General features: G+C 65.4%; 44 protein-coding genes, 1 tRNA gene and 2 pseudogenes (2 of these 47 cut by a window edge). 18 read left to right on the top strand and 29 right to left on the bottom strand.

The window, feature by feature from the left end; translation table 11 throughout:
- From fadD32 to ACQPXH_RS01595, 3 genes are all read left to right on the top strand, one after another.
- Nucleotides 1-591 carry the 3' portion of a long-chain-fatty-acid--AMP ligase FadD32 gene (fadD32, locus tag ACQPXH_RS01585; protein ID WP_433600578.1) on the top strand. 1,326 nt of this gene lie to the left of the window's left edge, so the window shows 591 of its 1,917 coding nt (coding positions 1,327-1,917); the start codon falls outside the window, past its left edge; it ends in the stop codon at nucleotides 589-591.
- Nucleotides 592-697: 106 nt separating this feature from the next.
- Nucleotides 698-6,130, top strand: coding sequence for a polyketide synthase Pks13 (gene pks13 / locus ACQPXH_RS01590; protein ID WP_433600579.1), 5,433 nt, complete (start codon nucleotides 698-700; stop codon nucleotides 6,128-6,130).
- A gap of 25 nt (nucleotides 6,131-6,155) precedes the next feature.
- Nucleotides 6,156-7,700: an acyl-CoA carboxylase subunit beta gene (locus tag ACQPXH_RS01595; RefSeq protein ID WP_433600580.1), complete on the top strand. Its 1,545-nt coding sequence runs from the start codon at nucleotides 6,156-6,158 to the stop codon at nucleotides 7,698-7,700.
- Between the two features lie 73 nt (nucleotides 7,701-7,773).
- On the opposite strand, the gene ACQPXH_RS01600 is transcribed toward ACQPXH_RS01595, so the two are convergent.
- A complete protein-coding gene (locus ACQPXH_RS01600; protein ID WP_433600581.1) occupies nucleotides 7,774-8,271 on the bottom strand; it encodes a peptidylprolyl isomerase in 498 nt (165 codons plus the stop codon).
- 303 nt (nucleotides 8,272-8,574) lie between these two features.
- Here ACQPXH_RS01600 and ACQPXH_RS01605 point away from each other — a divergent pair, with 303 nt between their 5' ends.
- A complete protein-coding gene (locus ACQPXH_RS01605) occupies nucleotides 8,575-11,943 on the top strand; it encodes an arabinosyltransferase domain-containing protein (RefSeq protein WP_433600582.1) in 3,369 nt (1,122 codons plus the stop codon).
- A gap of 645 nt (nucleotides 11,944-12,588) precedes the next feature.
- On the top strand, nucleotides 12,589-13,176 hold the full coding sequence (locus ACQPXH_RS01610) for a Uma2 family endonuclease (RefSeq protein WP_433600583.1): 588 nt from the start codon (nucleotides 12,589-12,591) through the stop codon (nucleotides 13,174-13,176).
- Between the two features lie 94 nt (nucleotides 13,177-13,270).
- Here ACQPXH_RS01610 and ACQPXH_RS01615 read toward each other — a convergent pair whose 3' ends face one another.
- The 6 genes from ACQPXH_RS01615 to ACQPXH_RS01640 form a co-directional block, all read right to left on the bottom strand.
- Nucleotides 13,271-13,603: a DUF6247 family protein gene (locus ACQPXH_RS01615; RefSeq protein WP_433600584.1), complete on the bottom strand. Its 333-nt coding sequence runs from the start codon at nucleotides 13,601-13,603 to the stop codon at nucleotides 13,271-13,273.
- A gap of 118 nt (nucleotides 13,604-13,721) precedes the next feature.
- The gene (locus ACQPXH_RS01620) at nucleotides 13,722-17,156 is read right to left on the bottom strand and encodes an arabinosyltransferase domain-containing protein (RefSeq protein ID WP_433600585.1); all 3,435 of its coding nucleotides are present in this window, start codon (nucleotides 17,154-17,156) and stop codon (nucleotides 13,722-13,724) included.
- A 59-nt stretch (nucleotides 17,157-17,215) separates the two neighbouring features.
- Complete coding sequence (locus tag ACQPXH_RS01625; protein ID WP_433600586.1) at nucleotides 17,216-19,057, bottom strand: glycosyl transferase; 1,842 nt, start codon at nucleotides 19,055-19,057, stop codon at nucleotides 17,216-17,218.
- Between the two features lie 221 nt (nucleotides 19,058-19,278).
- On the bottom strand, nucleotides 19,279-21,261 hold the full coding sequence (locus ACQPXH_RS01630) for a galactan 5-O-arabinofuranosyltransferase (RefSeq protein WP_433603695.1): 1,983 nt from the start codon (nucleotides 21,259-21,261) through the stop codon (nucleotides 19,279-19,281).
- A gap of 350 nt (nucleotides 21,262-21,611) precedes the next feature.
- Complete coding sequence (locus ACQPXH_RS01635; protein WP_433600587.1) at nucleotides 21,612-22,373, bottom strand: decaprenylphospho-beta-D-erythro-pentofuranosid-2-ulose 2-reductase; 762 nt, start codon at nucleotides 22,371-22,373, stop codon at nucleotides 21,612-21,614.
- On the bottom strand, nucleotides 22,370-23,824 hold the full coding sequence (locus ACQPXH_RS01640; RefSeq protein ID WP_433600588.1) for an FAD-binding protein: 1,455 nt from the start codon (nucleotides 23,822-23,824) through the stop codon (nucleotides 22,370-22,372). Before ACQPXH_RS01640 ends, ACQPXH_RS01635 begins: the two co-directional genes overlap by 4 nt.
- Before the next feature lie 329 nt (nucleotides 23,825-24,153).
- On the opposite strand from ACQPXH_RS01640, the gene ACQPXH_RS01645 reads away from it, so the two are divergent.
- Nucleotides 24,154-24,561, top strand: coding sequence for a GtrA family protein (locus ACQPXH_RS01645; protein ID WP_433603696.1), 408 nt, complete (start codon nucleotides 24,154-24,156; stop codon nucleotides 24,559-24,561).
- A gap of 435 nt (nucleotides 24,562-24,996) precedes the next feature.
- On the opposite strand, the gene ACQPXH_RS01650 is transcribed toward ACQPXH_RS01645, so the two are convergent.
- The 3 genes from ACQPXH_RS01650 to ACQPXH_RS01660 form a co-directional block, all read right to left on the bottom strand.
- Nucleotides 24,997-25,614, bottom strand: a complete 618-nt coding sequence (locus ACQPXH_RS01650) for a pyridoxamine 5'-phosphate oxidase family protein (RefSeq protein ID WP_433600589.1) — start codon at nucleotides 25,612-25,614, stop codon at nucleotides 24,997-24,999.
- Between the two features lie 214 nt (nucleotides 25,615-25,828).
- A complete protein-coding gene (locus ACQPXH_RS01655; RefSeq protein WP_433600590.1) occupies nucleotides 25,829-28,078 on the bottom strand; it encodes a molybdopterin-dependent oxidoreductase in 2,250 nt (749 codons plus the stop codon).
- Nucleotides 28,079-28,319: 241 nt separating this feature from the next.
- Complete coding sequence (locus ACQPXH_RS01660; RefSeq protein WP_433600591.1) at nucleotides 28,320-28,799, bottom strand: hypothetical protein; 480 nt, start codon at nucleotides 28,797-28,799, stop codon at nucleotides 28,320-28,322.
- A 292-nt stretch (nucleotides 28,800-29,091) separates the two neighbouring features.
- On the opposite strand from ACQPXH_RS01660, the gene ACQPXH_RS01665 reads away from it, so the two are divergent.
- Both ACQPXH_RS01665 and ACQPXH_RS01670 read left to right on the top strand, forming a co-directional pair.
- Nucleotides 29,092-29,646, top strand: a complete 555-nt coding sequence (locus tag ACQPXH_RS01665) for a DUF4282 domain-containing protein (protein WP_433600592.1) — start codon at nucleotides 29,092-29,094, stop codon at nucleotides 29,644-29,646.
- A gap of 139 nt (nucleotides 29,647-29,785) precedes the next feature.
- Nucleotides 29,786-30,661: a helix-turn-helix domain-containing protein gene (locus tag ACQPXH_RS01670; RefSeq protein WP_433600593.1), complete on the top strand. Its 876-nt coding sequence runs from the start codon at nucleotides 29,786-29,788 to the stop codon at nucleotides 30,659-30,661.
- Here ACQPXH_RS01670 and ACQPXH_RS01675 read toward each other — a convergent pair.
- The 3 genes from ACQPXH_RS01675 to rfbA all read right to left on the bottom strand — a co-directional run bounded on the left by ACQPXH_RS01675 (nucleotide 30,658) and on the right by rfbA (nucleotide 32,373).
- Nucleotides 30,658-30,816: a hypothetical protein gene (locus ACQPXH_RS01675; protein WP_433600594.1), complete on the bottom strand. Its 159-nt coding sequence runs from the start codon at nucleotides 30,814-30,816 to the stop codon at nucleotides 30,658-30,660. The two genes, ACQPXH_RS01670 and ACQPXH_RS01675, sit on opposite strands and share 4 nt — an antisense overlap.
- A 132-nt stretch (nucleotides 30,817-30,948) precedes the next feature.
- A complete protein-coding gene (locus ACQPXH_RS01680) occupies nucleotides 30,949-31,497 on the bottom strand; it encodes a dTDP-4-dehydrorhamnose 3,5-epimerase family protein (RefSeq protein ID WP_433600595.1) in 549 nt (182 codons plus the stop codon).
- A 3-nt stretch (nucleotides 31,498-31,500) separates the two neighbouring features.
- Nucleotides 31,501-32,373 (bottom strand): glucose-1-phosphate thymidylyltransferase RfbA, encoded by an 873-nt coding sequence (gene rfbA, locus ACQPXH_RS01685; RefSeq protein ID WP_433603697.1) that lies wholly within the window; start codon nucleotides 32,371-32,373, stop codon nucleotides 31,501-31,503.
- Between the two features lie 220 nt (nucleotides 32,374-32,593).
- Here rfbA and ACQPXH_RS01690 point away from each other — a divergent pair, with 220 nt between their 5' ends.
- Nucleotides 32,594-33,601, top strand: a complete 1,008-nt coding sequence (locus ACQPXH_RS01690; RefSeq protein ID WP_433600596.1) for an alpha/beta hydrolase — start codon at nucleotides 32,594-32,596, stop codon at nucleotides 33,599-33,601.
- Between the two features lie 350 nt (nucleotides 33,602-33,951).
- Here ACQPXH_RS01690 and ACQPXH_RS01695 read toward each other — a convergent pair whose 3' ends face one another.
- Nucleotides 33,952-34,668, bottom strand: coding sequence for a hypothetical protein (locus ACQPXH_RS01695; RefSeq protein WP_433600597.1), 717 nt, complete (start codon nucleotides 34,666-34,668; stop codon nucleotides 33,952-33,954).
- 304 nt (nucleotides 34,669-34,972) lie between these two features.
- Here ACQPXH_RS01695 and rfbB point away from each other — a divergent pair, with 304 nt between their 5' ends.
- A complete protein-coding gene (gene rfbB, locus ACQPXH_RS01700; RefSeq protein ID WP_433600598.1) occupies nucleotides 34,973-35,980 on the top strand; it encodes a dTDP-glucose 4,6-dehydratase in 1,008 nt (335 codons plus the stop codon).
- 1 nt (nucleotide 35,981) lies between these two features.
- Here rfbB and ACQPXH_RS01705 read toward each other — a convergent pair whose 3' ends face one another.
- Together ACQPXH_RS01705 and ACQPXH_RS01710 are read right to left on the bottom strand one after the other, a co-directional pair.
- The gene (locus ACQPXH_RS01705; protein WP_433600599.1) at nucleotides 35,982-37,568 is read right to left on the bottom strand and encodes a DUF2142 domain-containing protein; all 1,587 of its coding nucleotides are present in this window, start codon (nucleotides 37,566-37,568) and stop codon (nucleotides 35,982-35,984) included.
- Complete coding sequence (locus ACQPXH_RS01710) at nucleotides 37,565-38,545, bottom strand: glycosyltransferase (protein ID WP_433600600.1); 981 nt, start codon at nucleotides 38,543-38,545, stop codon at nucleotides 37,565-37,567. Before ACQPXH_RS01710 ends, ACQPXH_RS01705 begins: the two co-directional genes overlap by 4 nt.
- Before the next feature lie 130 nt (nucleotides 38,546-38,675).
- On the opposite strand from ACQPXH_RS01710, the gene ACQPXH_RS01715 reads away from it, so the two are divergent.
- Nucleotides 38,676-39,191: a GtrA family protein gene (locus tag ACQPXH_RS01715; protein WP_433600601.1), complete on the top strand. Its 516-nt coding sequence runs from the start codon at nucleotides 38,676-38,678 to the stop codon at nucleotides 39,189-39,191.
- A gap of 123 nt (nucleotides 39,192-39,314) precedes the next feature.
- Nucleotides 39,315-41,210, top strand: coding sequence for a glycosyltransferase (locus tag ACQPXH_RS01720; protein WP_433600602.1), 1,896 nt, complete (start codon nucleotides 39,315-39,317; stop codon nucleotides 41,208-41,210).
- A 183-nt stretch (nucleotides 41,211-41,393) separates the two neighbouring features.
- Here ACQPXH_RS01720 and ACQPXH_RS01725 read toward each other — a convergent pair whose 3' ends face one another.
- The 7 genes from ACQPXH_RS01725 to ACQPXH_RS01755 form a co-directional block, all read right to left on the bottom strand.
- Nucleotides 41,394-42,245, bottom strand: coding sequence for an SDR family oxidoreductase (locus ACQPXH_RS01725; RefSeq protein WP_433600603.1), 852 nt, complete (start codon nucleotides 42,243-42,245; stop codon nucleotides 41,394-41,396).
- Between the two features lie 185 nt (nucleotides 42,246-42,430).
- Nucleotides 42,431-43,135 carry a hypothetical protein gene (locus ACQPXH_RS01730; protein WP_433600604.1) on the bottom strand — a complete coding sequence of 235 codons (705 nt, stop codon included), beginning with the start codon at nucleotides 43,133-43,135 and terminating at the stop codon, nucleotides 42,431-42,433.
- A gap of 128 nt (nucleotides 43,136-43,263) precedes the next feature.
- Nucleotides 43,264-44,385, bottom strand: coding sequence for a ribosome small subunit-dependent GTPase A (gene rsgA / locus ACQPXH_RS01735; RefSeq protein WP_433600605.1), 1,122 nt, complete (start codon nucleotides 44,383-44,385; stop codon nucleotides 43,264-43,266).
- Between the two features lie 201 nt (nucleotides 44,386-44,586).
- Nucleotides 44,587-45,633, bottom strand: a complete 1,047-nt coding sequence (glfT1, locus tag ACQPXH_RS01740; RefSeq protein ID WP_433600606.1) for a galactofuranosyltransferase GlfT1 — start codon at nucleotides 45,631-45,633, stop codon at nucleotides 44,587-44,589.
- 146 nt (nucleotides 45,634-45,779) lie between these two features.
- A complete protein-coding gene (gene wzt / locus ACQPXH_RS01745; protein ID WP_364388457.1) occupies nucleotides 45,780-46,619 on the bottom strand; it encodes a galactan export ABC transporter ATP-binding subunit Wzt/RfbE in 840 nt (279 codons plus the stop codon).
- 15 nt (nucleotides 46,620-46,634) lie between these two features.
- Nucleotides 46,635-47,519, bottom strand: a complete 885-nt coding sequence (wzm, locus tag ACQPXH_RS01750; protein ID WP_433603698.1) for a galactan export ABC transporter permease subunit Wzm/RfbD — start codon at nucleotides 47,517-47,519, stop codon at nucleotides 46,635-46,637.
- A gap of 321 nt (nucleotides 47,520-47,840) precedes the next feature.
- Nucleotides 47,841-48,449: a bacterial proteasome activator family protein gene (locus ACQPXH_RS01755; RefSeq protein ID WP_433600607.1), complete on the bottom strand. Its 609-nt coding sequence runs from the start codon at nucleotides 48,447-48,449 to the stop codon at nucleotides 47,841-47,843.
- Nucleotides 48,450-48,680: 231 nt separating this feature from the next.
- Between ACQPXH_RS01755 and ACQPXH_RS01760 the strand changes: the two genes are divergently transcribed.
- A complete protein-coding gene (locus ACQPXH_RS01760) occupies nucleotides 48,681-49,883 on the top strand; it encodes a cysteine desulfurase-like protein (RefSeq protein WP_364480075.1) in 1,203 nt (400 codons plus the stop codon).
- 884 nt (nucleotides 49,884-50,767) lie between these two features.
- Here the strand turns inward: ACQPXH_RS01760 and ACQPXH_RS01765 are convergent.
- Genes ACQPXH_RS01765 through ACQPXH_RS01775 form a run of 3 tightly spaced genes read right to left on the bottom strand, consistent with a single transcriptional unit; the run spans nucleotide 50,768 to nucleotide 52,350 of the window.
- On the bottom strand, nucleotides 50,768-51,205 hold the full coding sequence (locus ACQPXH_RS01765; RefSeq protein WP_433600608.1) for a hypothetical protein: 438 nt from the start codon (nucleotides 51,203-51,205) through the stop codon (nucleotides 50,768-50,770).
- Complete coding sequence (locus ACQPXH_RS01770) at nucleotides 51,202-51,858, bottom strand: helix-turn-helix domain-containing protein (protein ID WP_433600609.1); 657 nt, start codon at nucleotides 51,856-51,858, stop codon at nucleotides 51,202-51,204. Before ACQPXH_RS01770 ends, ACQPXH_RS01765 begins: the two co-directional genes overlap by 4 nt.
- Before the next feature lie 15 nt (nucleotides 51,859-51,873).
- Nucleotides 51,874-52,350 (bottom strand): hypothetical protein, encoded by a 477-nt coding sequence (locus ACQPXH_RS01775; RefSeq protein WP_433600610.1) that lies wholly within the window; start codon nucleotides 52,348-52,350, stop codon nucleotides 51,874-51,876.
- Between the two features lie 1,033 nt (nucleotides 52,351-53,383).
- Here ACQPXH_RS01775 and ACQPXH_RS01780 point away from each other — a divergent pair.
- The 4 genes and pseudogenes from ACQPXH_RS01780 to ACQPXH_RS01795 all read left to right on the top strand — a co-directional run.
- Nucleotides 53,384-53,575 carry a hypothetical protein gene (locus ACQPXH_RS01780; protein WP_433600611.1) on the top strand — a complete coding sequence of 64 codons (192 nt, stop codon included), beginning with the start codon at nucleotides 53,384-53,386 and terminating at the stop codon, nucleotides 53,573-53,575.
- 101 nt (nucleotides 53,576-53,676) lie between these two features.
- Nucleotides 53,677-53,955: pseudogene (locus ACQPXH_RS01785) on the top strand (YunG family protein); the annotation flags it as partial.
- Nucleotides 53,956-54,059: 104 nt separating this feature from the next.
- Nucleotides 54,060-55,067, top strand: coding sequence for a hypothetical protein (locus ACQPXH_RS01790; protein WP_433603708.1), 1,008 nt, complete (start codon nucleotides 54,060-54,062; stop codon nucleotides 55,065-55,067).
- A 15-nt stretch (nucleotides 55,068-55,082) separates the two neighbouring features.
- Nucleotides 55,083-55,370: pseudogene (locus tag ACQPXH_RS01795) on the top strand (IS1634 family transposase); the annotation flags it as partial.
- Between the two features lie 65 nt (nucleotides 55,371-55,435).
- Here the strand turns inward: ACQPXH_RS01795 and ACQPXH_RS01800 are convergent.
- From ACQPXH_RS01800 to ACQPXH_RS01810, 3 genes are all read right to left on the bottom strand, one after another.
- A tRNA-Ser gene (locus tag ACQPXH_RS01800) sits at nucleotides 55,436-55,523 on the bottom strand.
- A gap of 44 nt (nucleotides 55,524-55,567) precedes the next feature.
- A complete protein-coding gene (locus ACQPXH_RS01805; protein WP_306306451.1) occupies nucleotides 55,568-55,975 on the bottom strand; it encodes a MarR family winged helix-turn-helix transcriptional regulator in 408 nt (135 codons plus the stop codon).
- 193 nt (nucleotides 55,976-56,168) lie between these two features.
- Nucleotides 56,169-57,344, bottom strand: a complete 1,176-nt coding sequence (locus ACQPXH_RS01810) for a lactate 2-monooxygenase (protein ID WP_433600612.1) — start codon at nucleotides 57,342-57,344, stop codon at nucleotides 56,169-56,171.
- A gap of 293 nt (nucleotides 57,345-57,637) precedes the next feature.
- On the opposite strand from ACQPXH_RS01810, the gene ACQPXH_RS01815 reads away from it, so the two are divergent.
- Nucleotides 57,638-57,671: the 5' end (the start) of an NAD(P)H-quinone oxidoreductase gene (locus ACQPXH_RS01815; protein ID WP_433600613.1), read on the top strand. It continues 968 nt past the right edge of the window; 34 of the gene's 1,002 nt are visible here — the first part of the coding sequence; the start codon lies at nucleotides 57,638-57,640; its stop codon lies off the right edge, out of view.

Genomic DNA, 57,671 nt, shown 5'->3' on the forward strand with positions numbered 1-57,671 from the left:
ACCGCGGCGACCTTCCACAACAAGGTCGCGCATCGGCTCACCGAGGGCAGCCACACCGAGGGCACCACGGCCGACGCCAACTGGATGCGCACCGGCGACTACGGCGTGTACTTCGAGGGCGAGCTGTACATCACGGGGCGGGTGAAGGACCTCGTCATAGTCGACGGCCGCAACCACTACCCGCAGGACCTGGAGTTCTCCGCGCAGGAGGCCTCGAAGGCGCTGCGGCCCGGTTTCGTGGCCGCGTTCTCGGTGCCCGCGAATCAGCTGCCGGCCGAGGTATTCGAACAGGGCAGCCATTCCGGCCTGAGTTTCGATGCCGACGATGCCTCCGAGCAGCTCGTCATCGTGGGCGAGCGCGGACCCGGCGCGGGCAAGGCCGATCCACTGCCCATCGCCGACGCGGTCCGCGCGGCGGTATCCCAGCGTCACGGTGTGACCGTGCGCGACGTGCTCTTGGTTCCCGCGGGTTCGATTCCACGGACCTCCAGCGGCAAGATCGCTCGACGCGCCTGCAAGACTGCTTATCTGGAGGGAACGCTGCGGGGTGGTTACACCCAGCAGGCCTTCCCCGATGCACCGGAAGAGTAATTGCCCGAGGGTGGCTCGATCCGAATATCGACGCTGGGCGTGGCTTCCCACGTCAGGCGTCGATTCGCGGCGCGCCCGGTACGCAGACAGGTAGCTTGAGGAACTGATGGCTGACAACGAGGGCACGCCCGACCAGACGACCGAGATCGTGCTCGCCGATGCGGACGCGATCGATCCCACTGGCGCCGGGGACGTTTCGCAATCCGCCCCGCGGACCGACATATCCGTCGCGGAGCTGCGGGAGTGGCTGCGCCGCTGGGTCGCCGACGCGACCGGTCAATCGATCGAGCAGATCACGGTGGACCGGCCGATGGAGGAGTTCGGGCTGGCCTCACGCGATGCCATCGCGCTCGGCGGTGATATCGAAGAGCTGACGGGTGTGGTGCTGACGGCGACGATCGTCTATCAGCATCCGACCATCGCGTCGCTGGCCGAGGTCGTCGTCAACGGTGAGCCGGAGTTGCCGCAGGAATCCGCCGACGATTCGTTCTACACCGCGGGCTATCAGCCGGGCGAGGCGCACGATATCGCGATCGTCGGCCTGTCCACCCGGCTGCCGGGCGCGGGCGATACTCCCGAGTCGACCTGGGAATTCCTGATCAACCGCGGTGACGCGATCCGGGAGCGGCCCGAGGGGCGGTGGGAGGAGTTCACCAGCGAACCCGCGGTCGCCGAGGCGGTCGCCGAGGGCAATACGCTGGGTGGCTACCTCGATCAGGAGGTCGTCAAGGGCTTCGACGCGGAGTTCTTCGCGATGTCGCCGGTCGAGGTCGAGCGGGTCGATCCGCAGCAGCGCCTGGCGATGGAGTTGACCTGGGAAGCGTTGGAGCACGCCCGAATTCCGGCCAGTGAGCTCAAGGGTGAACCGGTCGGTGTCTTCATCGGCTCGTCCAGCAATGAATTCCAGCTGATCGCCGCGCTCGGACTCGGCACGCCGGATCCGACTGTGCCCGCCTCGGCCGAGGCGTACGCCATCATGGGCAGCGTTTCCAGCATCATCCCCAACCGGGTGTCCTACTTCTTCGACTTCCGTGGCCCCTCGGTCGCGATCGATACCGCCTGCTCGTCCACCATGGTCGCGGTGCACCAGGCGGTGCGCTCGCTGCGAGACGGCGATTCGAATCTGGCGCTGGCCGGCGGCGTGAATATGCTGCTGTCGCCGATGGCGTCGCTCGGATTCGACCGCAATGGCGCGATCGCCAAGAATGGTCGGCTCAAGGCGTTCTCATCCGATGCGGACGGTTTTGTCCGCGCCGAAGGCGGCGGTCTGGTCGTGCTCAAGCGGCTCGCCGACGCCGAGCGTGACGGCGACAAGATCTACGCGGTGATCAAGGGTTCCGCGGTCAACAATGACGGTCGGTCCAATGGTCTGCTCGCGCCCAACCCGGATGCGCAGGCCGAGGTCCTGCGCCGGGCCTATCGGGATGCGGGTATAGCCCCCTCGACGGTCGACTACATCGAGGCGCACGGCACCGGCACGCTGCTCGGTGACCCGATCGAGGCCGACGCACTCGGTCGGGTGGTCGGCCGTGGCCGCGACGACGACAAGCCAGCGCTGCTCGGCTCGGCGAAGACGAACTTCGGGCACCTGGAGTCCGGTGCGGGCGCTGCCAGCCTGGCCAAGGTGGTCATGGCGCTGCAGAACAACATACTGCCGCCGAACGTCAACTATGCCGGGCCGAACCCGTACATTCCGTTCGAGCAGGCCCACCTGAAGGTCGTCGACGAGGCGACGGAATTCCCGCGCTACAGCGGCACCGCGACCATCGGTGTTTCCGGCTTCGGTTTCGGTGGCACCAACGCCCACGTGGTCATCCAGGAATACAAGCCGACTCCGACTGCGGTCGATCGGAGCCAGGTCGCGGGCTCAGAAAACGAGACCGCGGAACTTATCGCCGAGGCGGCAGACCAGAGCGAAACGATAGACGGGGATATCGAGACCACAGGTGTGGTCGCGGAGGTCGATCAGATAGTCGCGGAGAGTGCCGAGCAGGTTGCGGGAGACGTGGCGGCCGTTGCGGAATGGTCGACCGAGCGGGCTGAACCGCTGCCCGTGATCCTTGCGGTATCGGCTTACCTGCCTTCGCGCCGCCGCCGCGCCGCCACGGAGCTGGCCGACTGGCTGGAGACCGAAGACGGACGTAACACTCCGCTCGAGGATGTGGCGCGTTCGCTGGCCAAGCGAAGCCATTGGCGTTCGCGTGGCGTGGTCATCGCCAAGACCCATGAAGAGGCCGTCGCTGGTCTGCGTGCGATCGCTGCGGGGAAGCCCGGGGCCGGTGTGTTCACCGCGGACGCGCCCGCCGCGCAGGGCCCCGTCTGGGTGCTGTCCGGGTTCGGCGCGCAGCACCGCAAGATGGGTAAGCAGCTCTACCTGGAGAATTCGATCTTCCGCAAGGCCGTCGACGAGGTCGACGAGCTGGTGCAGGACGAGGCCGGGTATTCGGTGCGCGAGATGATCCTGGACGACGCCCAGGATTACAACGTCGGCACCTCGCAGGTCGGCATCTTCACCATTCAGATCGGTCTGGCCGCACTGCTGCGTGCGCACGGCGCGCAACCCGATGCGGTGGTCGGTCATTCGATGGGTGAGGTGGCCGGGGCCTATATCTCCGGTGGTCTCGTGCTCGAGGACGCGGTGCGCGTGATCTGCGCCCGTTCGCGCCTGATGGGCGAGGGCGAGGCGATGATCAGCGATGACGATGTACGCAATATGGCGCTGGTCGAGCTGAGTGCCGCCGATGTCGAGGCGATGCTGGTCGACTATCCGGATGTCGAGTGCGCGGTGTACGCGGCGCCGACGAATACCGTGATCGGTGGTCCGCAGGATCAGGTCGCGGCGATTGTGGCCAAGGTCGAGGAGGCGGGCAAATTCGCCCGCGTGCTGGCGACCCGCGGCGCCGGGCACACCTCGCAGATGGATCCGCTCCTCGGCGAGCTGGCTGCGGAGCTGGCCGGTATCGAGCCGACCAAGTTGACGGCCGGCCTGTACTCGACCGTCGACAAGGAAGAGTTCTACCGGCCCGGCAGCGATCCGGTGCACGACGAGGCCTACTGGGTCAAGAACATGCGCCACTCGGTGTACTTCACCAATGCGGTGAAGCTCGCGGTGGATACCGGCCACACCACCTTCCTGGAATTGGCGCCGAATTCCGTTGCGCTGATGCAGGTTCTGGGCACGACCTTCACGGCGGGTGTGCACGATGCGCAGCTCATCCCGACGCTCAAGCGCAAGGAAGACGAGTCGGCGGGCGTAATCTCCGCGCTGGCCCAGCTTTACGTGCACGGGCATCGCGTCGATCTGCCGTCGCTGCTGCCCGCGGGCGGCTACGCCGATATTCCGCGCACCGCGTTCCTGCGCAAGCAGTACTGGCCGAAGGCGAAGATGGCCGGTGGCAGCGGCAATGCGCGCGTGCCGGGTGCGCATGTCGCGCTGCCGGACGGCAGGCACGTGTGGGAGGTGCAGGCCTCGGCCGTCACCGATCTCGCCTTGCTGGTGAAAACCGCTGCGGCACAGGTACTCAGCGAGGTGTCGTTGGGCGCGTCGGTCCCGCACGCGGTGCTGCCGACCACCGGAACGCTGACCACCACGTTGATCCCGCACCTCGGTGGTGCGTCGGTGCAGGTGCACGCGCGTGCGGGGGTGAGTTTCCAGCTGCTGTTCGAGGCGGTCGTCGCCTCAGGTGCGCCGCTGCCCGAACCCGTTGTCGCCGCTGCGGTTCCGGGAACCGAGGTCGCGACCACCGGCGAGGCCGATCTGGAGGTCGTCGAAACCTTCGGTGAGCGTTGGGATCCGGCGGGCACCCAGACCTTGGAGGAGCGGCTGGCGCTGATCGTCGCCGAGTCCATGGGTTACGCGGTCGAGGATCTGCCGATGGAGATCCCGCTGATGGAGCTCGGCCTCGACTCGCTGATGGCCATGCGCATCAAGAATCGGGTGGAATACGAATTCGATATTCCGCAGCTGCAGATCCAGGCCGTGCGCGATGCCAACTTGAACGAGGTCGGCAAGGTGCTGCACTATGCCATCGAGCACCGCGACGAGGTGCAGGCGATCGCCGATAAGCAGGCGGCCGGTGAGGAGATCGCGGTCGACGGCGGATTCATCGCCGCGGCGCGCGCTGCGGTTGCGGCGGGTGCGGATCCGGCGGCCGTGGTGGCGAATGTCGCTGCCGCTGAAGGGGTTTCGCTCGACGCCGAGAACACCTCGGTGGAGGCGGAGGCCGAGAAGATTGTCGCCGAGGCGGAGACGGCGGCCGGTATCACCGGTGCTGCGGCTGATACCGCCGCGCCTGCCCCGGCCACTCCGGCGCAGGCGGCCGCGGTCGAGGCGAACGAGGCTGCGACCGGGCGGGCACTGGACACCGAGGACACCACTGCGGTCGGCGCGGCCGAGGCCGTGGCTGCTGGCGGGGCTCCCGCCGCCGCCGCGATCTTCGGTGGTCAGCCCGCCGGTGCCGATGAGGACGATGTGCCGCCGCGTGATGCCGCCGAGCGGTTGACCTTCGCCACCTGGGCGATCGTCACCGGTAAGTCGGCGGGTGGCATTTTCAATACCCTGCCGATCCTGGAGGAGGAGGTCGCCGAGAAGTTGGCGGCTCGACTCACCGAGCGGGTCAAGGCGGAGGTCACCGTCGATGACGTGCTCGACTGCGAGACCATCGAGCAGCTCGCCGATATCGTGCGCGAACTGCAGAACAGCGGTGCCGATGTGGATGGTTTCGTGCGTCCGCTGCGGGCGCGCGCCGAGGGCTCGAATGCGGTGCCGGTCTTCGTCTTCCACCCTGCGGGCGGCAACACCCTGGTGTACGAACCGCTGTTGAAGCGCCTGCCCGCCGACACCCCGATGTACGGCATCGAACGTGCCGACGGCGATATCGAGGACCGTGCCAAGCAGTACGTGCCGCAGTTGCGCCTCATCCAGGGTGACGGCCCGTACGTGCTGTACGGCTGGTCGCTCGGCGCGGTGCTCGCCTTGGCGGTCGCGCATCTCCTTCGTGCCGAGGGCGCGGACGTTCGCATGGTCGGCCTGATCGACCTGGCCATTCCGACCGAGCCGGAGGACAACAGCCCGGCGGAACGGATTCGCCGTATCCAGCGCTACCAGGCATTCGCAAAGAAGACCTATGGGGTTGAAGGCGAACTGCCGCAGGAGCAGTTGGAAGAACTGGCGCTGGCCGATGACGAAGATCAGTTCAAGATGATCAGCGATCTCGTCAAGATCAGTGGAACCAAGATTCCGGGCGGTGTGCTCGAACATCAGCGCACCTCGTGGATCGAGAATCGCGCATTGCAGAAGCTGAGCCCCACCCGCTACGAGGGCGACGTCGTGCTCTATCTCGCCGATCGCTACCACGACGGCGCGATCGAGCTGGAACCGCGTTTCGCGGATCGGCGACCCAATGGCGGTTGGGATGAATACATTCCGAACCTCGAGGTTATACATATCCCGGGTGACCACCTCCAGATCGTTGACGAGCCGCGGATCGGAAAGATCGGAGCCGACCTCACCGCGAAGCTTGCCGTTTTTGCCCCGTAGGGGTGCACCTGATGAGAGGGGCCAAGTGAGCACTACTGCCGAGAAACTTGCCGACCTGCGAAAGAGACTGGAATTAGCGCAGGAACCGGCGGGCGAAGCGGGGGTGGCGAAGCGGGCCGCAAAGGGAATTCCGAGCGCTCGCGATCGGATCAATATGTTGCTCGATCCGGGTACCTTCGTGGAAATCGGTGCGCTGGTGCGAAAGCCGGGTGATCCATCGGCACTGTACGGCGACGGTGTGGTCACCGGGCACGGCCTGGTCGAGGGTAGGCCGGTGGCGGTGTTCTCACACGACCAGACCGTCTACGGCGGTTCGGTCGGAGAGATGTTCGGGCGCAAGGTCGCCGCTGTCCTGGAGTTCGCGACCAAGGTCGGCTGCCCGGTGGTCGGCATCAACGACTCCGGTGGCGCCCGGGTGCAGGAGGCGGTGACCTCACTGGCCTGGTACGCCGAGCTGGGTAACCGCGCCGAGCCGCTATCGGGCATGGTGCCGCAGGTTTCGATGATTCTCGGCAAGTGCGCGGGCGGGGCGGTGTACGCCCCGATCAATACCGACGTGGTGGTGGCCACCCACGAGGCCTACATGTTCGTCACCGGGCCCGGCGTGATCCGGGAAGTGACCGGCGAGGACGTCAGCCTCGAGGAACTCGGCGGCGCCGATAGCCAAGCGCAGTACGGCAATATCCATCACGTCGCCGATGATGAACAGTCCGCGTTCGAATGGGTGCGCGCGTATCTGGGCTTCCTGCCGACGAGCTGCCAGGAACAGCCGCCGATCGTGAATCCGGGGCTGGAGCCGGAGATCACCGAATCGGATCTGGAGCTGAATTCGATTGTCCCGGACTCGGATAACTCCGGGTACGACATGCACGACATCCTGTTGCGCATATTCGACGACGGTGATTTCCACGAGATCGGCGCCTCGGCCGGGCGCAATATCATCACCGGATTCGCGCGGGTGGACGGCCGCAGCGTCGGTGTGGTCGCGAATCAGCCGATGGTGTCCGCCGGTGCGCTCGATGCGAGGGCCTCGGATAAGGCCGCGCACTTCGTGCGGATGTGCGATGCGTTCGAGATTCCGCTCGTATTCGTTGTCGACACACCGGGATTCCTACCCGGTGTGGAACAGGAGAAGATCGGCGTCATCAAGCGCGGCGGCCGCTTCCTGTTCTCCTACGTCGAGGCGACCGTGCCGAAGGTTACCGTGGTTATCCGCAAGTCCTACGGCGGCGGATATGCGGTGATGGGTTCGAAACAGCTCGGTGCGGATGTGAATCTGGCCTGGCCGACCGCCCGGATCGCGGTCATGGGCGCGGAGAGCGCGGTCAGCCTGATCGGCCGCAGACAGATCGATGCGGCGCCGGAGGATCAGCGCGCCGCGGTGCGCCAGCAGATGATCGACTTCTACAACGCGACCGTGGCGACCCCGTGGGTCGCGGCCGAGCGCGGCTATATCGACGCCGTCATCGAACCGTCGACCACCCGCCTGGAACTGCGTCGCGCCCTCCACCTCCTGCGCGATAAGGTCCTCCTCCGCAACCCCCGCAAACATCACCTCCTGCCGCTCTGACGGGATCGGGCCGCATCCCCGGTGGAATGCGGCCCGATGCTCTTCGTGGCAGGCTCTTCGTGGGCAGCGGAAGTCAGGCGATGGTCGCCGACTCGATGATGACGTCGTCCTGCGGCACATCCTGGTGCATGCCCGACGAACCGGTGGATACCGCGGCGATCTTGTCGACCACCTCGGAGCCCTCGGCGACCTTGCCGAAGACCGCGTAGCCCCAGCCCTGCGGATTCGGCGCGGTGTGGTTCAGGAAGCCGTTGTCGGAGATGTTGATGAAGAACTGCGCGGTCGCCGAATGCGGGTCGTTGGTGCGGGCCATCGCAACGGTGTACTTGTCGTTCTTCAGGCCGTTGTTCGCTTCGTTCTGAATCGGGGCCTGCGTGCCCTTCTGCTGCATCTCGGGGGTGAAGCCACCGCCCTGGATCATGAAACCCGGAATGACGCGGTGGAAGATGGTGCCGTTGTAGTGGCCGGCGTTTACGTAATTCACGAAGTTCGCGACGGTGTTCGGGGCCTTCGCGTCGTCGAGGTCCAGCACGATCGGTCCGTAGTTGGTTTCGAGATTCACCTTTGTCATACCTCACACCTTTCCATCCCCCCGGCAACTGGTCAGCAGTTCGGGTCAGAGTTCGATTCGCAACCGCTGTCTCTGCGTTCCGCGAGTTCGCCACCATCCGCTGGATGGTGACCAAAGAATCGGACCCAGGTTTCGAGCGAAGCGAGATCGAGCACGCGCCGTTCGCGGCCCGGCTCGCGTCCGAGTGGCCGAAGCGCATGCGACGAAGTCGCGAGTCTCGGCCGCTCGGACGCAAGCCATCGGGGGGCCGCGAACACGTCGCGGCGGAGCCGCGACAATTAAACACCGCTACCATTGCCAACCGTGCCCGACGCCGCTACCGCTGTCTTGACAAAACCGCCCGCCGCGCCCGAAGTCGCACCGAGCGATTTCCGAACCGCGCGTCTCGTCGCGCTGGTCGCCGGCGTGCTCGGCGCGCTGTTCGCGCTGGCAGCTCCGTTCTTACCGGTCAGCCAGACCACCGCGACGCTGAACTGGCCGCAGGACGGCGCCCTCAACAGCGTGCAGGCGCCGCTCATGTCGCAAGTGCCGATCGATCTCGACGCGCGCATTCCGTGTTCGGCAATCGATCAGCTGCCGAGTTACGGCGGGATGCTGCTGGCTACCGCGCCGCCACAGGGCGACCGGGCCTCGCTCGAGGCGATGTTCGTGCGGGTCTCGGACACCACGGTGGATGTGGTCGACCGCAATGCCGTGGTCGCCTCGGCCGAGCGTGCGCAGTTGGGCGCGTGCACGTCGATCACCATCAGCTCCGACATCAATCGGACCAGGGCGTCGTTCGACGGTGTGACCACGACGATCGAGCGGCCGGTCGAGGGCGCGGCGCCCGGGACGACGCAGAAGGTCGAGGTGCCGGTCGAGGGGCAGCTGAACGGTGATCTGCGGCCGCAGGTGGTCGGCGTGTTCACCGATCTGAAGGGCGCGGTGCCCACCGGCCTTTCATTCCATATGACGGTGGACACCCGGTTCTCCTCCAACCCGACCCCGGTCAAGTTGATCGCGATGATCGCGGCGGTGCTGTGCACGCTGATCGCGCTCGGCGCACTGGCTCGGCTCGACGGCAGTGACGGGCGCGGGCACCGCCGGATCCTGCCCGCCAACTGGCTGAAGCCGAACTGGGCGGACGGCGCGGTCGTCGGCACGCTGCTGCTGTGGCATTTCGTCGGCGCCAACACATCCGACGACGGCTACATCCTGAGCATGGTGCGGGTGGCGCCGCACGCCGGCTATATGGCCAATTACTTCCGCTGGTACGGCGTGCCGGAGGCGCCGTTCGGCTGGTACTACTACGTCATCCAGGCCTTCTCGGAGATCTCCACCGCGAGCCCGTGGGTCCGGTTGCCCGCGTTGTTCTGCGCGATTCTCTGTTGGATGGTGATCAGTCGCGAGGTGGTGCCCCGGCTGGGGCGGGGGGTGCGCAACAGCAAGGTGGCGCTGTGGACCGGTGGGCTGGTCTTCCTGGCGTTCTGGCTGCCGTTCGACAACGGTCTGCGCTCTGAGTCGATCGTCGCGCTCGGCGCGCTGCTGACCTGGGTTTCGATCGAGCGGGCCATTGCGACGGGGCGACTGCTCCCGGCCGCGGTGGCGATTCTGGTGGCCGCGTTCACCTTGGCGGCGGCGCCGACCGGTCTGATGTGTGTGGCGGCTCTGCTCGCCGGTATCCGGCCGCTGGTGCGGATCGTGGTGCGGCGGCATCGGCAGTTCGCGGCGCAGGGTGTCGGCAAGTGGGGTTCGACGCTGCCGCTGCTCGCGCCGATCGCGGCGGCCGGTCTGCTGGTGCTGATCGTGGTGTACACCGACCAGACCTTCGCCGGTATCCAGGAGGCCAACCGGGTGCGGCAGGTGACCGGCCCGAACCTGGCCTGGTACGAGGACTACCTGCGCTACTACTACCTGTTCGTGGAGACCGTCGACGGATCGCTGTCGCGCCGCTTCGCCTTTCTGATCATGCTGCTGTGCCTGTTCACCACCATGCTGGTGCTGTTGCGGCGCAGGCAGGTTCCCGGCATCGCCAGCGGTCCGACCTGGCGGCTGATGGGCGTGGTCTTCGGAACCATCTTCTTCATGATGTTCAACCCGACGAAGTGGACCCACCACTTCGGCGCGTATGCGGGCATCGCCGGATCACTGGCCGCGGTCACCGCGGTGGCGGTTTCGGCAAGCGCGTTGCGGGCCAGGAAGAATCGGGCGATCTTCCTCGCCGGATTGCTGTTCGTGCTTGCGGTCGCCTTCTCGGGTATCAACGGTTACTGGTACGTCTCCAGCTTCGGTGTGCCGTGGTTCGACAAGCGGATCTCGCTGCACGGCTACCAGTCGAACACGCTGATGCTGGTGCTGTTCGGGCTGGCGCTGGCGCTGGTCGGCTGGTCGGCGCTGCGCGAGGATTACACCAAGCCGCAGCCGTCGGCGAAGTCGGTGCGCGGCAAGCGGATTCGTAAGTTCGCTGCTATCCCGCTGACCGTCGTCGTCGCGCTGATGGTGCTGCTCGAGGTGTGCTCGCTGGTCAAGGGCGCGGTATCGCAGTACCCCGCATATTCGCTCGCGCGCTCGAATTTCGATGCGGTGCAGGGTAATTCGTGCGGTCTCGCGAATGACGTGCTGGTGGAACCGGATGTGAACAAGGGCAACGGCATGCTCACGCCGATCGTCGATCCGGCGAATCCGCCGAAGAACGGTGATCCGCTGGCAGGCGCCGATCCGGTCGGCTTCGATCCGAACGGTGTGCCCGAGAAGCTCAGCGCCGACACCATCGAGGTGAAACCGGGCACCGGCAATACCTCCACCCAGTCGGTCGGTCCGGTCGGCGCGGACGGTCAGAACGCGGGCACCGACGGCGGCTTCGGCGCGACCGGTGTCAACGGCAGCCGGGCCACCCTGCCCTTCGGCCTCGATCCGGCCACCACGCCGGTCATGGGCAGCTACCAGCAGGGCGTGCAGCAGCCCGCGCATCTGGTCTCCAGCTGGTACCAGCTGGCGCCGCGCTCGGGTGATCGTCCGCTGGTGGTCATTTCGGCCGCGGGCCGGATCCTGTCCGTCGACGACACCGGCGACACCAGGTACGGCCAGTCGCTGACCGTCGACTACGGCAAGCACCTGCCCGACGGCAGTGTGCAGATGCTCGGCACCTACCTGCCGCGCGATATCGGTCCGTTCCCATCGTGGCGCAACCTGCGCGTCCCGCTCGACGAGATCGCACCCGATGCCGATGCGGTGCGCGTTGTCGCCAACGACCCGATCCTGATCGGCGACCAGTGGCTGGCGTTCACCCCGCCGCGGATGCCGAAGTTGGCCACGCTCAACAGCTTCATCGGCTCCGAGCAGCCGGTGCTGCTGGACTGGGCGGTCGGGCTGCAGTTCCCGTGCCAGCGGCCGCTGGACCACAAGAACGGCATGGCCGAGGTGCCCGGGTACCGGATCCTGCCGGACCGGCCACTGGCCATCAGCTCGACGAATACCTGGCAGGCCGAAGAATTCGGCGGGCCCCTCGGCTTCAGCCAGATGCTGGCGAAGTCGAGCACCGTTCCGACGTATCTGAAGAACGATTGGGCGCGGGACTGGGGTTCGCTGGAGCGGTACGACCAGTACTACCCGAATGCGGTTCCGGCCAAGTTGGATACGGGTACGGCCAACCGTTCGGGGCTTTGGTCGCCCGGACAACTGCGCGTGTTCTAACTCCTGGCTATACCGGCCCGTCGAATCGGAATTCCACCGATTCGGCGGGCCTGTCCTATATCTAAATGCGACCGCACGGAATGTTTATCGAAGTGCGGCGCTATTCGCCACTACCTATTCGTGAGCGCACACACGCGATCGCGCGGATACGGTGCCGTATCTGCGTGTGGCCTGCGCTTACGTGTGCTGGGACAGCAAGAGGCCGCCGCATTGGCGATTCGCCATTGCGACGGCCGGGTGGTCGGTTGGTTGATGAACGACGGACTCAGACTTTTGTCATACGCAGTCCGAGTTCACGACGGAGTAGCTCCTGCGGGGTTTGCCGGGATAACACACGCAGCACCGCCGGTCGAAGCTCCCTTAGTTCATCTTCGGTGAGCAGTCCGACGAGGTCACGCAGATCCATATCATCGAAGGCCGCGGTCATGATTAAAGGTTAAGGCCAGCTTCACCGTTGGGAAGGCGTTCGTGGCCAACATTTACGACACGGTCACGCTGGTTCACCGTCGTAACGTGCGCGGGCCGCTTGCACCTCATCGATGCGCTCCTTTATGGCGCGCATCACAGTCTATGGGCTGTCGCTGAATGTGGAACGGCGCGATCGAGTTGTCAGCCGAGCCTGGGCCTACCCGGTACGCTCACGGCATGACTAGCGGCGCTCCGAGCGACTGGTACCGGTGGATTCCGGAGCAGATCACTGCCCGCGACTACGAGCTGCTGCCCGAGGACTTCGGCCGAACCATCGAGGTGATCGACGGGCATATCGTGAAATGCGAGAGCCCGTCCCGTTTGCACAATCGGGTGGCTCGGCGGATGGCGGCGCGGATGGAAGCTGGCCGTAAGCCCGAGCCGTGCTTGATGGTCGAGACGGACGTGGATGTCCGAATCAGCGATGTTCCGCTGAGCCTGCGCCGACCGGACATCGTCGTATACCGCTGCCTCGACGACGACGCGAAGCTCTACGCGGGTGACGCCGTGCTGGTGGTCGAGATCGTTTCTCCCGATAGCTCGCACCATACCGATACGGTCGAGAAGAAGGCCGCCTACGCCGCTGCGGGTATTCCGGTGTACTTCATCGTTTTTCCCACCGAGGCCGGGGACGGTATCGAGCAGATCGAGGAGTACCGACTCTCCGAAGGCCGTTACCATCTGGTCTGCCTGCATACCCGACGGCTGACACTGGATACACCGATTTCCATCGATGTCGCATTCGATGAGCTGACAGCGGGTTAGCGCGTTCGGCTGGCGAAGTCCGGTGCGGCCTCGATCGTCCCTGCGAAAGATAGACGGCGCGGGTGCGCGGCTGCCGGGATGATTCGGTACAACCTCAGCTGACCTGTCGTCGCGCGATCAGTGCCCGCATATCCTCGATAGAACCCGCGCTCGGATTGGCCCCGGACCGCTGGATCTGCTCCGCCTTGGCCTGTAACCGGAAGTAGGCGCCCGGCTCGCGCACCTCGGCAACAGCGATATGCCGCCATTTGGTCAGCAGTTCGAGGATGCCGGAGAGTTCCTTGCTGTTCTTGGCCCGGTCCAGCACGATTTCCCACTCGTGATCGAACTCGGCGAGCAGTGTGGGTGTCAGCGCCGCGCGGATCGCTGCCGGTTCCGCGGCGGGGACACCCGTCACGGGTTCGGGCAACGGTGCGGGGGAAGCCATACCCCACCATAACTGCCGAGACCGGCGATGTGGCCAGACAGCGGCGTCTGGGTTATACCCCAGCAGTATGTGCGTGGACCTCAGCACGCGATGACGCATATGAAGCCGACTTCGAGTGCTAGCGCGCTCGGATCGGGTCGGCTTTCTTCCAGCCGTTGACCGATTGCACGGTGGTGGCGACGGTTGCGGGAGTGGCGGTGAGGTCGTAGGGGGTGAACTGTTCGAGGGAGCCCCAGTCTCGGGTCCAATTGTGGGTGAGATAGGTGGGGATGGTTTGGGATTTCAGGAGTAGACCGGTCCAGCCGAGGGGGCCGCCGCCGATATCGTCCTGCCAGGCATTGGAGGCGTCGGAGCCGACGCGGTCGGGCAGGATGCGCCAATTGGGGACCTCGGCGACGCCGTCGTGGTGGTCGAACGGGCGCTGGCAGGGGAAGGCCAGGCCGACGTGCCAGTCCAGCAGGACCGGAGCGGTTTCGCCGACAACGGAATTCAGCGTGGCCAGACGCGGCAGCCGGGGCGGGGTGACGGCCAGCCATTGCTTCTGGGTGATGTCGTTGTCGACCGCGACCAACCGGACCGCGTTCACTCCGGCGGGCAACTTGTCCAGTGGCACCCGGAGATTGCGCCAGGACGGTGCGGGGCCGATGTCGAGCGGATCGACCGAACCGAGCGTTCGCACCTCGCCGTCCGCTCCGCGCACGCCGTACTCCAGGTGCAGCTCCTGTCCGTAGGTGAGCACACCGTCGGCATCGACCGAGCGGATCCGGCCCGCCGCGGTAATGGCGAGCACCTGGTAGGCCGGGTCATCGCGCATGCTGTCGGTCAGATCGAGCCGGTACCACTGCGACGTGAGTTCGGCCTGCTGCTGATCGGCCCCGTCCTGGTAGCTGCCCATGATCGGGGTCCGCGCCGGGTCCAGGCCGAACGGCAATGCCACTGTGCTGCCGTTGATTCCGGCCTGCTGGGTGGTGCCGCCGCCGGTGCCCGCACCGGTTGTTTTGGTGGTCTTGTTCTTCGAATCCTTGTTCACCGAATTCGCACCGCCGGTGACGGTTTCCTCGGCATCGGCGGTGAGGTCGGCGGCGACCCCGTTGGACGTGAAGCCCTTCGATTCGGCGGACAATCCGTCGGCGGGGGAGCCGGTGTAGGGGAGCAGCAGCGAGTTCGCGGTATCGGTCTCCACCAGCACCTCGTTGGCGAGCGCACAAGTATTGCCAGTCAGCGATTCGAGATTCGACTTGGCGATCGAGTACGCCGGGTACTGCGTGACCGCCGCCTTGGCCAGCGACGCCACCTCGAACAGCACGAGCAGCGCCGCCGCGATCGTCAACGGCGCGGAGGCGTAACGCTCGAAACGGCGTGGCGCATCGGTCTTCTCGCGGTACGGCTCGCGATAGTGCAGCCACACCGCGACGAGCAGCGCAACCCCGCTGAGCCCGAGGAACAGTGTGGACAGGCCCTTACCCGCGACCAGCGGCGCCTTGTCCCACCACGGCACACCGTAACTGGATACGTACCACCAGCCATTGGATCCGGTGAAGGTGATCGCCAGCAGGAACAGCACGGCCGCCGCGACCAGCGACCGGTTGCGTGGCGAGCGAATCCCATTGGTGCCCACCGCGACCGCCGCCAGCGCCGCAAGCGACCCGGCCAGCCCAGCGTAAACGCCGAAGTGGTGGGTCCATTTGGTCGGCGTGAACATCATCAGCAGCAGCGAGGCGAAGACGATGCCGAGAATTCGCACCGACGGCCCGCGCGACGTTCCCGGAATCCGTCCCTTGCGCAGCACCTGCAGCACACAGACCAGCAGGCACAGCAGCATGATCAGCACACCGAAGCGCCGCGCCAGCGATCCGTCCGGCGAGAGCATCAGCAGCGAATCCCACCGCGTACGCTCGTCGAACCAGGCGACATTCGGCCCGACGAGGGTACGCACCCGAGTCGCTTCCATTACCGTCGCCAGCGTCTGATCGGCGAAAACGACCACCAGCACGAGCGTTCCGGCGGCCAGGCCCGGTGCCAGCAACGCGGCATATCGGAAGAAGGTGGCCAGGCGTGAGGTGCTCCGATCCGCACGCACGTCGACGCGAGCCTGTCGTCCGGGCAGTTCGGCACTCGGATTTCCCTGGTCCCCACCAGGATTCGCGGTATAGGCGGGCTCTCTTCCGACAGCGTCGGCCGATCCTGCGGCAGCTGCCGCAGGTCCCTGCTTCGCACTGGACGCGGAATCCAGCAATGTGCCGGCCGCATCGCGCGCCCGCCGAATAATGATCTGCAACATCGGCCGCGAACCCGCGATCAGCGCCGCCACACAGATCAACCCCGTGGGACCGGCCGCCAGTGAGAACGCGGCGATCAGCACACCGACCGCGGCGGGCAACAGCCGTCCCGTCGCAATGGCCCGCTCGATCGAGCACCAGGTCAACAGCGCACCCGCGGCGATCAGCGGTTCGGGCCGCAGACCGTTGTCATAGGGCAGCCAGAACGCGAGGAAGACCAGACCGGCGGTCCACAGCGCCACCTTGTGCCTGCGCACTCGAGCGCCCAAGCGCGGCAGCACCTCCCGGCTGATCACCATCCAGCACACGATGCCGGCGGCCAGCGTCGGCAGCCGCATCCACGGGCTGGCATCGGAGACCTTGGTCATCCAGGCCAGCACCTCGTAGGACCAGCCGAACGGCGCCTCGGGCACCGCGAACCAACGGTAGTAGTTGGCCATGTATCCCGAATGCTCCGAGACGCGGGCCATATTCAGGATGTAGCCGTCGTCGGAGGTATTCGCGCCGATGAAGTGCCACAGCACCAAGAGCCCGAGCACCGCCACATCGGCCAGGGTGAACCGCCACCAGTGCGCGGGCAGGAACCGGCGCGCGCGCCGACCATCGGCATTGTCGAGCAGGTGCAGCGCGATCAGCGCGACGATCGTGCAGATCGCCGCCGCGATCATGGCACCGAGCTTCAGCGCGGACGGGGTCGAGGAGAAGCGGGAATCGATATCGGCGTGCAGCTTCGCGCCATCGAGCTTCGCGGCATCCAGATCGGTGAAGACGCCGACCATCTGTGGGCGGATATCGCGGGTGATGGTGTTGCGGAAGGGCGTACCGTCCTGGCGTTTCGCACCGACGAATTCGACCGAGGTCGCGGCCGCCGTGGTGGTGATGGTGACGGACTCGCACCCGGCGATCTCCGCGACCGGTGCGGACAGCAGCGGCACATCACGCTGCAGCACCGCGAGCGTGCCGTCGGTGACCGAGACGATCAGTCCTTTGGCACTGGCCTGACCCGAGGCGTGCGGAATGGTCGAAAGCACCGTGCCCGACCCGGCCGCGGTCACCACCGAACACGGCAGCGTCGCATCCAACCGCAGCGGCACATACGAAACCAGCGGCGCCTCGACACTGGTACGGCCCGCCTGGGGCCAGTCGAGCGCGGCCCGATCCTGTTTCACCGGAAGCAACGGCGTCAACAGTGCCAGCACGAATCCGAGCAACCCGGAGACGAGGGCGATCAGGCGGTTTCGGGTGAACGCTGCAGAAGTTCGGTCCGGTCGCACGAGGCACCATGCTAGCCACCCGCATGGGTGACGCTCGCCACCGAGATCATCGCCGCTGCCTATCGCAGCGGCCGGACGTCCCAGAGCCACACGTCGTCGACCTGTCGGGGCGCGACCCCGAGCAGTTGCGTCACGGTCGTGCGCAGCACTTCGGAGTTCTTGGTCGCGGGCAGGACCATCACGTCGGCCTCCCAGAAGCGCAGGTCGTCGAGTGCCTGTGCGCGGGTGTCGTCGTCGATGGGCGGTACCACGCCGGTGTCGAGGGCGCCGACGAGCAGGGCGGTGGTCGGACGGAAGTCGGGTCCGTAGATGCCTTTCTTGTTCGCGCCGGTCGGGCCGACAAAATAGCCGCCGGCGAGCGGGAAGTCGAAGTCGGCGTCGGCTTGCCAGCGCAATGCCTGCGCGTCGGGGGGCCGCGGCGGCGGCACCATGACAACCGAGCCGCCGCTCACGTACTTCTTTACTGTCCCGTCGGCGAAGAACTCCGGAGTCGGTGTGCGCTCGATCACCGGAAGGACGGTTGGGATAAGCGGAGCCAAGGCCAGGCCGAGCGCCGGGAACCAGGCCAGCGGCCGCCAATCGACCGGCGACTGCTTCCACCAGGTGACCGCCTGCTGGGTTGCCAACGCCAGCACCGCACCGATGGCCGGAATCGCGGCCATGGTCAGCCGAGTCTCCAGCACGGTGTTGAGCAGCGGGACCAATTCGGCCCAGCGCCAAGGCAATTCGATCCCGGTCGACACCTTGCCGAACATGGCCGTCGCACCGAGTGACAGCACCCCGAAGACGACCATCACCGCGGTCGCCGACCGGACCACTCGGTCGCGCCACAGCAGCGCCACCGTGACCAGCAGCAACAGCAGCAGTGGCCAGCCGAAATAGGCGTTCTGCTCGGTGTCGTTCATGGAAACGTACTGGCCGGGCGCGAACATCCCGCCGAGCGATTCGGCGGGGAACTGCACGATGGCCTTCAGATCGTTGCCCATCGGCCCGTGGTCGATCGAGCGATAACTCTGCGGCCCGAAGAACTGCCACCACAGCGGAATTTCGGTGAGCATCAAGGTGATCCCCGCAGCCAATGCGATGGTCGGGGCGAGCGCCCGCACTACTTGCCAGCCGGTGCGCGGTGTGTGCAGGTAGTACACGAGGCCGAAGAGTCCGAAGGCGAGTGCGAAGATCAGCAGCGGTTCCTCGCCGAGTGCGATCTGCAGCGCTACCAGGAAGCCGAGCGCGACGGCATCGCGAACTCGCCTGCGCGGCTTGGCGGTCTCCGCACCCGACACGCGTCGTGCGAAGCGGATCAACAGCAGTGCGATGACCGGAAGCAGCGCCAGCAGTACGAAATTCGGGTGCGCATTGGCATGGGAGATCATCGCGGGCGCGAAACCGCAGAACAGTCCGCCGATCGCGGCGGCCAGCCGGGACTCCACCAATTCCCTGGAGAACAGCCAGTACCAGGCGAAGGCGGTGGAGGCGAGGCCGAGCGTGAGGACGAGCACGAAGGTGACGGTCGGTCCGAACAGCAGCGTGACCGGCGTCAACGGCACCCCGACCCCGAACATGGCCGTATTGGCCATCATGTTCACCCCGGCCGGGAAGTTCTGCAGATGTGTGCCGAGCGGGTTCTCCAGATGCGCCACCGAATGTGCGGTGACCGCGAAGAACCACTCCCACATGGTCTGATCCTGACCGCTTTTGATCAGGTACCCGCTATGTGTGTTGCGCCACTGTCCGGACAGCACCGTGACGGCCAATGCGAGATAGCTCACCGAGGCGACCAGATCACTGCGATCGACCCGGATCCGTCTCCGCTTCGCGGTGCGCTGCTCGAGTCTGGCCCCGCCAGCCGGTGTCGATCCATTGGTGACGACGCCTACTGCTGGTGGTGCTTCGACCTGCAAAACAAACTTCTCCCGTAAGTGGTCAGATCAGCGATCCACCGTAACCGAATACCCTGTGAACCGCCTCCCCGGCGCCTTCGGGCCGGACTCGAGTAGCGCGACGCGACCATTGGCGGCCGCTGGCCGGCTGGGTCAGCAGTTCCCCACCAGTTACCCATGTTTTGGCGAAATCATGCGTCGAGCGAGCGCACCGGCCGTGCTGATGAGTCGGGTGGGCGGCCTCAGCGATTGACGACGACCAAGGTGAAGGGGCCGATATCGGTCGTGGTGAAGTGCGGGTCCGCGAAGAGCTCTTTGGGGAAGCTCACGGTGTAGCGCTTCACATTGGGGTCGTTGGGGTAGACGTCCTTGGCCAGGCGCAGGGTGTAGGTGTCGCCACTGCTGCGGAAGAGGAACGCGTCCGGTGCGCGCCACGGGGTCTTGTCGAGTGCGTCGACCAGGGCGGCGGGGGAGTTCAGCTTGCTCCACGACTCGATGGTGGCGGCGCGGCCCGCGAAATCGGCAAGCGGGTTCGCATAGTGCGAGGTCAGCGCCTGGAAGCCGTAGTACGGGTAGAACGAAAGGAAACTGGTATCGGCAGTGAGGACCACCGATTCCGAGCGCGGACGGCCGGTCTGCGCGATCAGTGCCGCATCGATTTCGCGGTAGTACGACGCGGCGCCTGGTGCCCGCTTATCGGCGCGTTCGCCGTGGCCGTCGGTATCTGTATATGCGGTGGTGATCTCGGGCTCGAGCACCTGGGGGATGTCCTGGGTGAACGCGATGGCACCGACGATGGCGACCACGACGGCGGCGAACTCGAGCCGCGCTGGTTCATTAAGTGCCTGATAGGCCGCCCGCGCGCCTTCGACGAACCCGAATGCACCCGCCGCTGCCAGCAGCACTTCGAGCACGGGGGTCAGGCGGAACGAGAGCAGGGTGGTACCCGCCGCGGTCGCCGTCATCGACAGCAGGCACCACAGATAGATGGCCACCACGCCGATCCCGAGCGCCTGCGCCCGCCGCGACGACGCCGCCCGCAATACCAACCACGCCGTCCCGAGCAGGAAGAACGCCCCGGAAAGCGAGAACTCCGCCATCGGCAACGGCAATTGCGACCCGCCCTCGGGCAGATAGTGGAATGCCGTCCCCGAGCTCGGCATGGTCCCACCGAGCATCTTCAATACGAACGGCAGCCACACGACCAGCGCCACCACACCCGCGATTGCCGCGATGACAACCAGCCGAACCAGTGGCGGCACCGCGGCCCGCCACACCGAACCCGACCCGGCCTCGCCGGTACCGAACCCCGCTCGGTTCGCCGCCCGCTGTGCCCGCACCGCAAGCCCCGCCGATACAAGTCCCATCAGCCCGACCGCAAAGGCCGCCACCGCGAAATACAACGTGTAGAACGACGCCGCCATCCCGAGGAACAGCCCTGCGCCGATAACCGCGCCCCAGCCCGCGGCCGTTCCGATACCGCCCGCCGACGCGGCGCCACCACCCGATGCCGCACCAGCGCCCGACAGCTCGCGCGGCCGGTACAACGCACCCCACGCAAGAATCAACGCGGGCGGCAGCAGCAGCACGATGACCGCGCTGTACGCCTCCGGCGAGGCATAGGCGATTGTCACCGCGGTCGTCGCCGCACTGACTCCGATCGCCCAGTCGGCGCGAATCAGCTTGGACCACAATACGAGTGCGATCACCGCGACCACCGCGAGCGAACCGATGGCGTACGGCTTGAACGCCTCCCAGCCGTCCATGCCGAGTACATTCGCCACTCGACCGCCGATCCAGAACCAGCCGGCCGGATAGAACGGCGGCAGGTCGGCGTAGGTCATATCGTGCAGTGCCGCGCTGTCGGTCAGCCGCGTCAGATATTCGGTGCGGAATTCCTGGTCCACCGAGACGCCGAACAGGTACAGCTTGGTCGCCGCCAGCGGCATCCCCAATGTCACCGTGACGAACGTCGAAATCCCGACCCAGGACAGCGCTTTCGCCGCCCATGGCCACCGCCGCGCCCGCACCAGCCAGATCGCCGCCCCCAGCAGCACCGCCGCGCCGACCTGTCCGACCGTGGTCAACGACCTGGTCACATTGGACGAGTTGAATGCCGGCCACTGCACCATCGAAAACGCCACCAGCCCAACGGCGGCAACGATCGCGGCCACCACGGCAGCCGGCAGCGCCTCGCCGACCCCGGAGCCGATGTGCCGGATCAGCAGCGCCCCACGGCCGCGCTCCGGCGCGGAGTGCTCGGCGCGTTCTGCCGTGACTGTGCTCAACGGAGTGCTCCTTCGACAATGCGACGGCTCGAGGTCGGCTCCGAACTTGCCACGTCGCCCGGCCGCTCGCACGGGCAGGGTGCCGAATGCCGGATCGATAGGTCCCGGCAAACCGCGACCGATGGCATCCACCGAAATGGCACAATGGCGTGCGCTGATGCCGGACTCGCTGTCACGTCGACACCGAACTCGCCGGGCAGCCACGGAAGCGCGTGGTGCTGATATAGACGAGCCGCACCTGTCCCGCGCAAACGAATGCGCGGCCGACACGGTGCGGCTCGGGGAAATCAGATGGGCAGCTTGCGGAAGATCGGGCGCGGGATGTGGCGCAGGATCATCATCACGAAGCGGAAGGTGCCGGGTGCCCAGACGAGCACCTTGCCCCGCTGCGACGCCGAAACCGCCAGTGCCGCAATGTCTTCCTTGTTGACGGTGAGCGGAGCCTCTTTGACGTGCGCCGAGAACCGGGTCCGCACCATGCCCGGCCGGATCACCAGCACGCGCGGTCCGTACGGCCGCAGTGCCTCGCCGAGCCCCAGGTAGAAGCCGTCGAGTCCGGCCTTGGTGGAGCCGTAGACGAAGTTCGAGCGACGCACCCGCTCACCGGCCACCGAGGACATGGCGATGATCCGCCCGAAGCCCTGCTTCTTCATCTTCTCGCCGACCAGCACACCGACGGAAACCGCCGCGGTGTAATTGATTCCGGCGACCTGCACGGCCTTGCGCTGGTTCTGCCACAGCTCTTCCGGATCGCCGTCCAGGGCGAACGCGACGATGGCGACATCCACGTCGCCGCCGTCCCAGGCCGCGTCGATAACCCTGGGATGGGCCTCGGTATCGAGCGCGTCGAAGTCGATGACGTCGACCTGGGTCGCACCGGCCGACTTCAGCTCGGAGACGGCGTCCTCGCGCAGCGGATCACCGGGCAGTGCGGCCAGGATGATGCGCGCTGGACTCTTGCGCAGGTACTCGGCGCAGATCGCCAAGCCGATCTCCGAGGTACCGCCCAGCAGCACGATGGTCTGCGGGTTGCCTACGGCATTAATCACTGGAGCTCCAGCCTTCTCGCCATATCGGACATGAAAACGCCTGTGGGATCGACACTTCGGCGGATCTTGATCCACTCGTCGATCCGCGGGTACATCTGGTGGAAGGTCTCCGCGGTGGTGCGCGAATCCTTCGCGGTGTACAGCCGGCCACCGAATTCCATGACGCGGCGGTCCAGTTCGCTCACCAGCTCGTTGAGGCCGGGCCGGATCGGGAAGTCGCAGCAGATGTTCCAGCCCGGCATCGGGAAGCTGAGCGGAGCCGGGTTACCTGGACCGAACAGTTTGAAGACATTCAGCGCCGAGATGTGCCCGGATGCCTGGATATCGATGATGATCTTCTTGAATTCGTCGACCGCTTCGGTCGGCACCACGAACTGGTACTGCAGGAACCCGGCCGGACCGTATGCGCGGTTCCACTCCGCGATCATGTCGAGCGGGTGATAGAACTGCGTCAGGTTCTGGATCTTGCCGGTGTAGGTGCCGCCCATGGCGTAGTACGCCTCGCCGACGGCACCCAGGGTGAGCCGGTTCGCGGTGAGGCTCGGGAAGATGTTCGGCACCGTCAACAATTGCGGCGCATCGAACTTCAGCGGATTCTTCTGCTTCTTCTTCGGTAGCTCGTCCACCTTGGCCAGCCGGCCACGCGTGATGCAGGCGCGACCCAGCTTCGGCTGTGGGTTCATCACGTCGAACCACGCGCTCGAGTAGGTGTAGTTCGCCTCGCTGCCGTCGCTGTGCGCGGCAATGGTCTCGTCGAGCGTGGTGGTTTTCACGCCGTCGTTGAGGAAGTACGCCGTCTCGGTGGGCGCCATCTCGATGGTGGCGCGCAGGATGATGCCGGTGAGTCCGTTGCCGCCGACGGTCGCCCAGAACACCTTGGCATTGCGCTTGGGCGTGATGTGCTGCACCTGCCCGTCGGCGGTGAGCAGATCGATCGAGCGCACGTGGTTGCCGAAGCTGCCCTCGCTGTGATGGTTCTTACCGTGGATATCGGAGGCGATGGCGCCGCCGATCGTCACCTGACGGGTGCCGGGGAGCACCGGAACCCACAGCCCGAACGGCAGCGCGGCCTTCATGAGCTGGTCCAGGCTGACGCCGCCGTCCACATCGACGATCCGGGTGTCCCGGTCGATCCGGTGGATATTGTTCAGCGCCGTCATATCGACGACGAGGCCGCCCGCGTTCTGCGCGTGATCGCCATAGGAGCGGCCGAGCCCGCGCGCGATGATGCCGCGACGCAGGTGGGCAGGCTTGGAGTCGTTGTCCTCGGCGACCATGGCGACGGCCTTGGCGATCAGTTCGGGATCGCTCGTCGAGAGCACTTCGGAAGATGTTGGTGCGGTGCGACCCCACCCGGTCAATGCCTTGGTCCGCGTCGGCAGCGCATAGGTGCCGTCGGCGACATTGCCGGAGTTACCGGTTGTGGTGGCGGTCGGAGCTTTCGTGGACATCGGCATAGAGGCTACATGCATGAGCCGATATGCGGTCGGCGTCACCGTACTCCCCAGTACGCGAGGTCCGGCAGCGGTTGCGTCGCGCCGGACAAGTGTCCAATCGGTGCTCGGTCCGCATGCCGCGGGTCACCGGCGTTACGCTCGTCGGCGTGCAAGCAGAACCCCACCTGCCGCTCCCGGCCGAACTGCCGTTGGTCGATGAGTCGGCCGGCGTGACCGACGGGCCCGAAGGCGGTAGCCCCGGACCAGCGCAGTCGGCCGAAGGCCGCCCGTTGACGGTGGCGGTGGGCGACGGGCCGGCCCACGAAGGGACCCGGGAGCGCCGAATCGAATCCAGTACCGATGTCGACCTCGAGACCCAGATCATCCGCTTCACCCTCACCGGTGGCCTCTCGGCCATCGTCGACTACGGGATCTACAGCTTCCTGCTGAACCTGATCGGCCTTCCGGTCAGCGTCGCCAAATCGATCAGCTTCATCGCGGGCACCACCACCGCCTACCTGATCAATCGCCGCTGGACATTCCAGGCACCCCCGAGCCGCGCCCGCTTCATCGCGGTGGTGATCCTCTACGCCGTCACCTTCGCCGTCCAGGTCGGCATCAACCAGGTGCTCTACGCCGCCCTGCCGGGCGACTGGTGGCGCCAGCCGCTGGCCTTCGTCATCGCCCAGGGCACCGCGACGGTCATCAACTTCGTCGTGCAGCGCCTGGTCATCTTCAAACTCGGTGTTTGATGGCAGCGCCTGCGGCGCTGCGTGTTCGCGGCCCCTGGTGTCTCGCGTCCGAGCCGTCGAGACTCGCGCCTGCGGCGCATCGCTTCGACGACTCGGACGCGAGACGGGCCGCGAACGGTCGCTCGCAGGACTCGCTTCGTGGTGGTCGGTGATGGCGGGTCGTTCGGCACCGGATGCGCGCGTCGGGTGCGAGGCTCGCGACTTCGTCGCATCGTTTCGACGACTCGGACGCGAGACGGGCCGCGAACGGGTCGCTCGTAGGACTCGCTTCGTGGTGGTCGGTGATGGCGGGTCGTTCGGCACCGGATGCGCGGGTCGGGTGCGAGGCTCGCGACTTCGTCGCATCGTTTCGACGACTCGGACGCGAGACGGGCCGCGAACGGGTCGCTCGTAAGGCTCGCTCCGTTCGGTCGAGTGGGCAGCTCGGCGAACGAATCAGCGCGGAATCAGGGCGTTGGCCTGTGCCTTCGCTCCGAAGTAATCGCCGCCCTTGGCGCGGACGTTATCGGTGCCCCATTCCCGCTGCTCACGCGCTGCGGGGACCAGATGCGGGATGTGTTTGCGGCAGTGGATGTAGGCCTCTTCCACATCGACCACCACCCAGCGCTGCGCGGCTCGCCCCTTGACGTTCTCGGGTAGTTCCGGGACGTTGTGGCGCAGCGCGGTGTCGTCCACGATCCGCGCCGAACCGTTGATGTGCAATCCGATCAGATCCTGGACGAAATCGATTAGCAGGATGCCTACGTGCGGGTTCTCCAGAATGTTGCCGAGGCTGGCGTGCACACCGTTGCCGCGGTATTCCGGGTAGGCAAGAGTGCGTTCGTCGATCACGTGCAGAAAGCCGGGCAGGCCGGCCCGGAAGCTTGCGTCGCATTCGCCGTGTTTGTCCGCGGTGGCGATGAACGCCATATCCATCCGGGCGATGAATTCGATCATCGTCGGGTTCAGTTGGTCGAGTACTTGATCTTGGTAGAAGCGTTCGGCACGGTCCTGCGTACCGTACCTGTCCTGTAGTTCGCGCTCACCGTCACTGCCACAACCTGTACCGGGCATCGAGCCCCCTCTGGTAGCTGGAATCCGGCACACCGCAATGGGTTCGACGCTGAGCCCGCGACTAAACCGAAATCTTGTCCATATTAGTCTGGCAACACAGCAAAATCCATGTTGAGAATGCACTGAATCTTTAGTTAGCACAAGGGTTTCCAGAAAATAGCTACAATCCGACCGGCCGGAACTTTACTACCCGGCCGGTCGGATCGAGCACAACTCAGGCAGGGGTCAAAGTCACCGGAACGCCATTGAAGACCGCATTTCCGGACGGCACATCCACCACCGAATCATCGGTCAGCACGTTGGCATTCACCCCGGCATGCGCTCGGGCCACCGTCTGAGTGCTGTCGGTGTGTCCCCAGCCGTGCGGCAAGCTGACCACCCCGGGCATGATCGCCTCGGTCGGCTCCAGCGGCACCGTCAGCGTCCCCGCGGCGGACTTCACCACGGCCGTATCGCCGAGCCCCAACCGCGCCACATCCGCCGGATTGATATGCAGCGTGCAGGTATTCGACCCGCTGACCAGCGTCGGGATATTGTGCATCCAGCTGTTGTTGGATCGCAGTTGACGCCGCCCGATCAACACCACATCCGGCGCGGCATCGGCGAGCCGGGCCCGCATCCGCGCGACATCGTCGAGCAGCGGCTGCGGTGCCAATTCCACCTGCTTGGACGCCGTCCGCAGCACGCCGGGCAGCCGCGGCTGCAGAGGTCCGAGATCGACACCGTGCGGATTGTCCAGCAGCACCTGCAGATTCAGCGTGCTGTATCGACCTCGGCGCTCCCAGGGCCCTCCGTGGTCACGCAAGCCACCGCTTGCGGGCCCGTCGCTCGCGGCGGCATTCCACTCGCCATAGGGTCCGAGCCGCAGCATCAGGTCTATGCGCTGCTCGGTGCTGTTGGACCCGATGAGTTCGGGCCGCCGCTCCGGTATGCCCGCCTTGTGCAGCATGCCCGCGATGATCAGTTCGTCGACGTCGTTCAGCGTCCCCGGTCCGGCAGGCTGCCCGGTGAGTGCGGCCCCGAGCCTGGCCACGATCTCCGACTCCGACGGCCGATCGCCGAGCGGGACCAGCGGCCGCGAGTACCGCGCGTAATTGCGAACCGCGAACTGCAGCAACGCGAAGTCGTAATGCGGCGACTGCGTCGAGCGCGGCGGCGGCAGGATCACATCCGCATGCCGGGTGGTCTCGTTCAGGTACCGGTCCACGCTGACCATGAAGTCCAATTGTGCGAATGCCGTATCCAACCGGACCCCGCTCGGCGCGGACAGCACCGGATTACCCGCGACGGTCACCAGCGCGCGCACCTGCCCCGCGCCCGCTGTCATGATCTCGTCGGCCAGGGTCGCCACCGGCAGTTCTCCCATTGCCTCGGGCAGCCCGCGCACCCGGCTGGCCCAGCGCCCGATGCGGAACGGCTTGGTGCGCGGGATACCACCCGCCGCCGCATCGGCGAACATGGCGCCGCCGGGTGAATCGAGGTTGCCGGTCAGCACGTTGATCACCTCGACCAACCACTGGGTCAGCGTGCCGAATTCGGCTGTGCAGGTGCCGATTCGCGCGTACACCGCCGCGGTCGGCGCGGCCGCCAACTCCCGCGCGATCCGGATAACCGTCTCGGCGGGAATTCCGGTCCGTTCCGAAACCGCCTCGGGCGTGAAATCCGCGGCGGCCGCGCGCACTTCGTCCAGTCCCGCGACATCCACGCGGATATCGGTCAGCCCTTGTTCGAACAATGTGTGCACGACCCCGAACAACAGATAAGCATCGCTACCCGGCCGGATGAACAGATGCTCATCGGCCAGCTTCGCGGTCCGCGTTTCCCGCGGATCGACCACGACGAATTTCCCGCCGCGCTTGCGCAAGGCCTTCAACCGGCCAGGGAAATCCGGTGCGGTGCACAGCGATCCGTTCGATTCCAGCGGATTCGCGCCCAGCATCAGCAGATAGTCGGTGCGATCCAGATCCGGCACCGGCACGGTTAGCGGATCACCGAACATCAACCCGCTCGCCACCTGCTTGGGCATTTGATCGGCGGTACTCGCCGAAAACAGATTCTTGGTGCCGAGCGCCCGGATCAGCACCGGCACATACAGCGCCCCCGCCACGGTATGCGCGTTCGGATTGCCGAGATACAGCGCCGCCGATTGATTTCCGTGCTCGGCCACGATCGCCGGGAAACGTGCGGCGATGAACTCGAATGCCTCGGTCCAGGATGCGGTGCGCCAGGTATCGGTGGCCCGGTCCCGGATCATCGGTTCGGTCAGCCGGTCCGGATCTTCGTCGAGATGACCGAAGCTGGCCCCCTTGGGGCAGATGAACCCCTTGCTGAACGGATCCTGTCGATCCCCGCGAACCGAGGTCACATGGTCGTTCGAGTCGAGTGTGATCTCGAGTCCACAGACCGCCTCGCACAGCGGGCAGGTCCGCAAAAGCGTCCGGGAGTCATCAGTGAGCTGGGCCATAACCCCCATCATCGCGCGCGATGGATCCAGGTGAAACAGGAACGGTTGATTTATTCGCGTGGACCGCATCGCCATATTCCGCGAACCAGTCGAAGGGCACCAACGCAACGACTGATTTCGCGAGAACATCGGTAACTCGTCGGGTACGCCCAACACTGATCATGCGCTCGACGCAGGACCTGCACGGATGCCGAGCGGCACCCCGCTTGTATGGCCTGAGTAAGCGGGGAGGCGGATGAACTCAGCAGGCGACGGTGCTGACGGTCGTGCGACGCGAGAGCGCCGAGCGAACCGCCGCGCCGATCGCGACTACCGGCGGGATCCAGCGGGCCTCGCCGGGAGCCACGCCCCAGCAAGCCTCGCCGGTGGTGAGCTGGGTGGGGGGCAGCGGGATGCCGTCGCCGTCGGTGTAGACGGTGGCGCCCGCCTCGCGCAGTGCCTCCAGCGCCATCGCGGCCTTGCGCAGGCCGGTGACCAAGTGGATCTCGCGACGCTCGGCGCCGGGAATCTCGATAACCGGACCGGTCAGGTTGTTCGCGCGCAGGAACCGGCGAACCTCACCGGCCAGCTCACCGCTGATCTCGATACCCGACAGCTCGTCATCCGTGATCAGGCAGATTCCGTTGGTCGTTTCAGCGATCGTCCACCCGCGCTGGATGTAGTCCTGCGCCGCGGCAGTCATCTCTGCCGCCGATGCGGAAGTCGGAAACGTGGTGCGCACTGTCTTTCTCCATTCCCCGATTGGTCTGGGTCCTGCATACGTGGGTGGTATCGGGGCGGGGTGGGGTGGGCGTTACGGGTTGTACAAAAGATCTTGGTGACTGTCGGGTTCGTCTCACCCGGTAGTGATCGGCTATCACCGAGACACCTCTTTTAATGGGCGTGTGCCGCCGTCCCACGCGGCTGTACCGGTCGGGTGTGAATCCACTCCTATTGGCCGGGAGTCGGATTGAGGGAAGGATCGCCGATATGGGTGAGCATCGCGTGGCGATTCGATGGGGGGTGGTGGTCGGGTGACGGGCGGGCGAGATGAATCCGATCGTGACGGGGCGGCGGATTCGGCAGAGTTCGAAACCGAATCACGCTGGATCACTTGGAAAGACACCGCGTCCAAGCGGTTCTCGCGCACCGCGGCGCCCGAACCCGCCGAACCCTTCGAAAGTCCGAGGGCCTGGACCGCCGATGCCGCCCGCGGTCTGCTCGACCTGCAATTCCACCGCCCCGCGACCAGGACGTTGCTGCCGCTGGCCTACATGCTCGGCCTGGCCTTCGCGATCGGCATCCCGATCGCACTGACGGTGTTGATGTGGCAGGTCTCCGCGGTGCTCGGCGTGCTGACCGCCTTGATCGCGATACCGCTCGGCCTGACCATCGCGGCCGTCGTACGCCTGCTGCTCGAATTCCTGGAGAACGCGGCCAAGCTGGCCAGCAAGGTCGAGCACATCGCCGATCTCGCCGACGATCTGTTCCAGGCGCTTTCCGATGTCGCCGAGCCGGTCAACCAGCTCTCCGAGGACGTTCGCGCCGTGCAGTTCTGGCGCTTCCGCAAGCGCGGCGCACGCAAATAGAACCGGGCTGAATTGCCGGATCATCGCCTGTGGGAACTTATTCGTCACTGTTGCGCCCTTGGCCTGCGTGCGACGCCAATCGTGACCTGGGTCGGATTTACTGTGAAACAATGCTGTTCGGATATCGCGAGGGGGAAGCATGGCTTTACCGCAGGGCACAACCGGATCGACCATGCCGCGCAGGCAGCTCGGCCGACATCTGCGTGATCTGCGCAATCGGGCCAGGATGACCACTCGAATGGCGGCCCAGCAGCTCGAATGGTCCGAGGCCAAGATCTGGCGGATCGAAACCGGGCAGACCTCATTGCGCAGCCTGGACGTCGAGGCCATGTGCAAGATCTACGGTGCGCCAACCGATCTCGTCGAACCGCTGACCGCACTGGCCAAGGAGACCAAGGCCAGGGGTTGGTGGACCGGCTACAGCGATGTGATCGCCGAGGGTTTCGAGGTGTACATCGGTCTCGAGGAGGCCGCGCGAGCCCTGGCCACCTATGAGAACGAGCTGATCCCCGGACTGCTGCAGACCGAGGCATACACGCGCGCGTTGCTGAAGTCCGCGCGTCCGGACGCGTCGGAGTCCGAAATCGAACGTCGGGTGCAGCTGCGGACGGCCCGGCAGGCGTTGCTCACGCGCAAGGATTCGCCGCTGCATCTGGATGCGGTGATCAGTGAGTCGGTGCTGTGGCGGCGGGTCGGTGGTGCCGAGGTGACCGTCGAACAGCTCGCGCACCTGCGGCGCATGTGCGACCTGCCGAATGTGCGAATCCAGTTGGTGCCCTCGGATTCCGGCTATCACGACGGTATGGATTCGGGCCCGTTCGTCCTGCTCGAATTCGCCGATACCGCGCAGGTGGAGCTGCGGGAACCGCCGGTGGTCTATGTCGAGGCGTTCACCGGTCCGGTGTACCTGGACAAGGATCACGAAATCGAGCGCTACCGAACGGCTTTCGCGAACATCAAGTCGGTCGCCGCGGATGCGCGCCCCGGTATCGAGGAAGCGCGCGAGAGCATCTAGCGGAACAGCACTTTCTGCCGATTACCCCAGGTCCGCTCGGGCACGTCGCGATGGGTCGGCAGCGCCGACTGGTCGACCTCACGACCCTTCTCGCGACAACTTTCCGGCCCGGACTGCAATTCGCCGGCGGGCGTCGCCGTCGTCGGCGCGCTCATCGCCCTGACGGCTTACCAGCCCAAGCGTGCCGAGGCGCAGGAGCCGGAAGTGGAACTCGTCGGCTGAATCCCCTCCGCCGATCGTGAGTCGAACGTCACCGCTCCTCATCGGGGGCGGTGACGTTCGGCGTTTCATGAGAAGGGCGGAGCAGAAGTGTCTTTCGGGGATCGGATATACGTCAGCGGGCGACCGTCCAGACCGACCTTCGGCCATTCGATGCCCAGCCGTGGATCGAAGGCATCCATATCCCTGTCCAATTCCGGCGTGTACTCGATCGAACAGAGATAGGTGACGGTGGAGTGATCCGCCAGCGACAGGATCGCATGGCCGAGACCCTCGGACAGGAACATCGAGCGCCGATCGACATCGTCGAGCACCACGCTGTCCCAGCGTCCGTAGGTGGGTGACCCGGGCCGCAGATCGACGACGACATCGAGGAACGCGCCGCGCACGCAGGTCACATATTTGGCCTGACCCGGCGGATCCTCGGTGTAGTGGATACCGCGTAGCACCCCGGCCGCCGAGACCGAGCAGTTGACCTGGCGCAGATCGAACGGCCGACCGGTTACCTTCTCGAATTCCGAGGCCTTGAACGATTCGCAGAACATGCCGCGCTCGTCGCCGAATTGGCGCGGGGTGATCACCCATGCCCCCGGCACGGCGAGTTCACGGAACTCCATCGTTCACCAATCCCGTCCGCGCTCGAGCAGATCGAGCAGATACGTCCCGTAGCCGGAGCGAACCAGCGGTTCGGCCAGCGCGCACAGCTGTTCGTCGTCGATGAAACCCTGCCGCCACGCGACCTCTTCCGGCACGGCGATTTTCAGGCCTTGCCGCTGTTCGATGGTGCGCACGTAGTTGGCGGCGTCGAGCAGCGAGTCGAAGGTGCCGGTGTCCAACCAGGCGGTGCCGCGGGCGAGGACATCGACGCGCAGCCGATCCTGTTCCAGATAGGCGCGATTGATATCGGTGATCTCGTATTCCCCGCGCGCCGAGGGCCGCAGCCCGCGCGCGATCTCCACGACATCGTTGTCATAGAAATACAGTCCGGGGATGGCGTAGTTGGACCGCGGCACCTTGGGCTTCTCCTCGATCGAAACCGCTCGGCCCTCGGTGAATTCGACGACGCCGTAGGCGGTCGGATCCGAGACCCAGTACGCGAAGACCGCGCCGCCGTCGATCGCGGCGAAGCGTTCGAGGCTGGTGCCGAGGCCTGGTCCGTGGAAGATATTGTCGCCGAGCACCAGTGCGGCGCTCCCGCCGCCGATGTGGTCGGCGCCGAGGACGAATGCCCTGGCGAGTCCGTCCGGTTCCGGTTGCACCACATAGCTGATCGAGATGCCGAACTGCGAGCCGTCGCCGAGTAGGCGGGCGAACGCGTCGGCGTCCTCCGGGGTGGTGATCACCAGGATGTCCCTGATGCCCGCCAGCATGAGCGTGGACAGCGGGTAGTAGACCATCGGCTTGTCGTAGACCGGGACCAGCTGTTTGCTCACCCCGCGCGTGATCGGGTGCAACCGGGATCCGGTGCCACCGGCCAAGATGATTCCGCGCATGGTCATCGAGTCTGCCAGGCGCATCCAGCCCGGCTTCGGCGAGGTTCCGACTCGCCTACGAATTGATCACGAACGTTTGGTAATCCGGCGCGGCGGGCGATATATGTAGCGTAGATCACGCTATGGTGTTGTGAAACATCAGCGTGTGAGATGTCAGCGTCGACTCTCGCCTGAGAACCGTTCGGTCGGGTTCGGCGCGCCAGTGTGAGGTAGGTGCGCGATGGTGGCGATCAGCGGGAGTGAATTCGACGCAGTTGATCCGGGACTGTTGATGAACCCGGACGGTCCGAGCGCATCGGCCCGATTGCTGCTGGCGACCTGCCTCGGCGCGGTGCGGCCGGTGCTGCGGATGTTTCCGGTCAGCCGCACGACCATCCCGATCGGTGCTCTCGCGATCGACGGACTGGCGCGACTGCGGCCGCAGCCGCGCGGAGTCGATCGAGAACAGGTGACGCTGAACGGGTTTCGGATGGAAATCCTGCGTCCCTCGGGCGGCTCGCGCGCCCTGCGGCACGGCGCGGTGCTGTATATGCACGGTGGCGGATTCGCCGTCTGCGGTCTCGGCACCCATCGCCCGATCGCGGCCGGCCTGGCCCGGCGCACCGGACTGCCTGTCGTCAATGTCGACTACCGCCAGCTGCCCGGGAACAATGTCGCCGCTGCGATCGAGGACTGCGTGACCGCCTACCGCTGGCTGCTGCGGCACGGCGCGGACCCGGCCAGGATCATGTTCGCGGGCGATTCGGCGGGTGGCTTCCTCGCCTTCGCCACCGCATTGCGCGCGATCGAGTCCGGGCTGCCGTCGCCGGGTGGGCTGATCGGGCTGAGCCCGCTGCTCGATCTGGACTACGCCGCCAAGCGCGACTATATGAATGTCGCGCGCGATCCCTATCTCCCGCTATCCGCGCTGGAGGCGGTGGTGCGGATCGGCGCCGAGGTGGACGGGGTGCTGGATCCGCTGGTATCGCCGGTCAACGGCGCCCTGGCGAGTCTGCCGCCGGTGCTGCTGATCACCGCCGAGGACGAGATGCTGCGCTACGACTGCGAGCTCATGGCCCGCAGACTGACCGCGGCCGGTGTCCCGAACGCGCTGGAGATCTGGCGCGGTCAGGTGCATGCCTTCATGGCGATAGCCCCGAATCTGCCCGAGAGCAGGATGGCATTGGCCCGGGTATCCCGGTTCGTGCGTGCCCGCCTCGAGCAGCCCCAACAGGCTCGGACGGCTTGACCTGGATCGGCCGGACGAGTCGCGAACCCCGCATCCGGACCTCGCCCTTCGGCGACGGTCCGGGGCGGGGTTCTTTGGTTGGAAGCCGAACTTCGAATTCCCCTCGGCTATCCGGAGAATTCCCTGCGGCAGGCACAGCGATGCCTTTTAGTTCAGTGTGATTTACCTTTTGTTCATTTGCCGGATGTTTGAAATTATCCCGGCTTCGGGTGGATCACAGCCCTATCAAGCGGGCAAATTCCGCCCGCCCATTTCGGTCGAGCGGCTATCAGCAGCGGAAACCCCGCCCGAGCGATACGCGGGCGGGGTTTCCTGGGCTCGTTTTCAGTTGTGTGGAGCCGTTGTGCGACTTACTTCGCCGGTGCCGGCGCGTTGAACGGCGCGCTGGTGGTGGCGAAGTACTGGATCGCCGCACCGATCGCGACCGGAGCCGTGATGAAGATCTGACCGAGCAGGGTGCCCAGCGCACCGACGGCGAGGATACCGGCGACGCAGCCGACGGCCGCGGCCGGGATGAACGGGCCGAAGAGACCGATGATGGTGGCCGAGGCGACCGTGGCACCGGCGATACCGCCGAGAACGCAGCCGAGGGCGCCGCCGCCGAGGCCGCCGACCAGGGTGCCGATGGTGGCGCCCATGGCGATGGTGTCCTTCATGCGGTTGAAGGCGGCCAGCTCACGGTCGTACTGGGTCTTGAACGGGGCCTGGTCCTCGTAGGGCAGCGCGACCGGCTTGTAGGTGGCCTTCGCCATGTCGAGCTGCGGGGTGAGGGTGGCGGTGTGGTCGGCGACGTCCGCGGCGATCGGGAACTCGAAGTCGTCGACGCGGAACGTCAGCGGGGTGCCCGCGACGGTGGTGCCGTTGGCGGCCTTGATCTTGAGGGCGTTGTCCTCGACGACCAGCGAGCCGGAATCGATCGAGATGATCGACTGGGTGTCGGTGGCGTTCGCGGTGAAGTTGATCGGGGCGTCGGCGGATTCCGCCGGTGCCGCGTTGACGGTGCCCGCAGTGACGCCCATAGCGGCGATCAGCAGGGCCGAAGTCGCGGCGAATTTCCTCATCAGCATTTGTTTTGGACCTCGATGTGAAGCGTTCGGGGGGACTAGACGATCGAAATCTAGACCAGCTAACGAGTGGTGAACCCGTTGTGACCGTTAATTCAAATTTTGTTCACCATCGCGACTCGAGGCTTGGTGGGTTCTTTGAAATGTGCGCGTTGACCTTGCTTTTTCACAAAGAACTGAACCACGAGTCTTTCTTTCCGTTCGATAAGAGTGACTAACGTCACAGATTGGAACCCTGGTCGCGCAGGGGAATCCGGCCGGACGGATCCGGCCGCAGCGGTCCGCGCGGGCGACGTAAGGTCGTGGGGTGCGACTGCTCGTAACCGGCGGGGCCGGGTTCATCGGTGCGAATTTCGTCCAACAGACCGTGGCAGAGCGTCCCGACGCCACCGTAACCGTCCTTGACGCTTTGACCTACGCGGGAAATCGGACCTCGCTCGAGCCGGTGGCCGACCGCATCGACTTCGTGCACGGTGACATCGCCGATCTGGATCTGGTCGACGAACTCGTCTCCGGTGTCGACGCCGTGGTCCACTTCGCCGCCGAATCGCACAATGACAACTCCCTCGCCGAACCCTGGCCCTTCGTGCAGACCAATATCGTCGGTACCTACTCGCTGCTGCAAGCGGTACGCCGCCACGACGTGCGCTACCACCATGTCTCCACCGACGAGGTCTACGGCGATCTCACTCCGGACGGTCCCGCATTCGACGAGGACACCCCCTACAACCCGTCCAGCCCCTACTCGGCCACCAAGGCCTCGAGCGATCTGCTGGTCCGCGCCTGGACCCGCTCGTTCGGCGTCCGCGCGACGATCTCCAATTGCAGCAACAACTACGGGCCGTACCAGCACGTGGAGAAGTTCATCCCGCGCCAGATCACCAACCTCATCGACGGCGTGCGGCCGCGGCTCTACGGTGCGGGCCATCAGGTGCGCGACTGGATCCACGTCGACGATCACAATCGCGCGGTGTGGGACATCCTGGAGCGCGGGCGAATCGGGCAGACCTATCTGATCGGCGCGGACGGTGAACTCGACAACAAGTCCGTGGTGCGGATGATCCTGCAGGCCTTCGACCGCGATCCGGGCGATTTCGATCACGTCACCGACCGGGCGGGTCACGATCAGCGCTACGCCATCGATGCGACGCTGCTGCGCACCGAACTCGGTTGGACGCCACGCTATTCCGACTTCGCTGCCGGTCTCGCCGCGACCATCCGGTGGTACCGCGACAACGAATCCTGGTGGCGCGCAGCCAAAGCCACGACCGAGCGCGCCTACGCCGAGGCGGGCGAAACGACCATCGACGCCTGAGTCAGCCCCAGACGATCGAGTAGTACTTCCACAGCGCGGCGATCAGCGCTACCAGGGTGGCGGCGATGACGGCGACGGCCGGCCCCTTGGTCGGGGTCTGGCCTCGAACGTCGGTGAGCCGCAACGGCATCCAGCGCAGCAACACCACCGGCGCGACGATCGCCAGCGGCACGAAGTACCGGCCCTGGACGCCATCGATGATGTAGTAGTCGACCGGCGTGAACGACATGTACAGCGTCACGTAGATCATCGCGACGCTCGCGAGCAGCGTCAGCGCGACGATCAATGTGCGCCGGAAGGTGGCCGTCGCGGTATTCATCCGATCCGCGATACCGATGCTGACGGCGAAGGCGAGCAGGCAGGCCAGCACCGACAGCGCGGGGACATCGATGTAGGCGAAGCCGAGTTCACCGAAGAACTGCATGAACCACCGCTGGTCGCGCAGTGCGATGCTCTCGCCGAAGGTGTTCACGAAATTCACCGGGTCGGTGAGGATTCCGTGCAGCTGATCGCTCGGCCGCACCGAATTCCATTGGTGCTGTGGGCGCATCAGGCCCATACCGTCGGTGGTCGGTCCCGCGATCTTCATCCAGACCGCGAACGCCAGCGCGCCCAATCCCGCGAAACCCCATGGGATGAAACGCTTCCAACCGGCCGCACCGCCGAAGGCGAACCGGTTCGTCGGTACCAGCACCACGAGCATGGCGAGCAGCACGTAGGTCGGCTTACTGACCGGCAGCAGCACGGTCGCACCCAATAGCGCGGCCGTCTCGGTGCGACCGAGACCATCACCCAGGAACAGCGCCTTGACCAGCAAGGCCGAAACCAGGACGGCCAGTGCGTTGGTCATGGTGTCGGCGGTGACGGTGCCCGCCTGGAAGACCGCGATCGGCAGCACGGCGACGGTGAACGCCAGCCACTGCACTCGGTGCGCGCGCAGTGCCCACAGCCCGAATCCGACCAGCGCGAGGTAGGTGGCCAGGCCCGCGAGCCGGGTCAGCAGCATCATCGCGCCGACATTCGCTCCGAACAGCTCGGCGACCCGAATACCGATGGCCGCAGGGATATACGGCACCGGCGAGTAGGCGGCGGTATTGGTGAACCAGACCGGCTCCACGGCCTTGGAAACCGCGGCGCCCTCCATCCGGGCGTAGCTGCCGGGATCGGCCACCATCTGATCCGGCTCTTCCGGATTGGTGCTGTAGTCGTGCAGCGCGTAGCCCATCAGCTCGGTGATGCTGATCGGCACATCGCCGCCATAGGAGATGCCACGATCGTCGTGGATCCGCTGCGGCAGGAAGCCGCCGTGCGCGACCTGGTAGGCGCGACCGAACTGGGTGATTTCGTCGTGGCCCCAGAACGGCGGGGTGATCCAGGCGAACAGTGCGCCGAAGACCGTGGCGACGATGGTGAAGGCGACCGTCGCGGCGCCGAAGCGGGCCACGATCCGGCGTCCGAATTCACGTGCCGGATTCGATCTGCTCGAATCAGGTTCGGCGGCAGCGGATTCGGCTGTCGCGACATCGTTGTCCGTGGTCTCCGGTTCCGGATTCGCGGCAGTTGCGGTTCGATCCGCCGAGGTGGTCAACGCTCGGCTCCACCGGTGTTTATGTCACCACCATGCGCGTCGTCCGCGCCGACGGCCGAGTAGCGCAGGTAGACCAGCCGGGCGGCCTCGTGCCGGGAGCGCCGGATGCCGTCCAGGATCAGCCCCGCGGTCCAGGCGAGGCTGCCGAGCAGCAGCAAGGTGAATCCGAGGAACAGTGTCGGGAAGCGGGGCACCTCGTGGGTGTTGTAGAACTCGACCACGATCGGAATGGTCAGGATGATCGAGACCAGCCAGCTCAGCGTGCCGAACAGCCCGTAGAACGCGACCGGCCGCTCATGTCTGGCCAGGCCGATGATCAGCGCCAGGATCTTGAATCCGTCGTGGTAGGTGCGCAGCTTGCTCTCGCTGCCCGCGGGCCGATCGCGGAAGCCGACCGGAACCGCGGTCTTGGGGACCCGCAGATGCAGGGAATGCACGGTCAGCTCGGTTTCGATCTCGAATTCGCGAGAGACGGCAGGGAAGCTTTTCACGAATCGGCGCGAGAACACCCGGAAGCCGCTGAGCATATCGTCGACGTTCTCGCCGAACACCTTTCCGACCACGCCGTTGAGCACCTTGTTGCCGGTTTCGTGGCCGGAGCGGTAGGCCGAGGCGCCCTCGTCCTGTTTCCGGACGCCGAGCACGTGGTCGTACGGACCGTCCAGGAGTGTCTTGATCATCAGCGGCGCGGCCGACGCCTCGTAGGTGTCGTCGCCGTCGATCATCAGATAGATATCGGCCTCGATATCGGCGAAGGCGCGGCGCACCACATTGCCCTTGCCCTTGGTGTGTTCGTGGCGCACGATCGCGCCGGCCGCGCGGGCCCGCTCGGCGGTCGCGTCGGTGCTGCGGTTGTCGTAGACGTAGACGACGATTCCCGGCACGGCGGCCTGCAGGTCGGCGACGACCTTGGCGACCGAAGCCTCCTCGTTGTGGCATGGCACCACTGCGGCAATTCGGAGCTCGGTGGAGTCCACCCGGTCAATCCTCGATGTCGGCGGTGAATGGGGAACACCGGGAGGGTACAGGGCGGTACCTATTTGGTGCTCACTCGGTTCACCGAGCCTACTGGGGTACCGTCGCCGGGTGTCTTACCCAGAGCAGCCCGTGTCATTCTCCGAACGGTCCGGCTCACCGCAATCGACGCCCGTTGACGAGCCGCTGACCGCGAAGGTGATCGCCGCACTGCGGCGCGGCGGCGCTTTTCTGGTGGTCGGCGCGATCGGTTTCCTCGTGGACGCGGGCACCTACAACCTGCTGGTGTTCTGGGGCGGCGAGGGCGTGCTGTACCACGCACCGCTGCCCGCCAAGATCATCGCGATCGCGGTGGCCACGGTGGTGACCTACTTCGGCAACAAGTGGTGGACCTTCGGGCACAAGAAATCCGATAATCCCGGGCGCGAGTACCTCTTGTATGCCATATTCAATGTGGTCGCTATCGGCCTGCAACTAGGTTGTCTCGGGTTCTCCCGCTATGTGCTCGACCTGTCTTCACCGCTGTCGGACAACATCTCCGGCACGCTCATCGGCCAGATCGTCGCGGTGGTGTTCCGCTACTGGTCCTACGACAAATTCGTATTCGTCGGTTCTTCGGACAGTGTGGCTAATGACAAGCAACCATAAATAGCGGGCCCGCCCGGTTCCTGGACAGGCAGTCGCCGAGGCTGATTGATATCCTCGCACCCGCCGCGAAGGCATCCAGGGGCGTGTCTGTCCCGTCGGCACCGAAACGATTTCGAGGACTTCATGGATCAGTCGGCTACCCAGGCTGTTACCGAGACAAATGACCAACCTTCGACCGCGCCCGCCTCGCTGCGTGTCGACCACCAGGCGCCCGATCGGCTGGTGCTGCAGCGCGGCATCTTCACAGGTCCGTCGGCGAAGGTGAGTGACGAGCTCTACGCCGTCGTCAAGGGTCGAGCCCATCGGGAACGCCTGGAGCTGAGACTGGACAAGGGCTCGTCCGCACATACCAACACCTACTTCGGACGCTTCGCGGCCAGCTATTGGCAGCGCTGGACCACGGTCACCGAGGTGTGGGCGAGCATGGTGCTCGATGTGACCGAGAAGGCCCGCGTCCGGGTGGTCGCCTCCGATATCGCTGGGCACCGCCGGATCATCGAGACGGCCGAGATCACCACCAGCGGCCCGCTGACCCTGACCGCACCGCTGGACCAGTACGTCGACGGTGGCGCGCTGTGGCTCGAATTCGATGCCATCGGCGGCGAACTCGGCATTTCCGCGCAGACCTGGTCCGCCACGGCACCCGACCAGATGCGCCCGGTCGCCATCGCGATCTGCACGTTCAACCGGGCCGCGGACTGTGCCGAGACGGTGGCCGCGCTGGCCTCCGACGCTCCGATCCTGGAGGCCATCGACGCGGTCTATGTGGTCGATCAGGGCACCGATCCGGTGGAGAACCAGCCGCGTTTCCAAGAGACGCTGCCGATCTTCGGTGACAAGCTGCGCTACATCCGGCAGCCGAATCTCGGTGGTGCGGGCGGCTTTACCCGTGGCCTGTACGAGGTGTCCGCGGTCAACGAGCACGCCGACGTCATCCTGATGGACGACGACATCCTCTGCGAACCGGAAACGGTGTTGCGGCTCAACGCCTTCGCCAATATGACGGTGGCACCGACCCTGGTCGGTGCGCAGATGTTGTTCCTGCTCAACCCGGATTACCTGAATGTCGGCGCCGAGGAAGTGCATCTGCACGAACTGAAGCACGGCCAGAAGGTGCCGAAGGCATTGCGCAACACCAGCATGCTGAAGAAGAACCAGGAGCGCCGCGTCGACGCAGGCTACAACGCCTGGTGGACCTGCCTGATCCCGGCCGAGGTGGTCGCCGAGATCGGGCTGCCGGTGCCGATCTTCTTCCAGTGGGACGATGTCGAATACGGCATCCGGGCCCGCGAGCACGGGTTCGTCACGGTGACGCTGCCGAACGCCGCGGTATGGCACGCGGACTTCTACTGGAAGGACTACGACGACTGGGCGCGCTACTTCAGCACGCGCAATTCGTTGATCGTCGGTTCGCTGCACACCGATCTCGACGGCAAAGCCATTACCCGCCAGCTGTTCCGGAGTCTGGCCGAACATCTGGTCGCCATGCAGTACGGCCTGGTGCACACCACCCTGCAGGGCATCGAGGACTTCCTGCAGGGGCCGAAGGTCCTGCGCGACGGTGGAATCGCCGCGCTGGCCGCCGCTCGCACCAGTCGCGGCGATTACGCCGAGACCGTCAAGTATCCCGCCGCGACCCCGCCGGTGCGCTCGGCCGATATCAATTTGCGTCGGGCCGGTGGCGAACCGAGTCGGGTTACGGCGGTGCTTATCAAGCGGGCCATCGCCCAGTGGACTGGGCGCACCCAGCACGGGCTGGTCGGCGTCACCCGCGAGGACGCGCACTGGTGGCACGTTTCGCTGTTCGACCACGTCGTGGTCACCGACGCCTCACAGTCCGGTGTCCGGGTCCGGCAGCGCGACAAGGCGCGCGCTCGTGCCCTGCTCATCCGCACCATCCGCGTCCTGCGACGCCTGCGCCGCGAACTGCCCGACCTCACCCGGCAGTACCGCGCGGCGATGCCGGAGTTGACCAGCCGGGAGAACTGGGAGCGCCTCTACGGCATCGAGCCGAACTGAGCCGGTGCCGCGCACGCGAGCCGACTCCGCATTTCTTGCCAGACGTAGGGATCGCCGCGCAGCCCCGCCCTTCGGGCTCTGGTTCGAAGAGCGCGGCCAAAGTTGGTTTACCGGGTCACGACAGCGACGGTAGCGGGCTGACGGCCCGAAGGTGGCCGGGGTGGACCACCTTCGAGGTCGGCGTCAGAGGAACAGGTCGGTGGTCAGTTCGGCGTCGCCGGGGACGACGCGGTACTTGTCCAGATCGGTGATGCCGTGTGCGGCGAGGACTTCGTCATCGAGGAAGAAGTTGCCGCTGGTCTCCTTCGACGGTGAGGTGAGGACCAGGTAGGCGGCATCGGCGTAGATATCGGGGGTGCGGGAGGTGGCGATCATTTCCTCGCCGCCGAGCAGGTTCTCGACCGCGGCCGTGGCGATGGTGGTGCGCGGCCACAGCGAGTTGACGGCGATACCGTCGCCCTCGAGTTCCTTGGCCAAACCCAGTGTGGTGAGCGACATTCCGTATTTGGCGATGGTGTAGCCGAGCGCCATGCCCGCCCACTTCGGGTCCAGGTTGAGCGGCGGGGACAGGGTGAGGATGTGCGGGTTGCGGCCCGCCGCGGCCGATGCGCGCAGCGCGGGAATGCTGAGCTTGGAGAGCAGGAAGCTGCCGCGGCAGTTGATGTCCTGCATCAGGTCGTACTTCTTCATGGAGATGGCGTCGGTGGGGGACAGGTCGATCGCCGAGGCATTATTGACGACGATGTCGATGCCGCCGAACCGCTCGACGGTCTGGCGCACGGCCTCGGCGACCGACTCATCGATGCGCACATCGCCGACGAACGGCAGTACGGTTGCGCCCGCCGCCTCGAGTTCCGCGGCCGCGGTGTGGATGGTGCCGGGCAGTTTCGGATGCGGCTGGTCGGTCTTCGCGATCAGGGTGATATTCGCGCCGTCGGCGGCGGCTCGTTTGGCGATCTCCAGACCTATGCCACGGCTGCCGCCCGACATGATCATCGTCTTTCCGGCGAGCGGCTTCGATCTCGGTTCCGTCATGACCTGCTCCTGTCGTCCAGGCCGCGGGTGGGTGCGCCGGCGGCCGTGCCGACCCGTTCGAGCGACCGGCGAGCAGTCGCCGACGGGTGTTGTGCACGTCAAGGGTAACCCAGCCCCCTATGCAACCAGTTGCATAGGATGGTCGAAGAAAAGGGCGCCGGAGCCCCGACGCCCTATCGACGCTGTCAGATGCTGGACGCGCCGGCGATCAACACGATGTTCAACAGGATCATCAATGCCACGATGCCCCAGCTGATGTAGATGAAGATGGCGCCGGGCGTCTTCTGCGGAACCGGGCCGATCGCACCGTTGAGGAAGATGACCGCGGGCGGCTTGTAGTAGAACCGTGCGCCCTGCCCTTCCTGAATCGCCGCCGTCGTATTCGCCGGGCCCATATCGAACAGCCAGGGCGTGGTCACCTTGACGTGGTACTGCCCCGGGCCGACCGGAATATGGTTCTGACCCCACCGCGTATTCGGCACCCGCTGACCGTTGATCAGGATCTTCGGCTTGGTGATCGCCAACAGGAAGGCGAACCACTCATAGGAGGCATCGACGGTGATGCCCGGCGGGGCCGGCGCCTGCTGCGGAGCCGGGTGACCGTAGGGCGCCTGGCCGTACGGCTGCTGCCCATAGGGCTGAGCGGCCTGGCCGTACGGCTGCGGCGGTACGGGCTGGCCGTACTGCGGTTGCGGAATATGCGGCTGACTGCCGTACTGCGGTTGCGGCACCTGTGGTTGGCTGATCGGTTGCTGCCCCGCGGGCGGCGCGTATTGCGGTTGCGCACCGTAGGGATTCGGCGCGCCCTGCGGCGCCGGCTGACCATATGCGGGCTGTCCGGGCCATTGCCCGGGCTGGCCCTGTGGCGGATACCCGCCGGGGTAACTCATCGGAACCCTCCCGTTTAGCGATTTGTGCGTGCCGACCCTACCGTGTCGATGCGGCGTCCGCTCTGCCCTACGTGGTTACGCAAGCTGCCGCCTTCGGGCTTGCCGCTCCCCGCCGGGATTCCGCGGAATCAGCGTTTCGAGCTTCTCTCCTGGTAGAACTGCCGCTGCTGCTTGCGGATATCGCGCCATACCTTGGCCCGTTCGGCTTGCAGCCGCTTATCCGATCGCGCTGCCATCCAGGCGTTTTCCCGTTCGAGTTTGCGGTAGCTGTCGAAGCGCCGCTGGGTGAGCGCGCCACTGTCGATGGCTTCCTGTACGGCACAGCCGGGTTCACCGTTGTGCGCGCAGTCGTCGAATCGGCAGTGCGCCGCGATGGATTCGATATCGCTGAACGTCTTCTCGATGCCTTCCGCGGCATCCCAGAGTCCGATGCCGCGCAGTCCAGGCGTGTCGATCAGCGTGCCGCCGCCGGGCAGCGGCCGCAGCTCCCGATGCACCGTGGTGTGCCTGCCCTTCCTGTCCGCCGCGCGAACGGCGTTGGTGGCGAAGACTTCCTGGCCGAGCAAGGCATTGGCGAGCGTCGATTTCCCGACGCCGGACGGACCGATCAGCGCGACGGTGCCGTCGAGCATCGCGGTGAGCACATCGAGTCCGAATCCGGTATCCGCGCTGACCGCGATGGCCACCGCGCCGGGCGCGACGGCCTGCACTTCGTCGAGCGGAATATCCAGCGCCGCATCCGCTTTGGTGAGCACCACGATCGGCTGTGCGCTGCTCTCCCACGCCAGCGCGAGCATGCGCTCGATCCGACCGAGGTCGATATCGCCGTCGGCCGCACTGCAGATCAGCACGGTATCGACATTCGCGGCGAGCACCTGGCCCTGTGCGCGGCGGGCGGCGGCCGAGCGCATGATCGCGCCGCGGCGCGGCAGCAGTTGTCGCACATTCGGTTCGGCATCGATGCTCACCCAGTCGCCGGTGCACAGGCCGCTGATTTCGGAATCCGAACCTCGCCTGAGCGGGTCCGGCCGGGAGGAGGCAGCTTGCGTAACCACGGACGGCCCCCGCTCAGGCCAAATCGAACGCGGGCAACGGGCGCGCATTGGTCCGGTCGGTGTCGCGACATCGCATTCGCTGCGATCCACGCGGATCACCCGCGCGGGAACACACCCCTCGTGGATGAGCGAGTCGTATTCATTGGCAACGGCTTCGGTCCAGCCGTAAGGGACGAGGAGGTCGTGGTCGACCATGATGGAAGGAATCCTTCGTCGGGCGCCGAGCCCGACCGGACTCAGCGAGAGGTATCTGAGGCGGAAATTCGTGCGACAGCGTGCGTTTGCACAGCTGATCCGGGCACGACAATCCGAACGGTCCGTGTCACGATCTCCACCTCCTCACTCTCGTCTCGACGTTGCCCGCCAACTCTGGCACGGCGGGCAGACCCGCGCAATCTATTTTTCGTCGGTGGTCTTCTGATCCGGGGTCGGCTTGCCGAACTGCTCGTTGCGGCCCAGGCTGCGCAGGTGGAACCATTCGCGCAGACCGGCCGGATCGCGGCGGGTGACGAGGAAGAACCAGGAGAACCGGATCCATTCCTGGGGCAGCAGTTTGCGCATACCGGGCTGGGACATCAGGTAGCCGCGGTTGCGGTAGGTGAAGTAGCGCTTGACCGGGTCGTCCGGGTACTGGGTGTGCATGCGGCCGCCGAGGATCGGCTTGAATTCGGCGGCGCCGTTGGGATGCAGGTAGGCCGTCTGTAGACAGGTGCCGAAGGGCAGACCGGAGCGGACCAGCCTCCGATGCACCTCGACCTCGTCGCCGCGCACGAATAACCGCAGGTCCGGAACGCCGATCAGATCGACCGCCTTGGCGGAGATCAGCGCGCCGTTGAAGAGCGAGGCGATGCCGGGCAGGAAGTCGTCATCGCCCAGCTCGGAACGTAGCCGCCGCCAGACCACACCGCGGCGCAGCGGGAAGGCGAGCCGGTCCGGTTCATCGATATCGCAGACCACCGGCGACACCTCGACCAGACCGTGTCGCCCTGCGCAATCCAGCAGCGTGGCAAGGACTTCCGAGCCGTCGGGGCGGCCGTCGTCGTCGGCCAGCCACACCCAGTCCGCGCCGAGGGTCAGCGCGTGCAGCATGCCGAGCGCGAAACCGCCCGCACCGCCGAGATTGTGCGCCGAACCGAGGTAGGTGGCCTCGACCGGCTGTTGGGCGACCAGCTCCGCGACCTCGGGTTCATTGGCGTTGTCGACCACGATCAGGTGGTCTACCGAGTGGGTCTGGGAGACAAGCACTTTCAGTGATTCGGCGAGCAGTTCGCGGCGCTTGTGGGTCACGACTACGGCGACGATCTTGGCGTCGGGGCCGGTGCCGGCTGGGGTGCGGGCGGCTTCGATCTGTGCGGGGGAAGGGTCGTCGGAATACGGCACGGAGTCGATCGGGCCCTCGCGCCCCGCGTCGATCGGGGCGTTCTGCCCGGTCGGCTCACTCATGCTGTAACCATTCGGCATGATCGGGGTTCCCTCCGTGGTTACGCGGGCTGCCTCCTCCGGGCCCTGACCGCTCATGCTGTAACCATTCGGCATGATCGGGGTTCCCTCCGTGGTTACGCGGGCTGCCTCCTCCGGGCCCTGACCGCTCATGCCTGATTCCGCTCCAATTCTCGCTCGGTTCCCATTTTCCGTTCCGCTTCCATTTCGCGCAGCACGGTGGCGACGTGATTGCCCGCGTCCGGGCCCTCATAGGCACGTACCACTTCTTCGATACCGCCGCGCAAACGGATCTGCCCGTGGTCGACCCACATGGCGGTATCACAGAGCTGGGCGAGAAATTCGTTGGAATGGCTGGCGAACACCAGGATGCCCGAGCGGGCGACCAGTGATTGCAACCGGATCCGAGCCTTCTTCATGAATTCGGCATCCACCGCGCCGATACCCTCGTCGAGCAGCAGGATCTCCGGATCAATGGAGGTCACCACGCCCATCGCCAGGCGCACCCGCATACCGGTGGAATAGGTGCGCAGCGGCATGGACAGATATTCGCCGAGTTCGGTGAATTCGGCGATCTCATCGATCTTCGACAGCATCTGCTTGCGCGTCTGTCCGAGGAAAAGACCGCGGATGATGATGTTCTCGAAGCCGGAGATCTCCGGATCCATGCCGACACCGAGATCGAATACCGGTGCCACCCGGCCGCGGATGCGAGCGCTGCCGCGCGAGGGTTCGTAGATTCCCGAAAGCAATCGCAGCAGTGTCGATTTGCCCGCGCCGTTATGTCCGACCAGGCCGACCCGGTCGCCCTCTTTCAGTGAAAGGGTGATGTCGCGCAGTGCCTCGACCACCACGACGTCGGACTGATTGCGGCCGATCGCACCGCCCGCCTTGCCGAGGAATGCCTTTTTCAGCGATCGTGATTTGGCGTCGAAGATCGGGAACTCGACCCACGCCTGGCGGGTTTCGATACTCACATGGTCGGTCATCGGGCCCGATCTCTCCTATACCCAGTACGGCACGCGCGAACGGTACTGCTTCATGGCGAAGATCGCCACGATCCAACCGACTACCGTGATGGAGCCGACGACCACCCAGTGATACAGGTGCTGATCATCGCCGAGCAGCGGTGCGCGGACGATCTCCAGGTAATGGAAGGTCGGCACGATTTCGGCCAGTTTCGCGCGCTCGCTCACCTGACCACCCTGTTCTTCCAGGCTTTTCGTATTCCACATGACCGGCGTCAGCACGAACAGCATCAGCGTGAGGCTGCCGAGGATCGGCGCGATATCGCGGTAGCGGGTGCTGAAGATGCCGAACACGATCGAGACCCACATCGAGTTGAGGAACAACAGCCCGAGCGCGGGGATCGCGAAAATGGCGGTCCAGTGCAGTTTTTCCCAGACGCCGAATGCGATCAGCACCACCAGATAAATCAGCATGTTATGCGCGAAGAACAGCAACTGCCGCCACACCAGGCGATAGACGTGCACGCTCAGCGCCGACGGCAGCTGCTTGATCAGCCCCTCATTGGCGATGAACACCTCCGAGCCCTCGAGAACGCTGGCCTGGATCACATTCCAGATGATGATGCCGACGGCCACATACGGCAGATACGACTTGATCGACTGGCCGAGCAGCGCGGAGTACAGAATGCCGATCGCGGCGGCCTGCACACCGGTCGCGATGGTGATCCAGAACGGGCCGAGTACCGAGCGTCGATAGCGCTGTTTGATGTCCTGCCAGCCGAGCGACAGCCAGAGCTCGCGCTGCGTGAAGCCGGCGCGGAAATCCTTGAACGCGCGCCCGAAGGTCCGCGAGTCCGAGACGATCGCGCTCGCCGGCGCGACGGCCTCCTCCGGCGCCGGCGCTTCCGCGTCGGAGCTCACGGGATGCTCCGGCGCGGTGTTCTCTTCAGGAGGCACGGAGGTCTCATCGGAACTCTCGTCGGTACGCGCTTGGCTGGTATCTGAACGCACTGAACCCTCTTCAGGACGATCCGAGCTCTCATCGGGACGCGCCGTATTCACATCGGAGACCGAGTCGGGGCGGGCGGCAGCGGACGGCACGGTGCTCGACACTACCCTCGCAATTTCCCGCGGCGTGAGCGGCAGGGCCCGGAGGCGATAGCGAAGCGTAACCACGTAGGGCCCCGCGATCGCCGCAAATCGGACACCCGCCGACCCGGCCGGCACTCGACTCGGATCTGGTCAGAGATATTGTCCGGAGCCGCCGATCGGCGAGTTCGACTGGCCCCCGCGCGGGTCGGTCGCGTGGATGCCGGGCGGCAGCGCACCCTGGCGCATCTGTTCCAGCTGCGCGCGCGCCGCCATCTGCTGGGCGAACAGCGCCGTCTGGATGCCGTGGAAAAGACCTTCCAACCAGCCGACGAGCTGGGCCTGAGCGATCCGAAGTTCGGCATCCGACGGCACGGCGTCATCGGTGAACGGCAGCGTGAGCCGCTCCAGCTCCGCACGCAATTCCGGGGCCAGACCCTGTTCGAGTTCGCGCACCGAGGATTTGTGGATCTCGCGCAGCCGGGTCCGGCTGGCATCGTCCAGCGGAGCCGCGCGGACCTCCTCGAGCAATTGTTTGATCATGGTTCCGATGCGCATGACCTTCGCGGGCTGCTCGACCATATCGGCGAGCGATTCCTCGACGTCGTCCTTATTGTCCGCATTGTCGGATTTCTCATCACCGTTGGTAACGACCTGTGCGGTGAAGGGCGTGTCCGAGCCGGACTCGACCGGAATGGCCAGCGGCCGGCCGTCGGGTCCGATCACGACAATGGATTCGGGTGCTCCATCCGATTGCGTCATGGTCCCCATCATGTCGCGTCCGCCGCGAACGTGCTAAGTCGCCTCGCCCTTCGATCAGGTCACCGGGTCGATGCCGCGGCGCAGAGGCGGCGTCTATTCTGTTCGGGTCGTGTGGTTCGGATTTGGGTGAAAGTCGGTTGCCATGCTGAGTCCCAGTTCACCGCACCCCCGCCTGCCGGTGAGGGGGAACGCGGTTACCCAGCCTCGCCCGCTGCCCTTAGAGTGGCCAACATGACTTACGACGTCGCGAGGGTTCGGGGCCTGATACCGTCCCTCGGCGACGGCTGGATCCATCTCGACCCGCAGGGCGGAATGCTGGTCCCGGATTCGGTATCTCGTGCCGTATCAACAGGTTTCCGAACCTCATCGTTTTCCCACATCGGCCGCAATGGCGCCGCCGTTCGCAGTGCCGCGATTCTGGACGCGGCGCGCGAGGCCGTCGCGGATCTCGTCGGCGGTGATCCGGCGGGCGTCGTGCTCGGACCGGACCGCGCGGTTTTGCTGGCCTGGTTGGCGGAGTCGCTGAGTTCGCGGCTCGGCCTCGGCACCGGGATAGTGCTGTCGCGATTGGATGATGAGGCGAACGTCGCGCCGTGGTTGCGGATCGCGAACCGCTACGGCGCGCATGTGCGCTGGGCCGAGGTCGAGATCGAGACCTGTGAGATGCCGTCGTGGCAGTTCGAGGAATTGATCGGCCCGACCGCGCGGCTGGTCGCGCTGACCGCCGCATCGCCGATCGTCGGTTCGGCGCCCGCGGTGCGGGTCGCGGCGGATCGGGTGCACGAAGTGGGTGGTCTGCTCGTCGCCGATTGCTTCGGCGCCGCGCCCTATGCCCTCATCGATATCGACGAACTGAATGCCGATGTGGTCGCGTTGAGCGCACCCGCCTGGGGTGGTCCGCAGATCGGCGCACTGGTCTTCCGCGATCCGGCCTTCCTGGACCGTATTCCGTCGATGTCGTTGAACCCCTACGCCAAAGGCGCCGAACGCCTCGAGGTCGGCGGCCACCAATACGCCCTGCTCGCCGGCTTGACCACGTCCATCGACTTCCTCGCCGGCCTGGACGAGCGTGCCCGCGGCACCCGCCGCGAGCGTCTGGAAATCTCCATCACCTCGCTGCAGGACTACCACGACCAACTCTTCGAGCACCTGATGGATGTGCTCGACAAAATCTCCAACCTGACCGTCATCGGTCGCGCCTCCACCCGCATCCCCACCGTCAGCTTCACCATGGCGGGCATGCAAGCCGAAAAGGTAGCCGCCAAACTCGCCGACGCCCGCATCGGCACCTTGAGCGGCGTCCACGGTGGCAGCCGGTTGCTGGATGCCCTCGGCGTCAACGACGAGGGTGGTGCCGTAACCGTCGGGTTGGCCCCGTACACAACGAAATTCGAGATCGATCAACTAGGTCGGGCGCTGGCCGCTCTGGAGTGAGTCCGGGCGCTGCCGGTAGTCGGTACGCCACCAATTATCGATGACCCGTTATCGCCGCACCCAGCGATCCAGAAACCCCGAGCACCGATTCGCAGCACCCGTGCACCGGGCGAAACCGTTGCGCTCGACCCGGTTTCGGGCGGTCGGGTCGCCGAGGGCTGTGTGGTTCCCAGCACCGGGAGGGTGTTCTCGAGGGTTCAGGATTCTATGAGTTTGCTTGCAAGACAAGCTATCTCGCGTATGGTACGACTCGGATCGAAGCTGGGTAGCGGAAGTCGCGCCGAGCTCGTCGGCACTATAGTCCCCGCACATCTGTCCGGAGCCGGTTGTGGTCTTGGTCAACGCCATCGTCGCGGCATGCCCGAGGGCAGGACGCTGCACGGCATTCATATTCCGCTGGCAGCGGCCGACGCACTGCCGTTCGCCGAGTGGACAATCCCGATATCCATCAGCCACTGGAACAGCTGACCACCGACGCGGCCATATATGCAGGCACCCTGCACGAGAAGGCGTGTCCGCTCGGCCTTGACGCAAGCGCGGAAGTATTACCCTCGCCCATTCGGCGGGCTCAGCACATCGTGCGGCATGGCTCGAATGACCGAAGCGGAGATGGACCACGCATTGCGATCGCTGACCGAATTGATGGTCACGACGACCGGTTGATCGGCACGGACCCGCGATCGCCGTACCGCCGAAAAGTGTTGCGGAAGGAACGGTATGGCTTTCGAACCCGCCCGCGGAGGCCAGGCGACTTCTGGACAAGTTCGCTGACCTGTGCTGATACCAGTGTGCACCTTGCTAAAAATCGTCGGCTCACATGTGCGCGGTATGGCATGGTACACGTTGAGAAAGATGCTTCTACCTGCGATAATGATTGCTTTTCTTTAGGCGACTTCTATGCCATCTGTGGACTTCTCGGCTACTTCGGGCTCAACACCCTGCTGAACATTGAATGCAGTGTCCGCAATCACGCCTTTGCCCAGCAGTTCTGCATGCCAGAAGTAGCGTCCCGGAGGCAAGGGCAGGCCTGGGCCGAGAGTAATCCCAGCTGCCGCCCGCGCACGCAGGTCGACGATGTTCGCGGTGAGTACGAAGTCCATCGGCGCACCTTCGAACTGAACAGGGTTTCCGTCGGCGCTCCACAGCTGTACGCGCACAACGAAAACGCCGATATGGTCGGTATCGGGCTCCGGGTCGACAAAAACGACTACCGACATCGGCGGAGTTGGCGTCACGGTCCAGCTCCAGCCGAGGCCAAGAGCGTGTACCTTCCCTGACGGATCGCTCTGGGTTGCATCCGCGGTCAGGATGGTGAGCTTCACTCGGTTGCCTCCATGGAGACTTCTATGCTATTGGCAGCATCCAGGGATGCTCCGGAGTTGAACTCCCGGTCGGCCGAGTACACAGGTGCGCCAGAGGTCAGCTGACGGTATGCCTGTAGATGCGCGGCCACGAAAGAGTGCGTTTTCCCACTCGAGACCTGAAACCATTGAATTCCGCCTGGCGGGCCTGGCGGCAGAACTAGGTGGCCCGTCAGGCCTTCAAGGTATTTGTCCAACTGCATCGAATTCGCAGCCTCACGCTCCTCCAGCAACCTGGACAGTGCGGTGCGAATTTCTTCCAAACGGTTCGCGCTCTCGTCGCCTGCGTCGGTCTCGTCGAACTCGGCTACCCGCGGTGTTGCTTTGACGAGTTCGACACGATGGGTGATGCGTGCGCCGATCGCAAGCGCGTACCGCCGGATCGTGGACAGCCGCGGATCGGAGGTCAACTTCTCGAACTGCGTGATCACCGATCGGTTGCGACCGATGTCGTGTGCGACCTGGCTGGCGGTGATCTTCACGACGTTCTTCCGCAGGTCGACCAGCTTCTCCAGCATCTCATGATCGGCTTCAACGAGATCATGCGCGAGAGCTTCACGTGGATCGCTCATGTCGATCCCGATCAGCTCATCGAGATCGTCGTCTGCGTTCATGTGTTGAGGTTAACCTCAACTGCGGAGTTGTGCCGCGAATTGGTCTGTGATCCACTCCTTGAACCGGTTCACAGCAAGCCTGATGTGCTCGTTCTGGATCTGGTTCCATCCGTGGTCCCACCGCTCGTCCGGCTTACGTGAGGCGACCACCCAGACCAGCACGGCTGGCGCTTTGGGGACTCCTGTGTACAGCCGGAAGTGCCAGCCTCCACGGTTGCCCGGCCGAGGAAACTTCAGCTCTACGACGACGTCTCCGTCGCGAACCTGCTCGTATTCGATGTCACGCACTGTGCCCGCGTGCGCGGCTTTCATTAGGGTCATCAGCTCTCGCCGCAGCATGATGCGGTCTGCGTGGCCAGGAGTTGGCGACCCGTCGGGTCGTGTGGGTTCCGGGTCCCCGACCGTGATCCGGTTCAGTTCATCCTTGAAAGCCGGATGCAATTTGGGTGCTCGCTCGCCGTACGGCCACTGCCCTTGGATCTCGCTGGTCACGCAAACCCGTCCCTCGAGTGAACCGTTGGTCAACGGCGCACTGGTTCGCCGCTAGCAACCAGCAGTACCAGATGCGACCGACATCAGGGGCCGGATGGAAGCAATGTCGTGCTCGGCCATGCCTGTTCGCGGTAGAGACATCGCCGAGTCGAAGAACTACACGACAAGAGAGGTCCCCATATCCGGCGTGCTCGTGAAGGGCTGACGGCGCTTGTGAAGGACCAGGACCTACTTTTCCCGGGCCGGACAGGTGATTTCGTCACTTCGACGGAATGTCGCTGGGCGTTCGACCTCGCCGCGTCAGCCAGCGGCGTCTCCGGAGTTGTGCAACACGGTCTGTGGCATACCGAGGCATCGCCAGCGATCTGGGCGGGCGCGAACATGAAGGTCGTTCAGCGCATATTTGGGCATAAGACCGCTATGCTCGCTCTCGACTTGTACGCCAGCGCTGCAAGGACTTTGGAGGGAGTTGTGACAAGGCGTGATAATTCTGCCCCGGCGCGGAGTACACGCAAACGTCCGTCTGCGCGCAAAACCACTGGTTAATCATTGCGGAAGGAACGGTATGGCTTTCGAACCTGTCCGCCGAAACCAAACGTTTGCTTAGCACCATCGACGACCGTTCGGAAGAGCCGTGATTCATATCACAATGCATGGCTACTGGGCGGTATCCACAATGTATGCACCGACCAAGAGCCGAGCGACGATGCCGTCGGCCCGCCTATGCACAGGATGTGGATAACTTCATCCCCAGGTTGTAAAAGCCCAGGTAGATGTGGACTTACATCATTGTCATTAGTCAGGTATATCCTGAATCCGGCACGCGGCCACGGAGACGAACTCCCTGGTCGGGCTTCCGCTCCGTGGTCGACGTGGTTCCTGCTTGCCTAGGGCAGGCCACGAAACTACCAAGAGTCGTAGTACTGCGCGAATTAAACGCGCCAGTTGCTGGGAAGTCTCCGGTTCGGTCGTGCCCGGAGTTGCCGCCCCTTTGGCATCTCCGTCAGCCCGACCGAAAGGACCGAGTACACCCGTGAAGTTCGAGATCAACCCGCAGGCGCTCCGCGACTTGGAGAAGCAGCTCACTCAGACGCTCCAGGTCCCGCGCGACGGGAGTGAGGCCGACGCGATGAGGACCGTGAAGGAGCAGTACAAGCAGAAGACTGGCGTCGAGTTGGACGACGATGCCCTCCGTGGCATCGTCCGTAAGGCTCGTGGTGAGTAGCCAGTAACACCTGACAGGTGCGATTGGGGAGTGTCCAGCTGGACACTCCCCAATCGCGATATTGATCCGAGCCGGGTGTTCGCGGCTCCTATCCTGAAGACGTGGGCTCTATAACCCTTGAGATCCTCCGCGATCTCCTCCAAGCCGCTTGGTCGGCCGATACCAGCGCCGCCGCCGCGGACTGGGCCGAGAAAAACCGCGCCAAGGGCCAGTGTGCCGTGACAGCCTGCGTCATCCAGGACTACCTCGGCGGCGAGATCCTGCACACCATCGCCACCTTGCCAGGTAGGAAGACCGTTTCCCATTATTTCAACCTCATCGCCAACGAAGCGGTTGACTTGACCTTCCAGCAGTTCCCGGAGGGCACACGCTTTTCCTCTCCAGCGCCGAAGACAAAAGGTTTCCCGTCGACTCGCGACTACTGCCTGTCCGCGCCCAAGCCGACTACGGCTTGCCCTGCTGTCAGCGCCTGTCCGGCCGATGCGTGGACGCCTATCTCAGCGCAGCGCTGCTGCAGATGCTGGCCCCGGCAGCGTTGGAGGTCTCCCTCGCCGCAGCGGCCGAGATCGAGGCCGAACGCGGCAGGCTCGAGACCTTGTGGTCCCAGCGCCTGGAACGCGCCGCCTACGCCGCCGACCGCGCCGCCCGCTGCTATCGGCTCGCCGAACCGGAAAATCGGTTGGTGGTAAGAACTTTGGAGCGTGACTGGGAACAGGCTTTGACCGAGCTGGAACGGTTACGCGAAGACCACGACCGGTTCCTCGCCGCCACCCCGCCGGTGCTGTCAGCCGCCGACCGCGACCGCATCCGCGGTCTTGCCGCCGATATCCCCGCCCTCTGGCAGGCCGCCACCACAACCAACACCGACCGCAAACAACTGCTACGCGCAGTCATCGACGTCGTCACCGTCACCGTGATCGGCGACAGTGAACAGGTCGAAACCGAGATCGGCTGGGCCGGCGGGCACCGCACCAGCGGGCAACTGGCCCGCCCGGTCGCGCGCCTGGAACAACTGTCCTACTATCCGCGACTGGTCTCCCGCGTGCTCGAACTCGATGACGCCGGCCTGACCGATGCCCAGATCGCCGACCACCTCAACTCCGAGGGACTGCGGCCGCCCAAACGATTCGAAACCTTTGGGCCCCAAGCAATCCGGGATCTGGTGAACCGGCTACGCGCCACCACCGGCCGATCCGGCCACCGCACCCAGCGGCCGGCCCCGCCGCCCGGACAACACACATGGTGGATGCCCGAACTAGCCGCCGAACTGGCCATGCCACCGGTCACCGTCTACAACTGGATCCGCCGCGGCTGGGTCACCGCCCGCCAGGACCCCGACACCCGGCGTTGGATCATCACCGCCGACCCCACCGAACTCGAACGCCTACGCCAGCTCCGCCGCCTACCCCGCGGCTACCACCTCCGCCGCCGCTGGCACAACGACCCCACACCCACCGAACCCACCACTCACCCAGCCGAACCACAGTTATGAATGCATTGTGGTTGACACGCTGAGCGGTCGTTTCGGATGTCGAAAACCGATTTGAAAGCTCGCCCGATGTTCCACCGCACCCGCGACGCGATCGAAGCGCACTTGACGATCGTGTTCACCACCCTCGCTGTTGCCCGCTACCTGCAAGAATCCACCGGAATCAGCATCTCCCGCATGGTCCGAGTGCTACGGCCACTACAAGAGATCACCGTCGTCATCGCAGGCCATCGACACCTCGCCGCCGACCCGATCGGTCGTGAAGCCACCGAAATCCTCACCGCACTCGGCACTCCGCACCCATGACGACCAGAAGTGGGTCACTAAACCTGTGCAACTCAGGTTCGAGCCGGGTTCGAATAAAACACTTTTGGCGGAGACGGAGGGATTTGAACCCCCGGTCGCTCTCGCGACGCTCGCTTTCAAGGCGAGTGCATTCGGCCGCTCTGCCACGTCTCCAGGCCAATGAGAGTACCCGTTGCCGTACGCTGTCTGCCGCCGGGTTAGTCGGAGTTGCCTATCTCGTGGTCGACGCGGGCGAAGACCTCGCCGACTATCTCGAGTTGTTCGGGACCGAGTAGGTCGATGAAGTTGCGGCGGACCGCTTCGACGTGACCGGGCGCGGCGGCCTCCAGCCGACGCATACCTTCCTCGGTGAGTTCGGCGAGTACGCCGCGGCCGTCCTCGAGGCACGTATTGCGGCGGACCATCCGCTGGGTCTCCAGGCGGCGGATCTGATGGGTGAGCCGACTGCGCGAGGACAGCACGCCGTCGGCCAGTTCGCTCATGCGCAACGAACGATCGGGGGCCTCTGAGAGCAGGACGAGGATCCGATATTCGGCGAGGGTGAGATCGGAGTCGCGTTGCAGTTGACGGTTCAGTGCCGTCGCCAAGCGCTGGTTACCGTCCATGTAGGCCCGCCAGGCACGCTGCTGCGACGACGAGAGCCATTTCGGCTCGACAGTCGCGTGACTGCTCGGTTCTGGAATCACGACTTCCATTCTATGCGCGCCTGAACTGCGCAAACGCACAACCTAGCGGTCCAGCGAAAGACCTGGACGCACGATTAATCAAATCCTGGATTATGGCCCGATGGCCGGACGGTCAGCGGACTGTCGCGATCAAGGAACGGTCGAGCTCGGCTGGATTCGCGCATCCGGACAGGCCCATGACGGAGTCGAAGTCCGCGAGCAGGACGCGCAGCGCGTGCCGCACACCCGCTCGGCCCGCGATGCCGAGACCGTATGCCCATGGGCGGCCGTAGAGCACCGCCTTCGCACCGAGTGCCAGCGCTGTGAGCACGTCCGAACCGGTGCGGATGCCGGAGTCGAACAGGATGTCCGCGCGGTCGCCGATGGTGGCGACCACGGCGGGGAGCGCATCGAGTGCGGCGATGGCACCGTCGACCTGGCGGCCGCCGTGGTTGCTGACGATCACCGCGTCGGCACCCGCGTCGACGACTTGACGGGCGTCGTCCGGATGCAGGATGCCCTTGACCGCGATCGGCAGATCGGTCCACTCGCGGAGGTGGGCGAGGTCGGCGGGGCGCAGGGCGTGGTTGCCGAACAGTCCGCTCCAGGTGAGGATCGCGGCTCGCATCGCATCCTCGCTCTCCTCGGGAGGCGCGGAAAGCTTCGCGCGGAAGACCGGATCCGCCAGATAGTTGGCAATACCCTTGCCGCGCAGGAACGGCAGATGCGCGAGCTCGAGATCGCGGGGTCGCCAACCGAGGCTCGGGGTGTCGACGGTGACGACAATGGCCGACGCACCCGCCCGTTCCGCGCGCTCGACGAAGGATCTGGCGAGTTCGTTATCGGCGGGCCAGTACAGCTGATACCACCAGCTGCCGGCCGCCGCGCCGACGTTCTCGATGGTGGACGAGGCCGCCGTCGAGAGCACGGTACCGACGCCGAGTTCCTTCGTGACCTCCGCGACGATGACCTCGCCACCCTCGTGCAGCAGCTCCAGCACCCCGACCGGCGCGGTCAGCACCGGCGCGGCCAGTCGCGTACCGAGCACCTCCACCGACAGATCGCGCGCACCCGGCCCCGAGGTGCCGCGCAGCATCCGCGGCACGATCCGGTGGCGGTCGAATGCGGACCGATTCGCCGCCGCCGTCCGCTCCCCGGAAGCACTGCCCGCCACATACGCGAAGGCTTCCTTGCTCAGCACCGCACGCGCTCGGTCTGCCAAACCCGCAGCCGTCAGTGGCAATTCGGGCACCGCGCCACCGAGTCCACCCAGGTAGATTTCGTTCTGGAAGTCGACAAAGCTGCTCACGCCGGGAACGCTAGTCCCCCGCCCCCATCCCCGCATGCAGCTCGCTATATTGCCGCCGCCGATGCCAACCGTCCCAGCCGGACCGACGTCCGGAACTCGGGTGAGCCGCACACTCGGGCGCTGCCGGACTTCTGCTGCGTGCCCCGTTCTCGGGCGGGGATTCTGCGGTGTTGTTGCGGCACCGCGAGTCATCAGGGCTGAACCTCGGCGCTGCCCACGCGTGCGGCACTCGGGTGAGCCGCATACACGGGTGTGTGCTCGCGAGGATGGGTGGATAGGGGCAGGATGGGGCGGTGCGCGCTATCAAGCTGAACGGGTTCGGGGGAC

Source organism: Nocardia sp. CA-135953 (assembly GCF_050955735.1).
GTDB lineage: Bacteria > Actinomycetota > Actinomycetes > Mycobacteriales > Mycobacteriaceae > Nocardia.

What these genes read in the sequence shown, in the direction of transcription:
- pks13 (WP_433600579.1), top strand. Translation starts at nt 698, where the DNA reads ATGGCTGACAACGAGGGCACGCCCGACCAGACGACCGAGATCGTGCTC.
- ACQPXH_RS01600 (WP_433600581.1), bottom strand. Translation starts at nt 8,271, where the DNA reads ATGACAAAGGTGAATCTCGAAACCAACTACGGACCGATCGTGCTGGAC.
- ACQPXH_RS01610 (WP_433600583.1), top strand. Translation starts at nt 12,589, where the DNA reads ATGACTAGCGGCGCTCCGAGCGACTGGTACCGGTGGATTCCGGAGCAG.
- ACQPXH_RS01615 (WP_433600584.1), bottom strand. Translation starts at nt 13,603, where the DNA reads ATGGCTTCCCCCGCACCGTTGCCCGAACCCGTGACGGGTGTCCCCGCC.
- ACQPXH_RS01640 (WP_433600588.1), bottom strand. Translation starts at nt 23,824, where the DNA reads ATGTCCACGAAAGCTCCGACCGCCACCACAACCGGTAACTCCGGCAAT.
- ACQPXH_RS01650 (WP_433600589.1), bottom strand. Translation starts at nt 25,614, where the DNA reads ATGCCCGGTACAGGTTGTGGCAGTGACGGTGAGCGCGAACTACAGGAC.
- ACQPXH_RS01655 (WP_433600590.1), bottom strand. Translation starts at nt 28,078, where the DNA reads ATGGCCCAGCTCACTGATGACTCCCGGACGCTTTTGCGGACCTGCCCG.
- ACQPXH_RS01670 (WP_433600593.1), top strand. Translation starts at nt 29,786, where the DNA reads ATGGCTTTACCGCAGGGCACAACCGGATCGACCATGCCGCGCAGGCAG.
- ACQPXH_RS01675 (WP_433600594.1), bottom strand. Translation starts at nt 30,816, where the DNA reads ATGAGCGCGCCGACGACGGCGACGCCCGCCGGCGAATTGCAGTCCGGG.
- ACQPXH_RS01680 (WP_433600595.1), bottom strand. Translation starts at nt 31,497, where the DNA reads ATGGAGTTCCGTGAACTCGCCGTGCCGGGGGCATGGGTGATCACCCCG.
- rfbA (WP_433603697.1), bottom strand. Translation starts at nt 32,373, where the DNA reads ATGCGCGGAATCATCTTGGCCGGTGGCACCGGATCCCGGTTGCACCCG.
- ACQPXH_RS01690 (WP_433600596.1), top strand. Translation starts at nt 32,594, where the DNA reads ATGGTGGCGATCAGCGGGAGTGAATTCGACGCAGTTGATCCGGGACTG.
- ACQPXH_RS01695 (WP_433600597.1), bottom strand. Translation starts at nt 34,668, where the DNA reads ATGCTGATGAGGAAATTCGCCGCGACTTCGGCCCTGCTGATCGCCGCT.
- ACQPXH_RS01720 (WP_433600602.1), top strand. Translation starts at nt 39,315, where the DNA reads ATGGATCAGTCGGCTACCCAGGCTGTTACCGAGACAAATGACCAACCT.
- ACQPXH_RS01725 (WP_433600603.1), bottom strand. Translation starts at nt 42,245, where the DNA reads ATGACGGAACCGAGATCGAAGCCGCTCGCCGGAAAGACGATGATCATG.
- ACQPXH_RS01730 (WP_433600604.1), bottom strand. Translation starts at nt 43,135, where the DNA reads ATGAGTTACCCCGGCGGGTATCCGCCACAGGGCCAGCCCGGGCAATGG.
- rsgA (WP_433600605.1), bottom strand. Translation starts at nt 44,385, where the DNA reads ATGGTCGACCACGACCTCCTCGTCCCTTACGGCTGGACCGAAGCCGTT.
- glfT1 (WP_433600606.1), bottom strand. Translation starts at nt 45,633, where the DNA reads ATGAGTGAGCCGACCGGGCAGAACGCCCCGATCGACGCGGGGCGCGAG.
- wzt (WP_364388457.1), bottom strand. Translation starts at nt 46,619, where the DNA reads ATGACCGACCATGTGAGTATCGAAACCCGCCAGGCGTGGGTCGAGTTC.
- ACQPXH_RS01755 (WP_433600607.1), bottom strand. Translation starts at nt 48,449, where the DNA reads ATGACGCAATCGGATGGAGCACCCGAATCCATTGTCGTGATCGGACCC.
- ACQPXH_RS01760 (WP_364480075.1), top strand. Translation starts at nt 48,681, where the DNA reads ATGACTTACGACGTCGCGAGGGTTCGGGGCCTGATACCGTCCCTCGGC.
- ACQPXH_RS01770 (WP_433600609.1), bottom strand. Translation starts at nt 51,858, where the DNA reads ATGAACGCAGACGACGATCTCGATGAGCTGATCGGGATCGACATGAGC.
- ACQPXH_RS01805 (WP_306306451.1), bottom strand. Translation starts at nt 55,975, where the DNA reads ATGGACGGTAACCAGCGCTTGGCGACGGCACTGAACCGTCAACTGCAA.